General features: G+C 65.0%; 50 protein-coding genes, 1 tRNA gene, 3 rRNA genes and 2 pseudogenes (1 of these 56 cut by a window edge). 20 read left to right on the top strand and 36 right to left on the bottom strand.

Annotated features, from left to right (window positions below):
- Nucleotides 1–2,350, bottom strand: partial view of an alpha-glucan family phosphorylase gene (glgP, locus tag BN972_RS11930; protein ID WP_036357920.1) — the 5' portion only. It extends 245 nt beyond the left edge of the window; 2,350 of the gene's 2,595 nt are visible here — the first part of the coding sequence; the start codon lies at nucleotides 2,348–2,350; its stop codon lies off the left edge, out of view.
- A 306-nt stretch (nucleotides 2,351–2,656) separates the two neighbouring features.
- Between glgP and BN972_RS11925 the strand changes: the two genes are divergently transcribed.
- A complete protein-coding gene (locus BN972_RS11925; RefSeq protein WP_036360701.1) occupies nucleotides 2,657–4,765 on the top strand; it encodes an alpha-1,4-glucan--maltose-1-phosphate maltosyltransferase in 2,109 nt (702 codons plus the stop codon).
- 6 nt (nucleotides 4,766–4,771) lie between these two features.
- Nucleotides 4,772–6,967 (top strand): 1,4-alpha-glucan branching protein GlgB, encoded by a 2,196-nt coding sequence (gene glgB, locus BN972_RS11920; RefSeq protein WP_036357918.1) that lies wholly within the window; start codon nucleotides 4,772–4,774, stop codon nucleotides 6,965–6,967.
- Nucleotides 6,968–7,050: 83 nt separating this feature from the next.
- Here glgB and BN972_RS11915 read toward each other — a convergent pair whose 3' ends face one another.
- Both BN972_RS11915 and BN972_RS11910 read right to left on the bottom strand, forming a co-directional pair.
- On the bottom strand, nucleotides 7,051–7,989 hold the full coding sequence (locus tag BN972_RS11915) for a tetratricopeptide repeat protein (protein WP_036357915.1): 939 nt from the start codon (nucleotides 7,987–7,989) through the stop codon (nucleotides 7,051–7,053).
- A 122-nt stretch (nucleotides 7,990–8,111) separates the two neighbouring features.
- A complete protein-coding gene (locus tag BN972_RS11910) occupies nucleotides 8,112–9,293 on the bottom strand; it encodes an acetyl-CoA C-acetyltransferase (protein ID WP_036357912.1) in 1,182 nt (393 codons plus the stop codon).
- 82 nt (nucleotides 9,294–9,375) lie between these two features.
- Between BN972_RS11910 and mce the strand changes: the two genes are divergently transcribed.
- Nucleotides 9,376–9,834, top strand: a complete 459-nt coding sequence (gene mce, locus BN972_RS11905) for a methylmalonyl-CoA epimerase (RefSeq protein ID WP_036357909.1) — start codon at nucleotides 9,376–9,378, stop codon at nucleotides 9,832–9,834.
- 1 nt (nucleotide 9,835) lies between these two features.
- Here the strand turns inward: mce and BN972_RS11900 are convergent, their stop codons facing one another.
- Both BN972_RS11900 and nucS read right to left on the bottom strand, forming a co-directional pair.
- Nucleotides 9,836–10,126, bottom strand: coding sequence for a hypothetical protein (locus BN972_RS11900; RefSeq protein WP_036357906.1), 291 nt, complete (start codon nucleotides 10,124–10,126; stop codon nucleotides 9,836–9,838).
- Complete coding sequence (gene nucS / locus BN972_RS11895; protein WP_036357903.1) at nucleotides 10,126–10,788, bottom strand: endonuclease NucS; 663 nt, start codon at nucleotides 10,786–10,788, stop codon at nucleotides 10,126–10,128. The genes BN972_RS11900 and nucS overlap by 1 nt, the downstream gene beginning before the upstream one ends.
- Before the next feature lie 45 nt (nucleotides 10,789–10,833).
- Between nucS and BN972_RS11890 the strand changes: the two genes are divergently transcribed.
- Genes BN972_RS11890 through BN972_RS11880 form a run of 3 tightly spaced genes read left to right on the top strand, consistent with a single transcriptional unit; the run spans nucleotide 10,834 to nucleotide 14,529 of the window.
- Complete coding sequence (locus BN972_RS11890; protein WP_036357901.1) at nucleotides 10,834–12,483, top strand: adenylate/guanylate cyclase domain-containing protein; 1,650 nt, start codon at nucleotides 10,834–10,836, stop codon at nucleotides 12,481–12,483.
- A 49-nt stretch (nucleotides 12,484–12,532) separates the two neighbouring features.
- Complete coding sequence (locus BN972_RS11885; RefSeq protein ID WP_036357899.1) at nucleotides 12,533–14,035, top strand: DNA-3-methyladenine glycosylase 2 family protein; 1,503 nt, start codon at nucleotides 12,533–12,535, stop codon at nucleotides 14,033–14,035.
- Nucleotides 14,032–14,529, top strand: a complete 498-nt coding sequence (locus BN972_RS11880; RefSeq protein ID WP_036357896.1) for a methylated-DNA--[protein]-cysteine S-methyltransferase — start codon at nucleotides 14,032–14,034, stop codon at nucleotides 14,527–14,529. Before BN972_RS11885 ends, BN972_RS11880 begins: the two co-directional genes overlap by 4 nt.
- 164 nt (nucleotides 14,530–14,693) lie before the next feature.
- Here the strand turns inward: BN972_RS11880 and rrf are convergent.
- The 4 genes from rrf to murA form a co-directional block, all read right to left on the bottom strand.
- Nucleotides 14,694–14,807: ribosomal RNA gene (rrf, locus tag BN972_RS11875) — 5S ribosomal RNA — on the bottom strand.
- Nucleotides 14,808–14,892: 85 nt separating this feature from the next.
- Nucleotides 14,893–18,002: ribosomal RNA gene (locus tag BN972_RS11870) — 23S ribosomal RNA — on the bottom strand.
- Between the two features lie 282 nt (nucleotides 18,003–18,284).
- Nucleotides 18,285–19,816, bottom strand: a 16S ribosomal RNA gene (locus BN972_RS11865).
- Together the 16S, 23S and 5S rRNA genes form the textbook arrangement of a ribosomal RNA operon.
- Before the next feature lie 310 nt (nucleotides 19,817–20,126).
- Nucleotides 20,127–21,380 (bottom strand): UDP-N-acetylglucosamine 1-carboxyvinyltransferase, encoded by a 1,254-nt coding sequence (gene murA / locus BN972_RS11860; RefSeq protein ID WP_036357894.1) that lies wholly within the window; start codon nucleotides 21,378–21,380, stop codon nucleotides 20,127–20,129.
- Between the two features lie 82 nt (nucleotides 21,381–21,462).
- Here murA and BN972_RS11855 point away from each other — a divergent pair.
- Nucleotides 21,463–22,038: pseudogene (locus BN972_RS11855) on the top strand (cob(I)yrinic acid a,c-diamide adenosyltransferase); the annotation flags it as partial.
- Between the two features lie 23 nt (nucleotides 22,039–22,061).
- Here BN972_RS11855 and BN972_RS11850 read toward each other — a convergent pair.
- The 21 genes and pseudogenes from BN972_RS11850 to argS form a co-directional block, all read right to left on the bottom strand.
- A complete protein-coding gene (locus BN972_RS11850) occupies nucleotides 22,062–22,514 on the bottom strand; it encodes a DUF2550 domain-containing protein (protein ID WP_036357891.1) in 453 nt (150 codons plus the stop codon).
- Between the two features lie 10 nt (nucleotides 22,515–22,524).
- Nucleotides 22,525–22,890 (bottom strand): F0F1 ATP synthase subunit epsilon, encoded by a 366-nt coding sequence (locus BN972_RS11845; RefSeq protein WP_036357888.1) that lies wholly within the window; start codon nucleotides 22,888–22,890, stop codon nucleotides 22,525–22,527.
- Nucleotides 22,891–22,924: 34 nt separating this feature from the next.
- Entirely contained in the window at nucleotides 22,925–24,379 is a 1,455-nt protein-coding gene (gene atpD, locus BN972_RS11840) for a F0F1 ATP synthase subunit beta (RefSeq protein WP_036357887.1), read from the bottom strand.
- 26 nt (nucleotides 24,380–24,405) lie between these two features.
- Nucleotides 24,406–25,323 (bottom strand): F0F1 ATP synthase subunit gamma, encoded by a 918-nt coding sequence (locus BN972_RS11835; RefSeq protein WP_036357884.1) that lies wholly within the window; start codon nucleotides 25,321–25,323, stop codon nucleotides 24,406–24,408.
- Between the two features lie 6 nt (nucleotides 25,324–25,329).
- Nucleotides 25,330–26,994 carry a F0F1 ATP synthase subunit alpha gene (atpA, locus tag BN972_RS11830; RefSeq protein WP_036357881.1) on the bottom strand — a complete coding sequence of 555 codons (1,665 nt, stop codon included), beginning with the start codon at nucleotides 26,992–26,994 and terminating at the stop codon, nucleotides 25,330–25,332.
- Nucleotides 26,995–27,079: 85 nt separating this feature from the next.
- Nucleotides 27,080–28,423 carry a F0F1 ATP synthase subunit B/delta gene (locus BN972_RS11825; RefSeq protein ID WP_036357878.1) on the bottom strand — a complete coding sequence of 448 codons (1,344 nt, stop codon included), beginning with the start codon at nucleotides 28,421–28,423 and terminating at the stop codon, nucleotides 27,080–27,082.
- Between the two features lie 8 nt (nucleotides 28,424–28,431).
- Nucleotides 28,432–28,950, bottom strand: coding sequence for a F0F1 ATP synthase subunit B (locus BN972_RS11820; protein WP_036357876.1), 519 nt, complete (start codon nucleotides 28,948–28,950; stop codon nucleotides 28,432–28,434).
- Between the two features lie 9 nt (nucleotides 28,951–28,959).
- Complete coding sequence (locus BN972_RS11815; protein WP_036357873.1) at nucleotides 28,960–29,205, bottom strand: F0F1 ATP synthase subunit C; 246 nt, start codon at nucleotides 29,203–29,205, stop codon at nucleotides 28,960–28,962.
- A 47-nt stretch (nucleotides 29,206–29,252) separates the two neighbouring features.
- Nucleotides 29,253–30,008, bottom strand: a complete 756-nt coding sequence (gene atpB / locus BN972_RS11810; protein WP_036357870.1) for a F0F1 ATP synthase subunit A — start codon at nucleotides 30,006–30,008, stop codon at nucleotides 29,253–29,255.
- Entirely contained in the window at nucleotides 30,001–30,495 is a 495-nt protein-coding gene (locus tag BN972_RS11805) for an ATP synthase subunit I (RefSeq protein ID WP_036357868.1), read from the bottom strand. The genes atpB and BN972_RS11805 overlap by 8 nt, the downstream gene beginning before the upstream one ends.
- Nucleotides 30,496–30,723: 228 nt before the next feature.
- Complete coding sequence (locus tag BN972_RS11800) at nucleotides 30,724–31,914, bottom strand: glycosyltransferase family 4 protein (protein ID WP_036357865.1); 1,191 nt, start codon at nucleotides 31,912–31,914, stop codon at nucleotides 30,724–30,726.
- A gap of 146 nt (nucleotides 31,915–32,060) precedes the next feature.
- Complete coding sequence (locus tag BN972_RS11795) at nucleotides 32,061–32,714, bottom strand: L-threonylcarbamoyladenylate synthase (protein ID WP_036357864.1); 654 nt, start codon at nucleotides 32,712–32,714, stop codon at nucleotides 32,061–32,063.
- Nucleotides 32,707–33,555 (bottom strand): peptide chain release factor N(5)-glutamine methyltransferase, encoded by an 849-nt coding sequence (prmC, locus tag BN972_RS11790; RefSeq protein WP_036357861.1) that lies wholly within the window; start codon nucleotides 33,553–33,555, stop codon nucleotides 32,707–32,709. The genes BN972_RS11795 and prmC overlap by 8 nt, the downstream gene beginning before the upstream one ends.
- Complete coding sequence (gene prfA, locus BN972_RS11785) at nucleotides 33,552–34,625, bottom strand: peptide chain release factor 1 (protein ID WP_036357858.1); 1,074 nt, start codon at nucleotides 34,623–34,625, stop codon at nucleotides 33,552–33,554. Before prfA ends, prmC begins: the two co-directional genes overlap by 4 nt.
- Before the next feature lie 92 nt (nucleotides 34,626–34,717).
- Nucleotides 34,718–34,951: a 50S ribosomal protein L31 gene (gene rpmE, locus BN972_RS11780; RefSeq protein ID WP_036357855.1), complete on the bottom strand. Its 234-nt coding sequence runs from the start codon at nucleotides 34,949–34,951 to the stop codon at nucleotides 34,718–34,720.
- A gap of 87 nt (nucleotides 34,952–35,038) precedes the next feature.
- Nucleotides 35,039–36,974 (bottom strand): annotated as a pseudogene (gene rho, locus BN972_RS11775) (transcription termination factor Rho).
- Nucleotides 36,975–37,235: 261 nt separating this feature from the next.
- Nucleotides 37,236–38,189, bottom strand: a complete 954-nt coding sequence (gene thrB, locus BN972_RS11770; RefSeq protein ID WP_036357852.1) for a homoserine kinase — start codon at nucleotides 38,187–38,189, stop codon at nucleotides 37,236–37,238.
- Complete coding sequence (gene thrC / locus BN972_RS11765; RefSeq protein WP_036357850.1) at nucleotides 38,189–39,271, bottom strand: threonine synthase; 1,083 nt, start codon at nucleotides 39,269–39,271, stop codon at nucleotides 38,189–38,191. The genes thrB and thrC overlap by 1 nt, the downstream gene beginning before the upstream one ends.
- Nucleotides 39,268–40,593, bottom strand: coding sequence for a homoserine dehydrogenase (locus tag BN972_RS11760; RefSeq protein ID WP_036357847.1), 1,326 nt, complete (start codon nucleotides 40,591–40,593; stop codon nucleotides 39,268–39,270). The genes thrC and BN972_RS11760 overlap by 4 nt, the downstream gene beginning before the upstream one ends.
- A 3-nt stretch (nucleotides 40,594–40,596) precedes the next feature.
- Nucleotides 40,597–42,015, bottom strand: a complete 1,419-nt coding sequence (lysA, locus tag BN972_RS11755) for a diaminopimelate decarboxylase (protein ID WP_036357844.1) — start codon at nucleotides 42,013–42,015, stop codon at nucleotides 40,597–40,599.
- On the bottom strand, nucleotides 42,012–43,664 hold the full coding sequence (gene argS / locus BN972_RS11750) for an arginine--tRNA ligase (protein ID WP_036357841.1): 1,653 nt from the start codon (nucleotides 43,662–43,664) through the stop codon (nucleotides 42,012–42,014). Before argS ends, lysA begins: the two co-directional genes overlap by 4 nt.
- Before the next feature lie 124 nt (nucleotides 43,665–43,788).
- Here argS and BN972_RS11745 point away from each other — a divergent pair.
- A tRNA-Arg gene (locus BN972_RS11745) sits at nucleotides 43,789–43,861 on the top strand.
- Nucleotides 43,862–44,164: 303 nt separating this feature from the next.
- Nucleotides 44,165–44,656 (top strand): ribosomal protein S18-alanine N-acetyltransferase, encoded by a 492-nt coding sequence (gene rimI / locus BN972_RS11740; protein WP_036357838.1) that lies wholly within the window; start codon nucleotides 44,165–44,167, stop codon nucleotides 44,654–44,656.
- Here the strand turns inward: rimI and BN972_RS11735 are convergent.
- The 4 genes from BN972_RS11735 to BN972_RS11720 all read right to left on the bottom strand — a co-directional run bounded on the left by BN972_RS11735 (nucleotide 44,653) and on the right by BN972_RS11720 (nucleotide 47,348).
- Nucleotides 44,653–44,958, bottom strand: a complete 306-nt coding sequence (locus tag BN972_RS11735) for a hypothetical protein (RefSeq protein WP_036357835.1) — start codon at nucleotides 44,956–44,958, stop codon at nucleotides 44,653–44,655. The genes rimI and BN972_RS11735 overlap by 4 nt on opposite strands.
- A gap of 113 nt (nucleotides 44,959–45,071) precedes the next feature.
- Complete coding sequence (locus BN972_RS11730; RefSeq protein WP_036357831.1) at nucleotides 45,072–45,659, bottom strand: GNAT family N-acetyltransferase; 588 nt, start codon at nucleotides 45,657–45,659, stop codon at nucleotides 45,072–45,074.
- Between the two features lie 99 nt (nucleotides 45,660–45,758).
- Entirely contained in the window at nucleotides 45,759–46,310 is a 552-nt protein-coding gene (locus BN972_RS11725; RefSeq protein ID WP_036357827.1) for an MPT63 family protein, read from the bottom strand.
- Between the two features lie 195 nt (nucleotides 46,311–46,505).
- On the bottom strand, nucleotides 46,506–47,348 hold the full coding sequence (locus BN972_RS11720) for a virginiamycin B lyase family protein (RefSeq protein WP_425320240.1): 843 nt from the start codon (nucleotides 47,346–47,348) through the stop codon (nucleotides 46,506–46,508).
- A gap of 191 nt (nucleotides 47,349–47,539) precedes the next feature.
- Here BN972_RS11720 and BN972_RS11715 point away from each other — a divergent pair, with 191 nt between their 5' ends.
- From BN972_RS11715 to BN972_RS11690, 6 genes are all read left to right on the top strand, one after another.
- Nucleotides 47,540–48,130, top strand: a complete 591-nt coding sequence (locus BN972_RS11715) for a deaminase (protein WP_036357822.1) — start codon at nucleotides 47,540–47,542, stop codon at nucleotides 48,128–48,130.
- Between the two features lie 76 nt (nucleotides 48,131–48,206).
- Complete coding sequence (locus BN972_RS11710) at nucleotides 48,207–48,731, top strand: Rv2253/PknI dimerization domain-containing protein (RefSeq protein ID WP_036357819.1); 525 nt, start codon at nucleotides 48,207–48,209, stop codon at nucleotides 48,729–48,731.
- Between the two features lie 69 nt (nucleotides 48,732–48,800).
- Nucleotides 48,801–49,103, top strand: coding sequence for an ArsR/SmtB family transcription factor (locus BN972_RS11705; RefSeq protein ID WP_036357816.1), 303 nt, complete (start codon nucleotides 48,801–48,803; stop codon nucleotides 49,101–49,103).
- A gap of 17 nt (nucleotides 49,104–49,120) precedes the next feature.
- Nucleotides 49,121–49,462 (top strand): DUF3703 domain-containing protein, encoded by a 342-nt coding sequence (locus tag BN972_RS11700; RefSeq protein ID WP_036360697.1) that lies wholly within the window; start codon nucleotides 49,121–49,123, stop codon nucleotides 49,460–49,462.
- 46 nt (nucleotides 49,463–49,508) lie between these two features.
- On the top strand, nucleotides 49,509–49,895 hold the full coding sequence (locus BN972_RS11695; protein WP_142277092.1) for a hypothetical protein: 387 nt from the start codon (nucleotides 49,509–49,511) through the stop codon (nucleotides 49,893–49,895).
- A 92-nt stretch (nucleotides 49,896–49,987) separates the two neighbouring features.
- Nucleotides 49,988–50,734, top strand: a complete 747-nt coding sequence (locus tag BN972_RS11690; protein WP_036357810.1) for an SDR family NAD(P)-dependent oxidoreductase — start codon at nucleotides 49,988–49,990, stop codon at nucleotides 50,732–50,734.
- Nucleotide 50,735: 1 nt separating this feature from the next.
- Here the strand turns inward: BN972_RS11690 and BN972_RS11685 are convergent, their stop codons facing one another.
- Nucleotides 50,736–51,218, bottom strand: coding sequence for a MarR family winged helix-turn-helix transcriptional regulator (locus BN972_RS11685; RefSeq protein WP_235192439.1), 483 nt, complete (start codon nucleotides 51,216–51,218; stop codon nucleotides 50,736–50,738).
- Nucleotides 51,219–51,249: 31 nt separating this feature from the next.
- On the bottom strand, nucleotides 51,250–52,899 hold the full coding sequence (locus BN972_RS11680) for an alkaline phosphatase D family protein (RefSeq protein ID WP_036357805.1): 1,650 nt from the start codon (nucleotides 52,897–52,899) through the stop codon (nucleotides 51,250–51,252).
- Between the two features lie 298 nt (nucleotides 52,900–53,197).
- Here BN972_RS11680 and BN972_RS11675 point away from each other — a divergent pair, with 298 nt between their 5' ends.
- The 5 genes from BN972_RS11675 to BN972_RS11655 all read left to right on the top strand — a co-directional run bounded on the left by BN972_RS11675 (nucleotide 53,198) and on the right by BN972_RS11655 (nucleotide 57,570).
- Nucleotides 53,198–53,599: a hypothetical protein gene (locus tag BN972_RS11675; protein WP_142277093.1), complete on the top strand. Its 402-nt coding sequence runs from the start codon at nucleotides 53,198–53,200 to the stop codon at nucleotides 53,597–53,599.
- 100 nt (nucleotides 53,600–53,699) lie between these two features.
- A complete protein-coding gene (locus BN972_RS11670) occupies nucleotides 53,700–54,689 on the top strand; it encodes an alpha/beta fold hydrolase (RefSeq protein ID WP_051545389.1) in 990 nt (329 codons plus the stop codon).
- Between the two features lie 35 nt (nucleotides 54,690–54,724).
- Nucleotides 54,725–55,444 carry a DUF998 domain-containing protein gene (locus tag BN972_RS11665; RefSeq protein ID WP_051545387.1) on the top strand — a complete coding sequence of 240 codons (720 nt, stop codon included), beginning with the start codon at nucleotides 54,725–54,727 and terminating at the stop codon, nucleotides 55,442–55,444.
- Nucleotides 55,445–55,721: 277 nt separating this feature from the next.
- The gene (locus BN972_RS11660) at nucleotides 55,722–56,300 is read left to right on the top strand and encodes an alpha/beta fold hydrolase (protein WP_158497694.1); all 579 of its coding nucleotides are present in this window, start codon (nucleotides 55,722–55,724) and stop codon (nucleotides 56,298–56,300) included.
- Nucleotides 56,301–56,403: 103 nt separating this feature from the next.
- Entirely contained in the window at nucleotides 56,404–57,570 is a 1,167-nt protein-coding gene (locus BN972_RS11655) for an SPFH domain-containing protein (RefSeq protein ID WP_235192438.1), read from the top strand.
- Nucleotides 57,571–57,671 lie beyond the last annotated feature (101 nt).

Below are 57,671 nucleotides of genomic sequence, written 5' to 3'. Positions count from 1 at the left end.
CCAGTTGCACGGTCGCGGTCAGCGTCAGCTTCGACCCCAGCAGCGGGGTGTCGGGCAACCCGGTGCTATCCACGTCGGTGATGTCGATCTTGGGCCACGCCTCTTGCGCGCGACGGCGGTAGGCCGCCAGTTCGCGGGCCGCGTCGAACTCGTGCCCGCCTGGGGGCGCCCCGACCGTCTTGCGCAGCGACTCGGCCGCCGGCAGGTAGTAGCGCTCGACGTAGTCGGTGACCATCCGGGAGGCCAGCACCTTCGGGCCCAGCGTCTGCAGCGTGTGCCGCACCATCTCGATCCAACGCGGCGGCACACCCTGCTCGTCGCGCTCGTAGAACTTCGGCGCCACCGCCTGCTCCAGCAGGTTGTACAACCCGTTGGCCTCCAGGTCGTCGCGCCGGTGGTCGTCGGCGACGCCGTCGGCCGAAGGAATCTCCCAACCGTTCTCGCCGTCGTACCACTCGTCCCACCAACCGTCGCGGATAGACAGATTCAGCCCGCCGTTGAGCGCACTCTTCATTCCCGACGTGCCGCAGGCTTCCAACGGGCGCAGCGGGTTGTTCAGCCAGACGTCGCAACCCCAATACAGCAACCGGGCCATCGACATGTCGTAGTCGGGCAGGAAGGCGATGCGGTTGCGCACCACCGGCCGATCAGCGAATCGCACGACCTGCTGGATCAACGCCTTTCCACCGTCGTCGGCCGGGTGCGACTTTCCGGCCACGATCAGCTGAATCGGCCGTTCCGGATGCAGCAGCAACCGTTCCAGCCGCTCCGGGTCGCGCAACATCAGGGTCAGGCGCTTGTAGGTCGGCACCCGTCTGGCGAACCCGATGGTCAACACGTTGGGATCGAACGCCGTTTTGATCCAACCCAATTCGGCTTCTGAAGCGCCCCGCTCCAGCCAGGACTGACGCAGCCGGGCACGCACGTCCTCGACCAGCAGTGCCCGCAGCTGCGAGCGAATCCACCACAGATGTCCCGGATCGACCTGCTGCAGACGCAGCCACACGGCCGGCTCGCTGAACGAGTCGGACCCCGCCAGCTCGCGCCCGAGCTGCAGCCACTGCGGCGCCGCCCAGGTCCGGGCGTGCACACCGTTGGTGATCGAGCCGATCGGCACCTCGCCGGGGTCGAAGCCCGGCCACAACTCGTTGAACATCACCCGGCTCACCCGCCCGTGCAGCAGCGAGACGCCGTTGGCCCGCTGCGCCAGCCGCAGGCCCATGTGCGCCATGTTGAATTTGGTCGGGTCGTCCTCCGCGCCCAAGGCCAGAATCCGTTCCGTGGGGACACCCGGCAACAGGGTGGCCACGCTGGGGCCCTCGTCGTCGAAATAGCGCTGCACCAGATCCACCGGGAATCGGTCGATGCCCGCGGGAACCGGCGTGTGGGTGGTGAACACCGTGCTGGACCGCACCACCGTCAACGCGGTGTCGTAATCCAGCCCGGCATCGGTTACCAGTTCGCGGATGCGTTCGGCGCCGAGGAAGCCCGCGTGCCCCTCGTTCATGTGGAACACCTCGGGCGCCGGGCGCCCTTCGATGGCGGTGAACGCCCGGATTGCGCGCACCCCACCGATGCCGGCCAGGATCTCCTGCTTGATGCGGTGTTCCTGGTCTCCGCCGTAGAGGCGATCGGTGACGCTGCGTAGCTCGTGTTCGTTTTCCGGGACATCGGAATCCAGCAGCAGCAGCGGCACCCGGCCCACCTGCGCGACCCAGATGCGCGCCCGCAGCCGCGCGGAATCCGGCAGCGCGAGCTCGACCAGCACCGGGTCGCCGACGCCGTCGGTGAGCAGGCGCAGCGGCAGGCCCTGCGGGTCCAGCGAGGGGTAGGTCTCCTGCTGCCAGCCGTCGGCAGTCAGCGACTGACGGAAATAACCCGAGCGGTAGTACAGACCCACGGCGATCAGCGGCAGCCCGAGATCGGACGCGGACTTCAGATGGTCCCCGGCCAGGATTCCCAGTCCGCCGGAGTAGTTGGGCAACACCTCGGCAACCCCGAACTCCATCGAGAAGTACGCAATCCCGGTGGGCATCGCCACGCCCGCGGCCGCCTGCTGCTGGTACCACAGCGGGCGGCTCAGATAGTTATTCAGATCGGCCGCGAGTTCGTCGAGGCGCCGCAGGAAGTCTTCGTCCATCGCCAGCTCATCGAGGCGCGCGGGTTTGACCGCGCCGAGCACCGCCACCGGGTCCTTGCCGCAGTTGGACCACAGCTCCGGGTCGATGCTCGCAAAGAGGTCTTGCGTGGGTTTCTCCCAGGACCAGCGCAGGTTCGTCGACAGTTGGTCCAGCGCGGCGAGACGGTCGGGAAGGTGGGCACGGACGTTAAAGCGACGAAGGGCTTTCACGCATCTCTACGTTACTGCGGTTTTCGGTGCGTGCAGGGTTCCACAGCGACCCCTTATGGAGACGGCTTTTTGGCGCCCCCGGTGTAGCCGGACACTAGGGTGGGTATGGGGCGCACGGAGGCGAGCAGACAACGACCTAACGAACGAACACCCCAATGACGCCAGCGGAGCCGGTTGGGGTGAGAAGCCTAGGAAACCCCGATGACGATGCGGACCGCGTTGAATTCGGGAATCGAAATCTCCCGGCGACGAGGCGGCCCGCGGTTGCGGACCGCTGAGGAGCCGGGAATCGAATGGAGTGATTCGGTGCCCGGTCGTGTCGAGATAGACGACGTTCAACCCGTTGTCTCCTGCGGTGCGTATCCCGCGAAAGCGGTGGTTGGTGAGGTAATTCCGGTCCGAGCGGCGGTCTGGCGTGAAGGCCACGAGGCCGTGGCCGCCACGCTGGTGGTGCGGTTCCTGGGGACGCGGTATCCCCAGGGCGCCGAGGTGCGCAAGCTCAAGGCGGTGCAGCCCGCCGAGTCCGAATTGACCGGGCGGTCCGATCCCGCCAAAGCCGACCAGCATGCCGAGCAACGCGTGAAGCCGCTGCAGCTGCCGATGACAGAGGGTTTGGAACCTTACGTCTTCCACGGTCAGTTCGCCCCGGACAGGGCGGGCCTGTGGACATTCCGGGTCGACGGCTGGGGTGACCCCATTCACAGTTGGCGCCACGGGGTGATCGCCAAGCTCGATGCGGGCCAAGGGGAAAACGAGCTTTCGAATGACCTGCTGGTCGGGGCCGCCTTGTTCGAACGCGCCGCCACCGGCGTGCCGCGTCAACTGCGCAACCCGCTGCTGGAAGCCGCGACGGCGCTGCGAACCCCGGGCGATCCGCTGACGCGCACCGCGCTGGCGCTGAGCCCGGAAGTCGAGGAACTGCTCGACCAGTTCCCGCTGCGCGAGTTGGTCACGCGGGGCGAGCAGTACGGCGTCTGGGTGGACCGGCCGCTGGCCCGGTTCGGCTCGTGGTACGAGATGTTCCCGCGGTCCACCGGCGGCTGGGACGCTGACGGGAAGCCGGTGCACGGCACCTTCGCGACCGCCGCGGCCGCGCTGCCCCGAATAGCCGACATGGGATTCGACGTGGTGTACCTGCCACCGATCCATCCGATCGGCGAGGTGCACCGCAAGGGTCGCAACAACAATCCGACCGCATCCCCCGGCGACGTCGGGTCGCCGTGGGCGATCGGTAGTGCCGACGGCGGCCATGACGCCGTCCACCCCAGCCTCGGCACGATCGACGACTTCGACGACTTCGTGGCCGCCGCGCGCGAGCTGGGCATGGAGGTGGCACTGGACCTGGCGCTGCAATGCGCACCGGACCATCCCTGGGCTCGCGAGCACCGCAACTGGTTCACCGAGTTGCCCGACGGCACCATTGCCTATGCGGAGAATCCGCCGAAGAAGTACCAAGACATTTATCCCCTCAACTTCGACAACGACCCCGCGGGCCTCTACGACGAGGTGCTACGCGTGGTGCTGCATTGGATTGACCACGGCGTCAAGTTCTTTCGGGTCGACAACCCGCACACCAAGCCGCCCAACTTCTGGGCCTGGCTGATCGCTCAGGTTAAAGCCGTACATCCCGACGTGCTGTTCCTGTCGGAGGCCTTCACCCCGCCCGCTCGCCAGTACGGGCTGGCCAAGCTGGGTTTCACCCAGTCCTACAGTTACTTCACCTGGCGCACGGCCAAATGGGAGCTGACCGAATTCGGCAACGACATCGCCCGGCTCGCCGACTTCCGCACACCGAACCTCTTCGTCAACACTCCGGACATCCTGCACGAGGTGCTGCAGCATCACGGCCCGGGCATGTTCGCAATCCGAGCCGTGCTGGCGGCCACCATGAGCCCGGCCTGGGGCGTGTACTCCGGGTACGAGCTGTTCGAACACCGCGCGGTGCGGGAGGGTAGCGAGGAGTACCTGGATTCCGAGAAGTACGAATTGCGCCCCCGCGATTTCGAGGGCGCGCTGGCCGAAGGCCGCTCACTGGAGCCGTTTATCACTCGGCTCAACGAAATTCGCCGGCTGCACCCGGCACTGCAGCAACTGCGCAACATTCACTTCCACAGCATCGACAACGACGCGTTGCTGGCGTACAGCAAGTTCGACCCGGCCACCGGCGACTGCGTCCTGGTGGTCGTGACGATCAACGCATTCGGGCCAGAAGAGACGACGTTGTGGTTGGACATGGAGGCGCTGGGCAGGGAGCCCTATGAGCGGTTCTGGGTGCGCGACGAGATCACCGGTGAGGAATACCAATGGGGGCAGAGCAATTACATTCGCATCGACCCGGGGCGGGCAGTCGCCCACATCGTCAACATGCCGCTCATACCCGAAGAGTCCCGCGTCAGGCTGCTGCGCAGGAGGTGAGGGAAAATGAATAAAGCCGATCAATTGACCAGTACTCATCTGGCACCCGACCCTGCCGAGGTCGCCACGCTCGCCGCGGGTGCACATCACAATCCGCACGGCATACTGGGCGCCCACGAGTACGGCGATCACACCGTCGTCCGGGCATTCCGTCCCCACGCGACCAGCGTCGTGGCGCTGGTCGGCGACGACCGGTTTCCCTTGCAGCACATCGATTCCGGGTTGTTCGCCGTCGCGCTGCCGTTCGTCGACCTGGTCGACTACCGGCTCGAGGTGGCCTACGAGGGTTCCGGTCCGCACGTCGTCGCCGACCCGTACCGCTTCCTGCCCACATTGGGCGAGGTGGACCTCCACCTGTTCGCCGAAGGCCGGCACGAACGGCTCTGGGACGTCCTTGGCGCCCACCCTCGTTCGTTCACCACACCCGACGGCGTGGTCAACGGGGTGTCGTTCGCAGTCTGGGCACCCAACGCCAAGGGCGTCAACCTGATCGGCGAGTTCAACGGGTGGACCGGCAACGACGCTCCGATGCGCGTGCTCGGCTCCTCGGGTGTGTGGGAGTTGTTCTGGCCGGACTTCCCGATCAATGGCCTCTACAAGTTCCGGGTGCACGGCGCCGACGGCGTGGTGTCCGATCGTGCCGACCCATTCGCGTTCGGCACCGAAGTGCCTCCCCAGACGGCTTCGCGCGTGACGGTCAGCGATTACACCTGGGACGACGACGAGTGGATGACGCAGCGCCCGAGCCGAAATCCGGTGTTCGAGCCGATGAGCACCCTCGAGGTGCACCTCGGCTCCTGGCGTCCCGGGCTCAGCTACCTGCAGCTCGCGCGCGAGCTGACCGAATACGTTGTCGAGCAAGGCTTCACGCACGTCGAGCTGTTACCCGTCGCCGAACACCCCTTCGGTGGATCGTGGGGCTACCAGGTGACGTCGTACTACGCGCCCTCGTCCCGCTTCGGCACACCCGACGAGTTCCGCGCCGTGGTGGACGCGCTGCACCAGGCCGGTATCGGGGTGATCGTCGACTGGGTGCCTGCCCACTTCCCCAAGGACGCCTGGGCATTGGGCCGATTCGACGGCACGCCGCTCTACGAGCATTCCGACCCCAAGCGCGGCGAGCAACTGGACTGGGGCACCTACGTTTTCGACTTCGGCCGACCGGAGGTACGCAATTTCCTGGTGGCCAACGCGTTGTACTGGCTGCAGGAATTCCACATCGACGGCCTGCGGGTGGATGCGGTCGCATCGATGCTCTACCTGGACTACTCACGCCCCGAGGGCGGTTGGACACCCAACATCTACGGCGGCCGGGAGAACCTGGAGGCCGTGCAGTTCCTGCAGGAGATGAATGCCACGGCACACAAAGTGGCGCCCGGCATCGTCACCATCGCGGAGGAATCGACGTCCTGGCCCGGCGTGACCCGCCCCACCAACCTTGGCGGCCTTGGCTTTTCGATGAAATGGAACATGGGTTGGATGCACGACACGCTGGACTACCTCAGCCGTGATCCGATTTACCGTAACTATCACCACCACGAGATGACCTTTTCGCTGCTGTACGCGTTCAGCGAGAACTATGTGCTGCCACTGAGCCACGACGAGGTGGTGCACGGCAAGGGCACCCTGTGGGGGCGGATGCCGGGCGACAATCACACCAAGGCGGCCGGCCTGCGCAGCCTGCTGGCCTATCAGTGGGCCCACCCCGGCAAGCAATTGCTGTTCATGGGACAGGAATTCGGTCAGCGTGCCGAATGGTCCGAGGAACGCGGCCTGGACTGGTGGCAGCTCGACGAGCAAGGGTTCTCCAACGGTGTCCTGCGGCTGGTGCGCGACATCAACGGGATCTACGCCAGCCACCCGGCACTGTGGAGCCAGGACACCACTCCCGAGGGCTATTCCTGGATCGACGCCAACGACTCCGCTAACAACGTGCTCAGCTTTCTGCGGTATGGCAGCGACGGGTCGGTGATGGCCTGCGTGTTCAACTTCGCGGGCGCCGAGCACAGCGGGTATCGGTTGGGCCTGCCGCAGGCCGGACGGTGGCGGGAAGTGTTGAACACCGACGCGACGATCTACAACGGATCCGGGCGCGGCAACCTCGGAAGTGTCGAGGCCACCGACGAGCCGTGGCACGGACGGCCCGCGTCAGCGGTCATGGTGCTGCCACCCAACTCGGCGATCTGGCTCGAACCCGAGTAGCCGTTCGCGTTCCCCCGCGAGCAGACGCAGAATCGCACTAGAACCGTAGGTTCAGTGCGATTCTGCGTCTGCTCGCCAGGGAATCAGTACAACGCGTTGGCGAGATTGCGCCGGCCGGCGACCACCTCGGGATCGGCCGGGTCGAAGAGCTCGAACAGCTCGATCAGCCGGGTGCGCACCTTGGTGCGGTCGTCACCGGAGGTGCGGCGCACCAAAGCCGTCAGGCGCTCGAACGCCGCGGCGACATCCTGATTGAGGATCTGGACGTCGGCGGCCGCGAATGCGGCTTCGATGTCATCAGGGGCGGCATCGGCGGCGGCGACCGCATCCGGACGCTGCGCGGTTGCGCGCGTGAGGAAATCGATCTGGCGGATGGCCGCCTTGGCTTCCACGCTGCCGGGATCGGCGTCCAGGATCGTCTGGTACGACGCACGCGCCGCCTCGAAGTCACCGGCCTCCAGTTGCTGGCGCGCCTCGGCGAGCACTGGATCCACTTGTTGCGCTTGACCCGAATTCGCCGGCCCTCTGAGCTTTCCGGCAGTCGCATCGAGCAAAGAGTCGATCCAGCTCCGTAACTGATCGGCCGGCTGCGGACCTTGGAAACTCGATACCGGTTGTGCCGCAGCCAAAGCGACCACGGTCGGGACGGCTTGCACCCCGAAGATCCGGGCGATGCCCGGCGCGGCGTCTACGTTCGCGGCGGCCAGCACCCAGGTGCCGTTGTCCTCGGCGGCCAGACCGGACAGCGTCTCGAGCAGGTCGACGCAGACGTCGCTGCGCGGCGACCACAGCAGTACGACGACCGGCACCTCGTCGGAGCGGTTGATCACCTCGTCTTCGAAGTTGGCTTCGGTGACCTGAACGATCCGCACTTCGCCCGGAGCACCGGACTCGGGTGCCGAGGGTGCCGACGGACGACCGGTCGGGCCGGCCGTTGCCTTCTGCTGGGCGCGCTGTTTGAGACCGGACAGGTCGACCGCACCGGCCAACGCTGGCCCGATCGAGGGCCGAGGACGTGTCACGCCGACAAGTCTGTCACGCCGCCTGCACCCACTCGCGGCGGCCTCTGACCGGCGGATATGACCAATCTCACATCGGTGGCCGCGGGCACCTCCCCGCGCCTCGCTAGCAAACGTTTGCTTGGTTACGGAGCACGCAGGATCAACGCGTCACCCTGTCCGCCGGCACCACACAGTGCGGCCACGCCGATGCCCGACCCGCGGCGGGCCAGTTCCAGCGCCACGTGCAGCGTGATCCGGGCGCCCGACATCCCGATCGGGTGCCCGACGGCGATCGCTCCGCCATTGACGTTGACCTTTTCGGGGTCGACGCCGAGTTCCTGGGTGGAGGCCAGGGCCACCGCGGCGAACGCTTCGTTGATCTCCACCACGTCCAGCTGATCGACCGTGATGCCCTCGCGGTCGAGCGCCTTCTTGATTGCGTTGGCAGGCTGGGACTGCAGTGTGGAATCCGGCCCGGCCACCACGCCGTGCGCACCGATCTCGGCCAGCCAGGTCAGCCCCAGTTCCTGGGCCTTCTCCTTCTTCATCACCACCACCGCGGCGGCACCGTCGGAGATCTGGGACGCCGAGCCGGCCGTGATGGTGCCGTCCTTGCGGAACGCGGGCTTGAGCCCGGCCAGCGAATCGGCGGTGGTGTTGGCGCGGATGCCCTCGTCCTCGCTGAACTGCAGAGGATCACCCTTGCGCTGCGGAATCTCCACCGGCACGACCTCGTCGGCGAAAACCCCGTCCTTCCAGGCAGCGGCGGCCTTCTGATGCGACCGGGCCGCGTATTCGTCCTGCTGCTGACGGGTGAACTTGTCGACGTCGTTGCGCTGCTCGGTGAGCGCGCCCATCGGCTGATCGGTGAATACGTCGTGCAGGCCGTCGTAAGCCATGTGGTCCAGCACCGTGACGTCGCCGTACTTGTAGCCCGACCGGCTGTCCATCAACAGGTGCGGCGCCTTGGTCATCGACTCCTGACCACCTGCGACCACGACATCGAACTCACCGGCCCGGATGAGCTGGTCAGCCAGCGCGATGGCGTCAATGCCGGACAGACACATCTTGTTGATGGTGAGTGCCGGCACATCCCAACCGATACCGGCGGCGACCGCGGCCTGGCGCGCCGGCATTTGCCCGGCTCCGGCCGTCAGCACCTGTCCCATGATCACGTACTCGACGAGCGAAGCCGGCACGTTCGCCTTCTCCAGTGCCGCCTTGATCGCGATCCCACCCAGGTCGCTGGCGCTGAAATCCTTGAGCGAACCCATCAATTTCCCGATGGGAGTCCGCGCTCCAGCAACTATCACCGACGTTGTCATCAAACCTCCTACACGCGCACCGAACGGCCGATAGTGCCAACCCGGAGAAGCGGAATCTTTGTTCCGAGGTTACCGTTATGTAATGACGACCGATCAAGTTGACGCCCGTCGCAGTCTTGCTACCTCGCTGGTCACCGGACTCGATCACGTCGGCATTGCAGTCGCCGACCTGGATGCGGCCATTGAGTGGTACAACGACCATCTTGGCATGATCCTGGTGCACGAAGAGATCAACGACGACCAGGGGATTCGCGAGGCGATGCTGGCGGTGCCCGGCACCAGCGCGCAGATCCAGCTGATGGCCCCCCTCGACGAGAATTCGGTGATCGCGAAGTTCATCGACAAGCGCGGCCCGGGCATCCAGCAGCTGGCTTGCCGGACCAGGGATCTGGACGCGATGTGCGAGCAACTGCGCTCGCAGGGTGTCCGGCTGGTCTACGAGGCCCCGCGGCGCGGCACCGCGAACTCCCGGATCAACTTCATCCACCCCAAGGACGCCGGCGGCGTCCTGATCGAGTTGGTGGAGCCGGCTCCCCGCTGACCTAGTACCACTTGCGGGTGGGACCGCGATTGGCGCGGTTGGTCCAACACGGCGTATGCCAGTGCCGACGATCATCGATCGAATCTGGCGATTCGGCTCGCCACACCACCAAATGCGCAACGCCGGAACGGATTTCGTGATCACACCCGGGACAGCGATAGGTCTTGACGGCGCGCGCCGCCGCGACGGGACGCACCTCGTACTCATAACCATCCGGGCCGGTCTCGACTCGCCGCAGCAGCGGCGGCGACGGCGAGGAGGTCCGCGGCGGCGGTTTACGGCGCCGGACCATCAGAACAGCCGGTACTCGTCGCTGTCCATCCCCCGCATTTTGTCGTAATCCAAAGTCAGACAACGGATCCCACGATCGGTTGCCAACGTACGAGCCTGCGGTTTGATCTGCTGGGCGGCAAACACTCCCTTGACCGGAGCCAACACGCTGTCGCGGTTGAGCAACTCGAGGTAGCGGGTCAGCTGCTCGACCCCGTCGATCTCACCGCGGCGCTTGATCTCGACGGCCACCGAGCCACCGTTGGCGTCCCGGCACAGTAGGTCGACGGGGCCGATCGCGGTCATGTACTCGCGGCGGACCAACGTGTACCCCTCACCGAGCAGCTGGACGTGTTCTGCCAGCAATGCCTGCAGGTGGGCCTCGACCCCGTCCTTGACCAACCCCGGGTCGACGCCCAGTTCGTGACTGGAGTCGTGCTCGATCTCCTCGACGGTGATCCGCAACTGCTCGCCGGCCTTGTTCTCCACGACCCATACCGGGCCGGGCTCTTCGGTGAGCCAGCACGGCGGGCTCATCCAGTTGAGCGGCTTGTAGGCGCGGTCGTCGGCGTGCACGCTGACCGAGCCGTCGGCTTTGAAGAGCAGCAGCCTGCGGGCCGACGGAAGATGCGCGGTGAGGCGACCGACGTAGTCGACGGTGCACTGGGCGATCACTAGACGCACCCGACTCACCTTAGAGCGTGCTGCACGGAATAGGCTGACGCCACCATGTCGCCCAAGAAGGCCGCTAAACCGAGCGTTGCGCAGCGCCTGGGACGAGTCCTGGAACGAGTGACCCGCCAAAGCGGTAGGCCCGATACGCCTGCGTACGGCTCCTGGCTGCTCGGGCGCGTCTCGGAAAGCCAGCAGCGGCGTCGGGTGCGCATCCAGATCATCCTGACCTCGATGGTGGTGGGCGCGAACCTGATCGGAATCGTCGTCGCACTACTGCTGGTGACGGTGGCCATCCCGGTGCCCAGCGTGTTCGACAAGGAACTGCTTTGGATCACCTTGGGGGCCTCCCCGGCATACATCGTGCTTGCGCTGGCGGTGGGCACCTACTGGATCACGCGCAGCACCGTACGGGCGCTGCGGTGGGCCATCGAAGAACGCGAGCCGACAGTAGAGGATGAGCGCAATACCTTCCTGGCTCCGTGGCGAGTGGCGATCGTCGACCTGATCCTGTGGGGTGTCGGGGCCGCGCTGCTGACCACGCTCTACGGCTTGGAGAACCGCATCTTCATCCCGCGGTTCATGTTCTCGGTGAGCTTCTGTGGTGTGTTGGTGGCCACCGGGAGCTATCTGCTGGCCGAATTCGCGCTGCGCCCGGTGGCGGCGCAGGCCCTGGAAGCGGGCCCGCCGCCGCGTCGGCTGGCGCCGGGCATCATGGGCCGCACGCTGATGGTCTGGCTGCTCGGCTCGGGTGTGCCGGTCGTGGGCATCGCCTTGGTGGCGATCTTCCAGATCTTGTTACGGAACATGACAGAGACTCAATTCGCCGTCTGCATTCTGTTTGTGGCGGCCGCGACGCTGATCTTCGGTTTCACGCTGATGTGGATCCTGGCCTGGCTGACGGCCACGCCGGTGCGGGTGGTGCGTGCGGCGCTCAGCCGGGTCGAGCGGGGCAACCTGCGCGGTGATCTGGTGGTCTTCGACGGCACCGAACTCGGCGAGCTGCAGCGCGGTTTCAACGCAATGGTGGCCGGGCTGCGAGAGCGCGAGCGGGTGCGCGACCTGTTCGGGCGGCACGTCGGGCGAGAGGTCGCGCTGGCCGCGGAAAAGGAAAAACCCAAACTCGGCGGGGAAGAACGCCATGTGGCGGTGCTGTTCATCGACATCATCGGTTCCACCAAGCTGGTGACCACGGAGCGCCCGTCAGATGTGGTCAAGGTGCTCAACCGGTTCTTCACGATCATCGTCGAAGAGGTCGACCGGCACTGCGGGCTGGTGAACAAGTTCGAAGGCGACGCGTCCCTGGCCATCTTCGGCGCGCCCAATCGCCTGGAAAGACCGGAGGATGCCGCCCTGTCCGCCGCACGCTGCATGGCCGAGCGGCTCGCCCACGAGATACCGGAGTGCAAGGCCGGAATCGGTGTGGCGGCGGGTCAGGTGGTCGCCGGCAACGTTGGCGCCAAGGAGCGGTTCGAATACACCGTGATCGGCGGCCCGGTAAACGAAGCGGCCCGGCTGTGCGAGCTGGCCAAAGACCATCCCGGCAGGTTGCTGGCCTCCTCGGACGCGGTGGAGGGCGCCAGCGAAGAGGAGCGGCAGCACTGGACCCTCGGCGAGGAAGTGACGCTGCGCGGACACGACGAACCGACCCGGCTTGCTTCGCCGGTAAATCCGGTTGATTCCGAGGACTCAATCGACTCACGTTGATGTCGGTTTTCCGCCAGTCATGTCGGCGTTCGGGTGTAATTGTCGAAGGGTGCATGACGATTTCGAACGCTGCTATCGGGCGGTCCAGGCCAAGGACGCCCGGTTCGACGGCTGGTTCGTCATCGCGGTACTGACCACGCGGATCTATTGCCGGCCCAGTTGTCCGGTGCGGCCCCCGTTGGCCCGCAACGTGCGTTTCCTACCGACGGCCGCCGCCGCCCAGCGAGAGGGCTTTCGAGCCTGCAAGAGATGCCGTCCGGACGCGTCGCCGGGTTCGCCGGAGTGGAATGTGCGCGGCGACATCGTCGCGCGTGCCATGCGACTGATCGCCGACGGCACCGTGGACCGCGAAGGCGTAACGGGCCTGGCCACTCACCTGGGGTACACGACCCGACAGGTGGAACGGTTGCTGCACGCCGAGGTCGGTGCCGGGCCGCTCGCGCTGGCCCGCGCCCAGCGCATGCAGACCGCGCGGGTGCTGATCGAAACCACCGACCTGCCGTTCGGCGACGTCGCGTTCGCCGCCGGCTTTTCCAGCATCCGGCAGTTCAACGACACCGTCCGCCTGGTGTGCGACAGTACGCCGACGGCGTTGCGCCAACGCGCCGCGGCGCGGTTTCGGTCGACCCGGACGGTGTCGGCAGGAGCGGTGTCGCTGCGACTGCCGGTGCGCACACCCTTCGCCTACGAGGGTGTCTTCGGGCATCTGGCCGCCACCGCCGTGCCGGGTTGCGAAGAGGTCCGCGACGGCGCCTACCGGCGCTCGCTGCGGCTCACGTGGGGAAACGGCATCGTCAGCCTGAACCCGGCTCCAGATCATGTGCGCTGCCAGTTGGTGCTCGACGACTTCCGGGATCTCACCACCGCGACGGCCCGGTGCCGGCGGTTGCTCGACCTCGACGCGGATCCTGAAGCGGTGGTCGAAGCGCTCAGCGCGGACCCCGATCTGGGACCGGTAGTCGTCAAGGCGCCCGGGCAACGGATTCCCCGCACCGTCGACGAAGCCGAGCTCGCGGTTCGGACGGTGCTGGGCCAGCAGGTGTCGACGAAGGCCGCCCGTACCCACGCCGCTCGGCTGGTTGCGGCCTACGGGCAGCCGGTGCACGACGGCGCGGGCGGGCTGACCCACACCTTCCCCTCCGTTGAGCAGTTGGCCGACATCGACCCTGCCCATCTGGCCGTCCCGAAAACACGCAAACGCACCCTGCACGTTTTGATCGGCGCTATCGCCGACGGCAGCATAAGCCTGGACCCCGGATGCGACTGGATACGCACGCGGCGGCAGCTGATCGACCTCCCCGGCGTCGGGCCCTGGACGGCGGAGATCATCGCGATGCGCGGGTTGGGCGACCCCGACGCATTCCCGGCCAGTGACCTCGGACTGAAGCTAGCCGCGAAGCGGTTGTGCCTGCCGTCGCAGGAACGTGCTCTGCTCGAGCACAGCGCCCGCTGGCGGCCCTGGCGTTCCTACGCCACCCAGCATCTGTGGACCACCCTCGAGCACCCGGTCAACCAATGGCCGCCGCCGGAAGACCTGAAGGAGATTGCATGATCACCTACCGCACCATCGACAGCCCGATCGGACCGCTCACCCTGGCCGGACAGGACGGGGTGCTGACGAATCTACGCATGGTGGATCAGACCTACGAACCCAGCCGTGCCGGCTGGGTACTCGATGACAGCGCATTCGTCAGTGCGGCCAAGCAACTCAATGCCTATTTCGCGGGCGAGCTCATCGATTTCGATATCGAAATGGAGCTGCGGGGTACGCAATTCCAGCAGCGGGTCTGGCGGGCGCTGTTGACCATTCCGTATGGCGAAACCAGGTCGTACGGGGAAATCGCCGAGCAGATCGGTGCGCCCGGCGCAGCGCGCGCCGTCGGACTGGCCAATGGCCACAACCCGATCGCGATTATCGTCCCGTGCCACCGAGTGATCGGCGCGAGTGGGAAATTAACGGGATATGGCGGCGGATTGGACCGGAAACAGACCCTACTCGCACTGGAAAAGCGACGTGCGCCGGCGGACCTGACCTTGTTCGATTAATTGCCCCCGCGGCTTTCACGTCTGCTCACCGAGATAAGCCGCCGGCGCGCCGAACGTGGGGCTTATGCACGGATTTCGCGCATTTCCCCGCCATAAGGCCCACGTTCGGCGCAATAAGTTCCGGGAATGCAAAAACACCCCCTTTGCAGGGGGTGTTTTTGTGTGTTCGGCGGTGTCCTACTCTTCCACCCGAAAAGGGCAGTACCATCGGCGCTGACAGGCTTAGCTTCCGGGTTCGGGATGGGACCGGGCGTTTCCCTGTCGCTGTGGCCGCCGTAACTCTATTTAAATTTGTGTTGATGGGGGGTGTGGTGCCCACGACTAAAAGCCGTGGCACTGGATATGTGGTTGCGAGTTTGGTTGTGTTGTAAGTTTTCGGCCGGTTAGTGCCAGTTCCCTACACTCATTGCTGAGCTTCCAGGTCTGGCCTATCAATCCTGTGTTCTGCAGGGGGCCTTATCCCTCCTAGAGGGTGAGAAGCCTAATCTTGGAGAAGGTTTCCCGCTTAGATGCTTTCAGCGGTTATCCTTGCCGAACGTGGCTATCCAGCGGTGCTCCTGGTGGAACAACTGGTGGACCAGAGGTTCGTCCGTCCCGGTCCTCTCGTACTAGGGACAGGTTTCCTCAAGCTTCTGACGCGCGCGGCGGATAGAGACCGAACTGTCTCACGACGTTCTAAACCCAGCTCGCGTGCCGCTTTAATGGGCGAACAGCCCAACCCTTGGGACCTGCTCCAGCCCCAGGATGCGACGAGCCGACATCGAGGTGCCAAACCATCCCGTCGATATGGACTCTTGGGGAAGATCAGCCTGTTATCCCCGGGGTACCTTTTATCCGTTGAGCGACACCCCTTCCACTCGGGGGTGCCGGATCACTAATCCCGACTTTCGTCCCTGCTTGACTTGTAGGTCTCGCAGTCAAGCTCCCTTGTGCATTTACACTCAACACCTGATTGCCGTCCAGGTTGAGGGAACCTTTGGGCGCCTCCGTTACATTTTAGGAGGCAACCGCCCCAGTTAAACTACCCACCAGGCACTGTCCGTGAACCGGATATACGGTTCGACGTTAGGTGTCCAATACGATCAGAGTGGTATTTCAACAACGACTCCACTCGAACTGGCGTCCGAGCTTCAAAGTCTCCCACCTATCCTACACAAACCGTACCGAACAACAATACCAAGCTATAGTGAAGGTCCCGGGGTCTTTTCGTCCTGCCGCGCGTAACGAGCATCTTTACTCGTAGTGCAATTTCGCCGAGTCTATGGTTGAGACAGTTGAGAAGTCGTTACGCCATTCGTGCAGGTCGGAACTTACCCGACAAGGAATTTCGCTACCTTAGGATGGTTATAGTTACCACCGCCGTTTACTGGGGCTTAAATTCTCCGCTTCACCCTTACGAGTTAACGGGTCCTCTTAACCTTCCAGCACCGGGCAGGCGTCAGTCCGTATACATCGTCTTGCGACTTCGCACGGACCTGTGTTTTTAGTAAACAGTCGCTTCTCACTGGTTTCTGCGACCGGCTTCCGCTCCCACCGCAAGGGTGTTCACGACATGCCGGCCCCCCTTCTCCCGAAGTTACGGGGGTATTTTGCCGAGTTCCTTAACCATAGTTATCTCGTACGCCTTGGTATTCTCTACCTGACCACCTGTGTTGGTTTGGGGTACGGGCCGTGTGTGAACTCGCTAGAGGCTTTTCTTGGCAGCAGAGGATCACCGAATTCGCCTCAATCGGCTATGCGTCACCTCTCAGGATTAATGAGCGACGGATTTGCCTATCGCTCTCCCTACGGGCTTGCCCCAGTATTACCACTGACTGGTACGGCTACCTTCCTGCGTCACCCCTTCGCTTGACTACTACCACCCGGGGTCCCACGCAGCCGGTCACCGTCGCACCCCGAAGGGATTGATCAGCGACCATTTGGGTGGTTAGCACAGATGATTCATCACGGGCGCGCACACACGGGTACGGGAATATCAACCCGTTGTCCATCGACTACGCCTGTCGGCCTCGCCTTAGGTCCCGACTCACCCTGGGCGGACTGGCCTGGCCCAGGAACCCTTGGTCTTTCGGCGGGCAAGGTTCTCACTTGCCTATTCGCTACTCATGCCTGCATTCTCACTCCCCCACCCTCCACCGGCGGTTACCCGACGGCTTCGCTGAATGAGGGACGCTCCCCTACCCACACCTACATACGTAGATGTGCCGCGGCTTCGGCGGTGTGCTTGAGCCCCGCTACATTATCGGCGCACAATCACTTGACCAGTGAGCTATTACGCACTCTTTCAAGGGTGGCTGCTTCTAAGCCAACCTCCTGGTTGTCTCTGCGACTGCACATCCTTTTCCACTTAGCACACGCTTTGGGGCCTTAGCCGGCGATCTGGGCTGTTTCCCTTTCGACGTACGGAGCTTATCCCCCGCCGTCTCACTGCCACGCTTGACACCACGGCATTCGGAGTTTGGCTGACGTCAGTAACCTAGTAGGGCCCATCGGCCATCCAGTAGCTCTACCTCCGTGGTGAACCACGCAACGCTGCACCTAAATGCATTTCGGGGAGAACCAGCTATCACGGAGTTTGATTGGCCTTTCACCCCTACCCACAGCTCATCCCCTCAGTCTTCAACCTAAGTGGGTTCGGGCCTCCACGCGGTCTTACCCGCGCTTCACCCTGGCCATGGGTAGATCACTCCGCTTCGGGTCCAGAACATGCCACTACACCCCTTACGGGGATGCGCCCTATTCAGACTCGCTTTCGCTGCGGCTACCCCACACGGGTTAACCTCGCGACATGTCCCTGACTCGCAGGCTCATTCTTCAAAAGGCACGCCATCACCCCACGAGGAGGCTCTGACGGATTGTAGGCACACGGTTTCAGGTACTCTTTCACTCCCCTCCCGGGGTACTTTTCACCATTCCCTCACGGTACTAATCCGCTATCGGTCATCGAGAAGTATTTAGGCTTACCGGGTGGTCCCGGCAGATTCACAGCAAATTCCACGGGCTCGCTGCTACTCGGGAGGTTGATCAAGGCAGGTGTCGAGTTTTCGCGTACCGGGCTCTCACCGTCTGCGGCAGACCATCCCAGGCCACTTCCGCTAACTACGACACTTTTTTACTGCCCCTCAGCCAGGTAGAGCTGAGAAGATCATTCCCACAACCCCGCACACACAACCCCTACCCGGTATCACATGCATGCGGTTTAGCCATTTTCCGCGTTCGCTCGCCACTACTAGCGGAATCACAATTGTTTTCTCTTCCTACGGGTACTGAGATGTTTCACTTCCCCGCGTTCCCCCCCGCACCCTATATATTCAGGTACGGGTAACACGACATCACTCGTGCTGGGTTTCCCCATTCGGAAATCCTCGGATCAACGCTCGGTTGACAGCTCCCCGAGGCATATCGCAGCCTCCCACGTCCTTCATCGGCTCTCGATGCCAAGGCATCCACCATGCGCCCTTAGACACTTACAAACACTACAAAAACCAAAGAATTTAAAATTGCACAAAAGAACACGCCACCGCGAACGGCGACGCGATCAGTTGATGCTCGCAACCACTATCCAGTTCTCAAACACCACACCCCACCACCAAGATGGAGGGACAACACTTCGTGCTAGCGCCCGAGTGTTGTCTCAGGACCCAATAGTGTGTCTGGCTTGCTTGTTGTTGTGCACCCAGCCCTCGTCCACTACAGACGAGAACTCCACACGGCCTGCATCCCACCAATTGGGATGCTTTCGTGGTGCTCCTTAGAAAGGAGGTGATCCAGCCGCACCTTCCGGTACGGCTACCTTGTTACGACTTCGTCCCAATCGCCGATCCCACCTTCGACAGCTCCCTCCCAAAGGGTTAGGCCACTGGCTTCGGGTGTTACCGACTTTCATGACGTGACGGGCGGTGTGTACAAGGCCCGGGAACGTATTCACCGCAGCGTTGCTGATCTGCGATTACTAGCGACTCCGACTTCACGGGGTCGAGTTGCAGACCCCGATCCGAACTGAGACCGGCTTTAAAAGGATTCGCTTAACCTCGCGGCATCGCAGCCCTTTGTACCGGCCATTGTAGCATGTGTGAAGCCCTGGACATAAGGGGCATGATGACTTGACGTCATCCCCACCTTCCTCCGAGTTGACCCCGGCAGTCTCTCACGAGTCCCCGGCATTACCCGCTGGCAACATGAGACAAGGGTTGCGCTCGTTGCGGGACTTAACCCAACATCTCACGACACGAGCTGACGACAGCCATGCACCACCTGCACACAGGCCACAAGGGAACCGACATCTCTGCCGGCGTCCTGTGCATGTCAAACCCAGGTAAGGTTCTTCGCGTTGCATCGAATTAATCCACATGCTCCGCCGCTTGTGCGGGCCCCCGTCAATTCCTTTGAGTTTTAGCCTTGCGGCCGTACTCCCCAGGCGGGGTACTTAATGCGTTAGCTACGGCACGGATCCCAAGGAAGGAAACCCACACCTAGTACCCACCGTTTACGGCGTGGACTACCAGGGTATCTAATCCTGTTCGCTCCCCACGCTTTCGCTCCTCAGCGTCAGTTACTGCCCAGAGACCCGCCTTCGCCACCGGTGTTCCTCCTGATATCTGCGCATTCCACCGCTACACCAGGAATTCCAGTCTCCCCTGCAGTACTCCAGTCTGCCCGTATCGCCCGCACGCTCACAGTTAAGCCGTGAGATTTCACGAACAACGCGACAAACCACCTACGAGCTCTTTACGCCCAGTAATTCCGGACAACGCTCGCACCCTACGTATTACCGCGGCTGCTGGCACGTAGTTGGCCGGTGCTTCTTCTCCACCTACCGTCAATCCGAGAAAACCCGGACCTTCGTCGATGGTGAAAGAGGTTTACAACCCGAAGGCCGTCATCCCCCACGCGGCGTCGCTGCATCAGGCTTGCGCCCATTGTGCAATATTCCCCACTGCTGCCTCCCGTAGGAGTCTGGGCCGTATCTCAGTCCCAGTGTGGCCGGACACCCTCTCAGGCCGGCTACCCGTCGTCGCCTTGGTAGGCCGTCACCCCACCAACAAGCTGATAGGCCGCGGGCCCATCCCACACCGCAAAAGCTTTCCACCACAGGACATGCATCCCGTGGTCCTATCCGGTATTAGACCCAGTTTCCCAGGCTTATCCCGAAGTGCAGGGCAGATCACCCACGTGTTACTCACCCGTTCGCCACTCGAGTACCCCCGAAGGGGCCTTTCCGTTCGACTTGCATGTGTTAAGCACGCCGCCAGCGTTCGTCCTGAGCCAGGATCAAACTCTCCAAACAAAAACCCCTCGATAACGAGGTGAATTCACAATCAGAGAAAATCTGACCTAACAAAAAGACACCATGAACTGGCATCAAATTAAAGCGACTACACCCACACACGGGGGGTGTGAGATGCAGTCAAAAAAACAACAACAAATAAAAACACCAAACACACTATTGAGTTCTCAAACAACACTTCTAGCTTGTTTTGCGCCCGTTTTGGGGCAACCCTGCCAGCTTAATACAGATCCGGCAGGAGAGTCAAGCCCCGGTTTCGATCTCCTCCTTGGGAGGTGACCGCGCCTGGTGGGCGTTGAACTGTTGGTAGCTACTGTACCCGCTCGATCTCAGCTCCCAAAATCCCCAGGTTCTCAACGAATAACGGGTAGCCACGGTCGATGTGGAAGACGTCGTGCACCTCGGTGTCGCCGTCCGCGACGAGGCCCGCGAGCACCAAGCCGGCGCCCGCGCGAATGTCCGAACACCACACCGGCGCGCTCGAAAGTTGCGGAAGACCGCGCACCACGGCGTGATGGCCGTCGGTGCGCGCATCCGCCCCCAATCGGATCATTTCCTCGACGAATCGGAAGCGCGCTTCGAAGACGTTCTCGGTAATCATCGAAGTTCCGTCGGCAATCGACGCCAGTGCGATCGCCATTGGCTGGAGATCGGTGGGAAATCCGGGGAACGGCAGCGTGGCCACGTTCACTGCTTTGGGCCGCTCGTACTGGGCGATCCGGAAGCTGCTGTCGGTTTGGGTGACCGTGGCACCCGCATCGTGCAGCTTATGCAGCACCAACTGCAGGTGGGACGGATCTATTCCCGTCACGGTGATGTCGCCGCGGGTCATCGCGGCGGCAATGCCCCAGGTGGCGGCGACGATGCGGTCGCCGATGACGCGGTGCTCGGTCGGATGCAGCCGCGGCACCCCAGTAATGGTCATCGTCGGCGAGCCGGCGCCTTCCACCTGAGCGCCCATCTGGTTCAGCATGGTGCACAGGTCGACCACGTCGGGTTCGCGGGCGGCATTGTGGATGGTGGTGACACCCTCGGCCACGACGGCGGCCATCAGGATGTTCTCGGTGGCGCCGACCGAGGGGAATTCGAGCTGAATTTCGGCCCCTCGCAACGTATCTGCTTGCGCCACCACGCAGCCGTGTTCGATGTTGCACTGCGCGCCCAGTTGCCGCAGGCCGGCCTGGTGCATGTCCAGCGGTCGCGACCCGATCGCGTCACCGCCGGGCAACGCGACCCTGGCCTTCTTGCAGCGGCCGACCAGCGGACCCAGCACGCACACCGAGGCGCGGAACTGGCGCACCGCCGCGAAGTCCGCGTCGTATTTCGGTTCGTCGGGCGAGGTGATGCGGGCTACGTCGCCGTCGAGCTCGACGGTGGCCCCCAGACCCCGCAGGACCTCAGCCATCAGCGGCACATCAAGAATGTCGGGGCAGTTGGTGATGGTGCTGGTGCCCTCGGCCAGCAGGGTCGCGGCCATCAACTTGAGCACACTGTTTTTAGCGCCCCCAACAGCGACTTCGCCTGACAACCGGTTGCCACCAGTCACCACGAATCGCTCCGCCACCCGCGTCAGTCTAGTGAAGCGGTATCGGGTTGTCAGTCAGGCCAGAGGCGTACGGGCGGTGATCCCCGGTACGGTTTTGCTCATGGCAGTGCATCTGACCCGCATATATACCCGGACGGGTGACGACGGGACGACGGGATTGAGCGATTTCTCACGGGTCGCCAAGACCGACGCTCGCCTGGTGGCTTACGCGGACTGCGACGAGGCCAATTCCGCAATCGGCGTGGCCGTCGCGCTGGGCGGTCCCGACGAGGCACTCGCCGACGTGCTGCGTCAGATACAGAACGATCTGTTCGACGCCGGCGCTGACCTGTCGACCCCGGTGGTCGAGAATCCGAAGTATCCCCCCCTGCGCATCAGCCAGGACTACATCGACCGGCTCGAGCGCTGGTGTGACACCTACAACGAGAATCTGCCGGCACTGAATTCCTTTGTGCTGCCCGGCGGTTCGGCGCTGTCGGCACTGCTGCACGTGGCTCGTACCGTGGTCCGCCGTGCGGAGCGCTCGGCGTGGGCGGCCGTCGACGCGCACCCGGACGGGGTGAGCGTGCTGCCGGCGAAGTACCTGAACCGTTTGTCGGACCTGCTGTTCATCCTGTCCCGGGTGGCCAATCCGGCGGGCGACGTGCTGTGGCGTCCGGGCGGCGGCAAGGATGCCGAGCGGGAGAACGCGCGCGAACGTCACACGCCGCGGCGGCGGGAGCGCGGCGACGGCCGCGACTCCAGCCATGACTGAAACGCTGTCAAAGCCCCTCGGTCCAAAGCGATTTCGTAACCCTCACGTCGGTCCTGGGTGGTGTCACGCAATTCCAGCACCACGATCTCCTCGGTCATGATGTCGAATTCGTCGCCGCGTGGCGCCCGCCGGCCCACCACTTCCACCCCGCGTCGGCTCAGCCGGCGATCCGGCCACAGGCGCAGACTGGACAGTCGGTAGTACGCGGCTTCGCCGCCGCGATAGCGGATCATGCCGTGGCGCCAGCCATGTCCACCCACCGCGGGGATGTCGCGCATGATGGCTGCCGTTCCGCCCTGGCGCAGTTTCCACAATCGGTAGCTCAGCGCGAGGACGGCGGTCCCCAACAGAACGACAAGGACGACGAGCACGACCATGCCGACCATGGGCGCGCTCATCTTCGTTCGATCAGTCGAGCGCGCCGATGGCGCGCAACCTCGCACGCCCCCGAGCCGCGGTCTTCTCGTCGTCGGACTCCGAATCCTGCCTGGCCGAGCTCTCGTCGATCTCCGACTCGAATTCGGCGGTCTCCGCAAGGATCGTGACACCCTCCTCGGTTACCGACATGAATCCACCGTCGATGGCGACGCGCAGATCGTCCTCACCCTCGCGCTCCACCCGCACCATCGCGTCGTCGACCAATTGCGCCACCAACGGAATGTGGTGCGGCAGGATGCCGATCTCACCGACGGTGGTGCGGGTGAACAGAAACGTCGCTTCGCCCGACCAGATCTCACGGTCGACAGCGACGATCGCCACATTCATTTCCGCCACGTCACACCACCTCTTGCCTCACCCGCAGGTCGAATCACAGCTTGACGTCGAAGGTCTCGGCCTTCTTGGCCAAGTCGTCGAGTCCACCGATCAGGAAGAACGCCTGCTCGGGCACGTGGTCGAAGTCGCCCTTGGTCAGCTTGTCGAAAGCCTCGATGGTCTCCTTGACCGGCACCGTCGAACCAGGCTGTCCGGTGAACTGCTCGGCCGCCATCATGTTCTGCGACAGGAAACGCTCGATCCGGCGCGCGCGGTTGACCAACTGCTTGTCCTCTTCGGACAGCTCGTCCACACCGAGGATGGCAATGATGTCCTGAAGGTCCTTGTAGCGCTGCAGGATTCGGATGACTTCCTGGGCGACGCGGTAGTGCTCGTCACCAACCACGCTGGGGTCCAGGATGGTCGAGCTCGACGCCAGCGGGTCCACCGCCGGGAAGATGCCCTTGGAGAAGACCGAACGCGACAGCTCGGTGGTGGCGTCCAGGTGGGCGAACGTGGTCGCCGGGGCCGGGTCGGTGTAGTCGTCGGCCGGCACGTAAACCGCCTGCATCGACGTAATCGACTTGCCTCGGGTCGAGGTGATGCGCTCCTGCAACTCGCCCATCTCGTCGGCCAGCGTGGGCTGGTATCCCACCGCCGAAGGCATCCGGCCGAGCAGAGTCGACACCTCGGAACCGGCCTGGGTGAAACGGAAGATGTTGTCGATGAACAGCAACACGTCCTGGCCGGCCTCGTCGCGGAACCACTCCGCCATGGTCAGCGCGGACAACGCCACCCGCATACGGGTGCCGGGCGGCTCGTCCATCTGACCGAACACCAACGCGGTGTCCTTGAGCACGTCGGCTTCCTGGAGCTCGACCCAGAGGTCGTTGCCCTCACGGGTGCGCTCCCCCACGCCGGCGAAAACCGAAGTACCACCGAAGTTTCGGGCAATACGGTTGATCATCTCCTGGATCAACACCGTCTTGCCCACGCCGGCACCACCGAACAGTGCGATCTTGCCGCCACGCACGTAAGGCGTCAGCAGGTCGACGACCTTCAGGCCGGTCTCGAGCATTTCGGTCCGGGGTTCGAGTTCCTCGAACGACGGCGGCTTGCGGTGAATGGACCAGTGGTCGAAGTCTTCGCCGTAGCCCTCTTCGTCCAGGCAGTGGCCCAGGGCGTTGAAGACATGGCCCTTGACGCCCTCACCGACCGGCACCGTGATCGACTTACCGGAGTCGGTGACCTCGACGCCGCGCACCAGGCCGTCGGTGGGCTGCATCGAGATGGCACGCACCAGGTTGTCACCGAGGTGCTGCGCGACCTCAAGCGTGAGGGTCTTTTTCAGCGACTCGTGATCAATCTGGGCATTGAGGGCGTTGAACAGTTCCGGCACGGAGCCCCGCGGAAACTCGACGTCGACGACCGGTCCGGTGATCCGGACCACCCGGCCGTTGGTGTCGGAACTTCCCGACTTGTTCTCGGTCTTCTCGTCAGTAGCAGTCATGATGTGTACTTCGCTTCCTCGTGGGGCTACTTGGCGGCGTCAGCGAGCGCGTTTGCGCCACCGACGATTTCGCTGATCTCTTGGGTGATTTGGGCTTGGCGCTCGCGGTTGGCTTGCAGCGTCAGATCTTTGATGAGGTCGTCGGCATTGTCGGTGGCCGACTTCATCGCGCGCTGACGCGAAGCCAGCTCCGATGCGGCGGATTCCAGCAACGCCGCGTACACCCGAGTGGTGATGTACCTCGGCAGCAGCGCGTCGAACAACGTTGTCGCGTCGGGCTCGAACGAGTACAGCGTGGACGGCCCGGTGTCTTCCTCGACGTACTCCACAACCAGCGGAGCCATCCGGTGGGCGACCGCCGCCTGGGACATCATCGACTTGAATTCCGAGTACACGATGTGCAATTCGTCGACGCCCTGGACCTCGTCCTGGTTGCCTTCGTCGTCGTCCTCGCCCTTCATGAAGGCATCCACCAGCGCCGCACTGATTTCGGCGGCGTTCTCCACCTGGGGTTGTTCGGAGAAACCCGACCACGACTCGACGATGTCCCAGTTCCGGAACGAGAAGTAGTTCTGCGCTTTGCGTCCCACGGTGTAGAGGACGGGCTGCTTGCCTTCTTCCCGCAACAGCGAGAACAGTTCCTCGGACCGCCGGAAAATGCTCGAGTTGTACGCACCGCACAGCCCGCGGTCGGACGACAGCACCAACACACCGGCCCGCTTCGGGTTCTCCCGCTCGACGAGCAACGGGTGGTCCAGAGCGGCTTCGGCCGACAGCGTGTACAGCATGGTGGTGATCTGCAGGGTGTACGGCCGTGCGGCTTGCAACCTCGTCTGCGCTTTACCGATGCGCGAAGTCGCAATCAGCTCTTGGGCTTTGGTGATCTTTTTGATCGACCCCGCCGAGCGGATCCTCGACCGTAGTTCGCGGAGTGTGGCAGCCATTGTTAGCTACTTCGTGTCCTTCTTTTCCTGGTCCTTGGGCTTTTCTTTCTTGACCTGGACCGATTCCTTGCCCACTTCGTCTTCGTCGAGGGGCTCGACGTGCTCGTCGCGCACCACCGACTCGCCATCGCTGGCGGAGAAGCCCTTCTTGAAGTGGTTGATGATGTCGGTCAGCTTCTCTTCGTCCTCTTCGCCGAGCTTCTTGCTCTTGCGAACCTGCTCGAGGAACCCTTCTTCGGACGCCTTCATGTGGTCCAGGAGCTCGGATTCGAAGCGCTTGACGTCCTCGACCGGCACCGAGTCCAGGTGACCGCCGGTACCCAGGAAGATCGAGACCACCTGCTCCTCAACGGGCATTGGCTGGAACTGTGGCTGCTTGAGCAGCTCCACCAGCCGCTCACCGCGAGCCAGCTGCTTCTTGGAGGTGTCGTCGAGGTCGGAGGCGAAAGCAGCGAAGGATTCCAGTTCGCGGTACTGCGACAGGTCCAGACGCAGCGAGCCGGCCACCTCCTTCATCGCCTTGATCTGCGCGGCGCCACCGACGCGGGACACCGAGGAACCGACGTTGATGGCCGGCCGGACCCCCTGGTTGAACAGGTCGGACTCCAGGAAGCACTGCCCGTCGGTGATCGAGATGACGTTGGTCGGAATGTAGGCCGAGATGTCATTGGCCTTGGTCTCGATCACCGGAAGGCCGGTCAGCGAGCCGCCGCCGAGATCGTCGGAGAGCTTGGCGCAGCGCTCCAACAACCGCGAGTGCAGGTAGAACACGTCACCCGGGAACGCCTCGCGGCCCGGCGGGCGGCGCAGCAGCAGCGAGATGGCGCGGTAGGCGTCGGCGTGCTTGGTCAGGTCGTCGAACACGATGAGGACGTGCTTGCCCTCGTACATCCAGTGCTGGGCGATCGCCGAACCCGTGTACGGCGCAAGCCATTTGAAGCCGGCGGAGTCGGACGCCGGAGCGGCGACGATGGTGGTGTAGTCCATCGCGCCGCCCTCTTCGAGTGCCTGGCGCACCGCGGCGATGGTGGTGCCCTTCTGCCCGATGGCCACGTAGACGCAGCGCACCTGCTGCTTCTCGTCGTCGGTTTCCCAGTTCTTGCGCTGGTTGAGGATGGTGTCGACGCAGACCGCGGTCTTGCCGGTCTTGCGGTCACCGATGATCAGCTGACGCTGCCCGCGGCCGATGGGGGTCATCGCGTCGATGGCCTTGATGCCGGTCTGCAGTGGTTCTTTCACGCCCTGCCGCTGCACCACGGACGGGGCCTGCAGCTCGAGTGCGCGGCGGGTGTCGGTCTCGATGTCGCCGCCGCCGTCGATCGGGTGACCCAGCGGGTCGACGACCCGACCCAGGTATCCGTCGCCCACCGGAACCGACAGCACCTCTCCGGTGCGCTTGACCTGCTGGCCCTCTTCGAGCTGCTCGAAGTCACCCAGGATGACCGCACCGATGCTGTGCTCGTCGAGGTTCAGGGCGACACCGAGGACACCCCCGGTGAACTCGAGCAGTTCCTGAGTCATCACCGACGGCAGACCCTCGACGTGCGCGATGCCGTCCCCGGCGTCGACGACGGTGCCGACCTCTTCCCGAGAGGTCTCCGAGGTAAAGGACTCTACGTACTCTTCAATTGCGCTCTGGATGTCATTAGCGGAGATTGTCAACTCGGCCATGGCTTTTCGTCTTCCTACTTCGGGGTTGGTGCTGACTGGTTCGGGTTGTGTCGGGCTTCGTTGATCTGCTGCGGGTACTCGTTTGTCAATCCGGTAATTGGGCCTCGGCTGCGGCCAACCGCGACTTGAGCGTTCCATCGATAATCTCGTCGCCCACAGCGATCAAGAGGCCACCGAGCAGTTCCTCGTCGGTCTGCAACTGGACCGTGACCGGATGACCGTAGATGCGGCTGAGCACTTCGGTCAGACGCGTGCGTTGTGCGTCGCTGAGCTCGGCCGCGGCACTGACCTGAGCGACGACCTCACCGCGACGGGCCACCGCGACCTCAGCAAGGAGCTGCAGCGCCTCATCGGCGGTCTGGTGACCGCGCAACAGGTCGATCGTGTGTGAAAGCAGCTTGGCCGCAACCGGATCGACACCACCGCCGGCGCTGTCCAGGACCTTGTTGAGCAGGCCCACCCGACCTTCGGCCGGGGTGGTGTGGTCACCCAGCAGGATGGCCAGCCGAGGCTGCGCGTCGATGATGCGGGACACCCGGAACAACTGGTCTTCGACCTCGTCGACCTTGTCGTTGCGTTCGGCGACCGCCAGCAACGCCTGACGCGAAAGGTGCTCGACCGCATCCACCAGGTCGGCGTTGGCCGACCAGCGCTCCGCGACGGCCGTCCGCAGCACGCCGAGCGTGGAATCGGCGACCTTGCCGTCGAGCAGCCGCTCCAGCAACTTGACCCGAGGGCCCGAATCCTCGGCCGGCACGGTGAGGTAACGGGTGACCACCGTTTCGCGGTGCAGCAGTTTGGCCACCGAGACCAGTTCGTCCGCAAGCGATGTGAGGCCGTCGTCGTCCAGATCGCTGACGGCGGAATCGAACTGGTCCACCACGTTGGTCAGCGCGAGGCGACTCGACGAGCGCATCTTGGCCAGTACCGGATACTCGACGTCGGCCTCTTCCGGCGCCATTTGGTCGAGCTCGTCGAGGAAGCGGTCGACGGTGGCTGCCTGCTGGTCCTTGTCTGCGACGAAGCTGCGCACCAAATCCCCGGCCTGGCGGACGGATTCGTGCCCCAACTCCAAGCGGAGCTGGCGGCTCAGTTGCGCACGCAGCAGTTCGGTCTGCCGAACGCCTTGCGCTTTGATGCGTTCCGCTTCGGAATCGGCCTGCGCCTTCATCTGCTCGGCAATACGTTCGGAGTCGGCCTTGGCCTCCTCGACGAGGCGCTCGGCCTCCTCTTTGGCGGACTGTACGGCCTTGCTGTGCGCCGTCGTCGACTCGGTCAGCCGCTGCGCGGCCTTTTCCGAATCTTTCAACTGCTGGCGCACCATCTCCTGCCGGTCGGTCATCAGTTTGCGCACCGGCGGCACGACGTACCGCCAGACCAGCGCCACGATGGCCGCGAACCCGATCAGCTGTCCGATAAATGTCGACATATGGTTGGCTACCTGGTCGCTGTTGAGGGGGTGACGTCGACTCCGAGGATCCGACTGGCCAGCGTCGCCGACATGGCACCCACGTTGGCCCGCAAATCCATCTCCACGGCGTCCCTCTCCCGCTTCAATTGCTCATTGGCCTGGGCCAGTGACTCCGCCACCTGCTGTTCGGCACGAGCGCGGGCGTCCTCGACTGTCTTGCGGCCGTCGATCCGGGCGTTGTCGCGGTAGGACCCCGCCTCGAGCCGGGCTTCCTTCATCGCTTCTTCGTAGTCGGCGTCGGCGGCAGCAAACTGCTCGGACGACTTCTTGTTGTCCGCCTGCGTCTTGGCGACCATCGCCTCGCGCTCCCGCAACACCTTCAGGATCGACGGCACGACGAATTTGCTGATGACGCCGAGCACAATCAGGAAGATGGCCAGCACGAAAAAGAACGTGCCGTTCGGGATGAGGAAGTTGCTTCCGCCGCCCTCTGCCGAGAACCTCACCGTCGAAGCAACGGTGCGCACTTGCCCGTTAGGACCCATCTCAGCGAATTACTTGACGGGAGTGGCAAAGACGAACAGCGCCATGAACGCCAGGTTGATGAAGTAGGCCGCCTCAACCAGACCGACGGTGATGAAGAACGGAGTGAACAGCCGTCCCTGCGCCTCGGGCTGACGGGCGACGCCGGCGATCAGCGCGTTACCGGCAACACCGTCACCGATACCGGCGCCGATGGCGCCACCGGCCATGATCAGTCCACCGCCGATGAGGGCGCCGGCAGCGATTGTGGGGTCCATTTTCTTATCCTCCTTGATAACTCTGGTAGCGGTTTACCAGGATTTTTTTAGTGGTGGTCTTCGTCTAGTTCCATGGATTGGCTGAAGTACAGGATCGTCAACAGCGCAAAGATGAAGGCCTGGATGGCGCCGACGAACAGGTCGAAGGACTTCCAGATCGCGTTCGGCAGCCACAGGATGTAGGGCGGGAACATCGCGATCAGCGCGACCAGGATGCCGCCGGCAAAGATGTTGCCGAAGAGTCGCAGCGACAACGAGATTGGCTTGGCTAGTTCTTCGACGACGTTGATCGGCGCCAGGATCGCCACGTGTCCCTTGAGGACCTTGACCGGGTGCCCGATAATGCCGCGACGCCAGATCCCCGCCGAGTGGTAGCAGACGAAGACGAACAGGGCTAGCGCCAGAACGTAATTGATGTCGGCCGCCGCCGAGGAGAGCAATTCGCTGGTTTTGCCCTCCTTGTCCTTGTACTGCACCGGCAGCACCGACAGCCAGTTGGAGACCAGGATGAACACGAAGATCGTCACCGCGAGCGGCAGCACGAAGGGCGCGATCCGCATCCCGATCGCGGCTTCCACCTGACTGCGCATCTGGATGGTGATCGCCTCGAAGAACAGCTGCACGCCTCCCGGCACACCGCTCGAGGTGACCTTGGAGCGCAACCAGAACGCCAGGGCCAGCACGATCAGCGCGGCAATCGCCGTCGACAGGATCGTGTCGGTGTTGACCGTCAAGCCGAACCACGTGGCGGTCTCGTGGTGGCCGACCTCGATTGAGCCCTCGGCCAGGATCGACTCAGTCATCGCCGGCGCTTCTCCCTTCCGTCCCGTCTGATCCGGTCAGTACCCCACCCTCGGGCGTCTCAAGCTGCCCGTCGGGATCCCCGGTCCGCAGCTTCTTCCACACCGGCAGGGCGGTCGATGCCACCAGCACCACCTGGAAGAGCGCCAAACCGAAGAGCACGCCCAGACCCTGAGGCCGGAAGATGAAGGCGATGACCAGCGCCAAAATGGTGATGATCGCGACCCGCGAGGCCGAATTGATGGCCATCGATCTCTTCAGCGGGTGGTCCCGGGAGGTGATCGACTCCACCGAACGCCGCACCAGCAGCGCGTTGAGCAAACCCAGCAGCAACCCGACGCCGAAGAACGCTCCGACCATCGGGTGGCCGGCGTAGGTGGCGATCAGCGTGGCCACCGCGGTCAGCGCCATGCTGATGACGAACAGCCGAACGGGGCGGAACGCAACAGCGGGAAACACCAACGGCGCGTCCTGCGCTGGTGTCGTCACTGCAGCACCTCAATCCCGGGGTCTGGATGCGTGAACCACATCACTGTCTGATCTGTGGCCCGCCGAGCGTATCGCAAGGGTTCGCGCTGGAATCACCCAAGGGGTAGCTCCCTGTGTCGGTCGTAATTCGGCGCGACTGGATATGCATCCGACGGGCCGGGGGGCCGGCAACCCGCGAGGTTTAATTCGGGGCTCTACCAGCACCGTACCACACCAAAGCCGGATCTACTACTCGTCGTCGTAGTCTTCCTCGCGGCGGCGCAGCAGCGGGATCGCGGTGGCGATACCCGCGACGACGATCGCGCCCAACATCACCGCCGCGGTGTGTCGGGGGTCGAAAAAGATGGTGCTGGCCGCGCCGAAGGCCACGATGCCCACCCATAGGTAGATCAACAGCACGACGCGGCGGTGGGAATGTCCGATCTGCAGTAACCGGTGGTGCAGGTGCATCTTGTCGGGGCTGAATGCGCTGCGCCCGGCGCGGGTGCGGCGCACGATGGCCAGCAGCAGATCGAGCATCGGGACGAACATGACGGCCACCACCAGCAAAAACGGTGACAGCAGAGCAAACACGTCGCGGGCGCCGTAGGCGTTCTGGGAGATCGGACCTGCGGCGGTCGTGGACGCCGCGGCGAGCATCAGGCCGACCAGCATCGATCCGGAATCGCCCATGAAGATCCTGGCCCGGTGGAAGTTGTGCGGCAGGAAGCCCAGACAGGCCCCGGCCAGCACAACCGAGATGACCGCGGGCGGGTAATACAGCACGTCACCGCCGTGGTCGCGCAGCAGGCCCACCGAGAACATGCAAATAGCCAGGGCGGTGATCAGGCCCAGTCCGGCGGCCAGCCCGTCGAGGCCGTCGACGAAATTCATCGCATTGACGATCGAGACGGTCAGCGCCAGGGTGAGCAGGATCGAGGACGCCTGGTCCAGCACGATGGTGCCCACCCCGCCCACCGGGATATACAGCACGCTCCAGGCCACACCCATCGTGACCAGCACACTGGCGGCGGTGATCTGCCCGGCGAACTTCGTCAGGGCGTCCAGTCCCCACCGGTCGTCGATCAGGCCGATGCCCATGATCACCGCGCCGGCGACGAGCACCGCGGGCATCCCGGTGGAATAGACGAACCCGCGCGTCAGGGCGGGCAGCTGGGAGGCTAGGAAGACAGCGGAGACGACGCCCAGGAACATGGCCAGCCCGCCCATCCGCGGGGTGGGCGTGACGTGCACATCGCGTTCCCGGGGATAGGCGACGGCACCCAGGCGGGTGGCCAATACGCGCACCGGACCGGTCGCGAAATAGGTGATGATCGCCGCGGTCAAGCCGACCAGGGCAAGCTCCCGCAGCGGGACGCCGGCGCTGCGATCCGAGAGGGCGAGCAAACCACCGGCAAGGCTGGTCGGGTCGCTGGACACCTCGAGACCCTACTTCACCTACCTGAGCGTGCTCTGGGGGGCTTTGAGGCTCTCGCGCCTCGCGGTGGCTGCGGCGCCGAACGTGCGCCTTATGTACGCGATTCGCCGCGCGCAGGTACATATCCCCCACGTTCGGCGCACGCCGGCTACTCGACGAGGCTGGCCGCGTCCACGCCGAGCACCTCGGCGACCCGTTCGACGCTCACCGGCCCCTCGCGCAGGATGCGCGGGGCGTTACCGCTGAGGTCCACGATCGTCGAAGCGGCTTGCTGGGCAGCGGGCCCACCGTCGAGGTAGACGTCGACGAGATCACCGAGCTGCCTGTGCGCCTCGTCGGCGTCGACGGCCGCCGGCTGCCCCGAGACATTGGCGCTCGACACCGCCATGGGTCCAACCTCGCGCAACAGCTCGATGGCGACCGGGTGCAGCGGCATCCGCAGCATCACCGTGCCGTGCGCGTCCCCGAGATCCCAACGCAGCGAGGGCGCTTGGGTGACCACCAGGCTCAGCGCGCCGGGCCAGAAGGCACGGACCAAGTCGCGTGCGCCGTCGGGCATGCCGTACACCAGTCCCTCGATGGTGTGCCACGAGCCGACGAGCACGCCCACGGGCATGTCACGACCGCGGCCCTTGGCCGCAAGTAAAGCGTCTACCGCGGTGCTGTCGAACGCGTCGGCTCCGATGCCGTAGACCGTGTCGGTCGGCATGACCACCAGCCGGCCGGCCTTGAGCGCACCGACCGCGGCGGCGATCCCGCGGGCTCGTTGGTCGGGGTCGGCGCAATCGAAGATGTCAGACACGGGCGCCGCTCCTCTGAGCCGTCACGAATCGGGGCCGTCCAGCCAGGTCGTTGCGCGCCATGACGTCGTCGAAACCCCCGGTCTGGGCGACAGCTTTCACGGTCAAAGCCGACGTGCTGTCGTCATGCTCCACCGCGAACAGCCCGCCGGGACGCAGCAGGCGGGCAGCCAGCTCTACCACGCTGGGTATCACGGCCATCCCGTCCGGGCCGCCGAACACCGCGCGCGGCGGATCATGTTGCGCCACTTCGGGTTCCACGTCGGCATCGGCGGGCACATAAGGCGGGTTGGCGACGACCAGGTCCACGCGGCCGTCGAGTTCGGCGAGCAAGCCGGGTGTGCACACGTCGGCCCGGACCAGTTCGACAGCGGTGCCCGCGGCATTGCGGCGCGCATAGTCGAGCGCTTCCTCGGAGACATCGACGCCCACGACGCGGGCGGCCGGCCAGTGCCGGGCTAGTGCAATCGCCAGCGCACCCGATCCGGTGCACAGGTCGACGATGCGTGGCTGCGACGGAAGCGGTTGCGCGACAGCCCATTCCAGCAATGACTCGGTCTCCGGACGCGGTATGAACACCCCGGGCCCGACGTGCAACAGCAGCGGGCCGAACGCGGCGGTCCCGATCAGATGCTGCAACGGCACGCGTTGCGAGCGTGCGGTGACGGCATCGCGGAAGCGGTCGAAAAAATCCTCGGGCGGCGGCTCGAGTAGGGCCAGCCGGCCCCGTTCGGTGCCGACCAGGTGGGCGGCCAATTGTTCGGCGTCGACGCGCGCGGAGTCGATCCCGGCTTCGGCCAGTCGCGCCGCCGCGGAGTCGATCGCCCGACGCAGGGAGGTCATGCCTGTTGCAGCCGGGATTGCTTATCCGCCGCGCTCAGCGCATCGAAGAGGGCATCGAGATCGCCGTCGAGCACCTGGTCGAGGTTGTGCGACTTGAAGCCGATCCGGTGATCGGTGATCCGGTTTTCCGGGAAGTTGTACGTCCGGATGCGTTCGCTGCGGTCGACCGTACGGATCTGGCTGGCGCGGTCGGCCGAGGCGTCGGCTAAGGCCTGCTCTTCGGCCAGGACCTGCAGCCGCGCGGCCAGCACCTGCAACGCGCGGGTCTTGTTCTGCAGCTGGGACCGTTCGTTCTGGCAGGTGACGACGATCCCGGTGGGCAGGTGGGTGATGCGCACCGCGGAGTCAGTGGTGTTGACGCCCTGGCCGCCCTTGCCTGACGAGCGGTAGACGTCGATGCGCAGATCCGATTCGTCGATCTGCACTTCGCCGACCTCTTCGGGCTCCGGATACACCAGCACCCCGGCCGCCGAAGTATGGACGCGCCCTTGAGATTCGGTGACCGGCACGCGCTGCACGCGGTGCACGCCGCCCTCGAACTTCATCCGCGACCAGACGCCGTCGGCCGAGTCGCCTTTGCTCGCAATGGCCAACGTCGCGTCCTTATAGCCGCCCAGGTCCGAGGTGGTCTCGCCGAGCACCGTCACAGTCCAGCCGTGCCGCTCGGCGTAGCGGATGTACATCCGGGCCAGATCGGCGGCGAACAACGCCGACTCCTCGCCACCCTCACCGGATTTCACCTCCAGCACGATGTCGTCGGGGTCGTGGGGGTCGCGCGGGGCCAGCATGTCGGTGAGCTGGGAGTCCAGCTCGGCGACCCGGGCCTCGAGCTCGGTGACCTCCTCGGCGAACGAGTCGTCGTCGGCGGCCAGCTCACGCGCGGTCTCCAGGTCGTCACGCGCGGACACCAGCTTGCGGTGGGTGGCAACGATCGGAGCGAGGCGGGCGAATCGACGGCCCGCCTTGCGGGCTTCGTCAGGCCTGCTGTGCAATTCGGGGTCGGCCAGGGCGCGTTCGAGCGCCGCGTGCTCGGCGAGCAGGACGTCAATCGTCTGCACCGGCTGCGTCATGTCTCACCTCCGACCTGCGAAGCTCTTACCCCGAACGCGAACCGACGCCCGGCCTGTGCGGATGATGCACAGTTCGGGCGTCGGAAAGCCAGCTACTTGTCCGCGGCGTCCGCGGCGGCCTTGCGCTTGCCGTAGCGCTTCTCGAAGCGGGCAACGCGGCCGCCGCTGTCGAGGATCTTCTGCTTGCCGGTGTAGAAGGGGTGGCACTGCGAGCAGACCTCGGCCACAATCCGACCGCCCGGCTTGGTGCTGCGGGTCTGGAACGAGTTCCCGCAACCGCAGACCACGGTGGTCTCCTCGTAGGCGGGATGAATGTCAGTTTTCATGCTGTCCTCTTCGTCGTCGAGCGCCCATTATGCCAGGTCAACTACTGTCTCCCAAAACAGCGGGAGGCAAGCCGATATTCCTGGGGGCTAATCGTTGTCCATGCTGCCCGGTGTCGTCTTGGACACCTGCACCAGGAACTCATAGTTCGTCTTCGTCTTACGCAACTGCGACATCAGCAGGTCGATGGCCTGGTGCGAGTCCAGCCCCGACAAGACGCGCCGCAGCTTGTGCACGATGCCGAACTCGTCGGGCGAGAGCAACAGCTCGTCCTTGCGGGTACCCGAGGGGTTGACGTCGACCGCGGGGAACACCCGTCGCTCGGAGATCTTGCGGTCGAGCTTGAGCTCCGCGTTACCGGTGCCCTTGAACTCCTCGAAGATCACCGTGTCACCGGTGGAACCGGTCTCGACCATCGCGGTGGCGATGATGGTCAGCGACCCGCCTTCCTCGATGTTGCGGGCAGCGCCCAGGAAGCGCTTGGGCGGGTACAGCGCGGTGGAATCGACACCACCGGAGAGGATCCGGCCCGACGCGGGTGACGCGTTGTTGTAGGCGCGGCCCAATCGGGTGATCGAGTCCAGCAGCACCACGACGTCCTTGCCCTGCTCCACGAGCCGCTTGGCGCGCTCGATGGCCAGTTCTGCTGCCTGGGTGTGATCGGACGGCGGGCGATCGAAGGTGGAGGCGATGACCTCACCCTTGACCGAACGCTGCATATCAGTGACCTCTTCCGGGCGCTCGTCCACGAGCACGACCATGAGATGGCATTCCGGGTTGTTGCGGGTGATCGCGTTCGCGATGTCCTGCAGGATCGTCGTCTTACCGGCCTTGGGCGGCGACACGATCAGCGCACGCTGACCTTTACCGATCGGCATGATCAGGTCGATGACCCTGGTGGTCAGCCGGTCGGGCGTGGTCTCCAGCCGCAAGCGCTGGTTGGGGTACAACGGTGTCAGCTTTTGGAAGTCGGGACGCTTCTTGGCGTCTTCGACCGGTCCGCCGTTGACACTGTCCAGCCGTACCAGCGGGTTGAACTTCTGCCGCTGGTTGGGCTGCTCGCCGTCCTTGGGCACCCGGACGGCGCCGGTTACCGCGTCACCGCGGCGCAGTCCGTTCTTACGCACCATGTTCATCGACACGTAGGACGTCGTGCGGGCCGGCCAAATAGCCGGACGTACGCACGAAGGCGTAGTTGTCCAGCACATCGAGGATGCCGGCCACCGGTTGGACGACGTCGTCCTCGCGCAGTTCGGCTTCGCCGCCACCTTCGCCGGTCCGCTCACCACGGCGCCTGCGGTCGCGGAAGCGGCGTCCGCGCCGGCCGCCGCGGCCCTCGCCGTCGTCGTCCTGCTGGTTCGAGTTGCCCCGCTGCTGGCCACCGCCCTGCTGGTCACCGCCCTGGTCGCTACCCGAGTCGGACGAGCGTTCGTCGGACTTGGCGTCGCGCTCGGTCCGGCGCTCCCGGTCGCCTCGTTGCTGCTCGTCAGGTTTGTCAGACTTGCCGGCACTCTCGGAGCTCTCACTCTTGCCCTGCTCGGCCGCACCGGCCTGCCGGTTGGCGCTTCGCCGTTCCCGGCGACGCGGCTCGTTGGGCGAGCCGTCCGGCGTGTCCTGCGCCGCGGATTCCGGGGCGGACTCCTGTGCTGGCTCCGGCGCCTTTGACTCCTGTGACTCCGGGACGGCAGCCTCCTGTGCGGACGGCTCGTTCGGCGCCGGCGTATCTGCTTTCACGGCCTCGGCGGTCGGCGTGTCGCCGGACGGCTTGCCGTTCGCCTGCCCGCGAATCTCCTGGATCGCGGCAATAAGCTCGTTCTTCCGCATGCCCGACGTGCCCTTGACGCCGGCTTGGTTGGCCAGGGCGCGCAGTTCGGGCAACACCATGGTGGCCAGTGAGCCCGTCGGCGCGTTGGTTTTCGCCGCTGAGACAGCCTCTGAGACATCGGAAGTTGGTGTGGTCACGGCGCCCGACAGATTTTCGGAATCGGTGCTTTCGCCAGCCGTGATGAGGTCCGTATCAGTCACGGATTTCCTTTCTTGCCCCGCCTGATCACGTCAATCGGGGATTTCTGCATTGGACAGGCAACCAGGCGATTCGCCGAGTGCGCCCAATAATCGACTCTGAAACGATGGTCGCCAGGATCTGCGACGAAGTCCGAGAAGAATTGGTGTTTGTCCTAGCGTCAACGCAGTATGGATGCAGATGCAGATGCTGCAATTGCTGGACGGGTCCGAGGATAACCCGCATCCTGGCGGGAAGCAAGCAACCCACCGGCACCCTGGGGATCAACCCGAGACTGTCACTCCCGGCTTCCAGCGAACTCCGTCGCCGGCCGTCATCTTCTTGATCGCGAATCCGTTCGCGGTTCCGTATTCCACCGCTTCGACGGGCAGTTCCGGCTCGGTACTCAGCACGATCAGCGAAGGACCAGCCCCGGACAGCGCCGTCGCCACATTAAGACGCCGCAGCAGTCCCATATATTCCGCAGAAGACGGCATCGCCGGTGCACGTTGCGGTTGATGGAGCACGTCTTCGGTGGCGGTCATCAGCAGGTCCGGTCGCTGGGTGAGCGCAACGACCAGCAACGCGACGCGGCTGACGTTGAACCGGGCATCCTCGTGGCTGACGTGGGCCGGCAACAGGACTCGCGTCTCGGCGGTCAACGACCGCTCCTGGGGGATTGCAGCGAACAAATGAATGTCTGGATGCAACGGCAGTGACACCGCCGCATAGTCTGGCCGGCCATCGTGCCGGTCGACCCAGGTAACCACCGCTCCCCCGAGCACGGCGGCCGCGGCGTTGTCCGGATGGCCTTCGAACTCCGACGCCAGCTGGATCAGCTCGGTGTCGCTGAGTGGTTTCGAATCCGTCTGTACCGCAAGGCCGTTGACGGCGGCGAGACCGCTCACCACGGCCGCCGCCGAGGAACCGAGCCCCCGAGAGTGCGGAACGTCGTTGCGGCACCGGACCACCAGCCCGGCGGCGCGTAAGCCGACCGCATCCAGTCCGCGTTGGATGGCACGCACCACAAGGTGGTCAGGACCGAGCGGCACCTGGCCGGCGCCCTCCCCCTCGACGACCACCACCAAACCGGAACCCGTTGTCTCCACGACGATCTCGTCGCACAGACTCAATGCCAGTCCGAGGCTGTCGAATCCCGGGCCGAGGTTGGCGCTGGACGCCGACACCACGGCACTCGCCACCAGGCCCGCGGGCAGGACCGTCGCGGCGTCGACCACTATTGCAGGCCCAGCTGCTCGACGACCAGGACCGGGTCGACCGGGAGTGGGGACACCTTCGGCATGTCCTTCAGTGCGGTATCCGGATCTTTGAGGCCGTTACCGGTGACCGTGCAGACCACGGTCGATCCTCGCTGCACCCAACCGTCGTCGATCGACTTGAGCAGGCCCGCGATACTGGCCGCCGACGCCGGTTCGACGAACACCCCTTCGGCGCTGGCGACCAGGTGGTATGCCGCCAGGATCTCCTCGTCGGTGGCGGCCAGGAAACGCCCGTTGGACTGCTGCTGGGCCTCGACCGCCGCGGTCCACGACGCCGGGGCGCCGATGCGGATGGCGGTGGCAATGGTCTCGGGATTGGACACCGGTTCCCCATGCACCAGGGGCGCCGCGCCGGCCGCCTGCGTGCCCAGCATGCGGGGCAGCTTGTCGATCAGCCCGTCGCGGTGGTACTCGGTATAGCCCTTCCAGTAGGCGGTGATGTTGCCGGCGTTGCCGACGGGCAGCGCGTGCACGTCGGGGGCGGTGCCAAGCGCATCGGCGATCTCGAAGGCCGCCGTCTTCTGGCCTTCGATGCGCACCGGGTTGACCGAGTTGACCAGCGAAATCGTCGGGAAGTCGTTGGTCATCTTGCGGGCCAGTTCCAGACAATCGTCGAAATTGCCGTCGATCTGGATGATCTTTGCGCCGTGCATGACCGCCTGCGCCAGCTTTCCCATGGCGATCTTGCCCTGGGGAATCAGCACGGCACAGGTGATCCCGGCCCGGGCCGCGTAGGCCGCGGCCGACGCCGAGGTGTTCCCGGTGGACGCGCACAGCACCGCCTGCTGGCCGCGGGCCAGCGCGTCGGTGACGGCCATGGTCATGCCCCGGTCCTTGAAGGAGCCGGTGGGGTTGAGGCCCTCGACCTTCAGATGGATGGTGCAACCGGTCAGCTCGGACAGCCGCGGTGCCGGGATGAGCGGCGTCCCGCCCTCGAACAAGGTGACCGGCGTCCAGTCGTCGCCGACCGGCAACCGGTCCCGGTATGCCGCGATCAGGCCCAGCCAGGGTTGGTGCACGGCCGTTCGCGGGGCGCTCATAGGTCGGTTCCTTCCAGTCGCAGCACGCTTTCCACGCCCTGCACGACGTCCAGGTCGGCCAGCGCGTCCACGGTTTCGGACAGCGCGGCGTCGGTTGCCTGGTGCGTGACCACGACGATTCGCGCGCCCACCCGCTGGCCGCCTTGGTCCACCACGCCTTCCTGGCGGACTTCGGCGATGCTCACCTCGCGCTTGCCGAATTCGGCTGCCACCGCGGACAACACGCCAGGCTTGTCGGCGACGTTCATGCTGACGTAGTAGCGGGTCGCGATGAAACCCATTGGCGCGATGGGCAGTTGGGCGTACTTCGATTCGCGGGGGCCACGGCTGCCGAGCACCCGGTTGCGCGCCGCCATCACCAGGTCGCCGGTCACCGCCGAAGCGGTGGGCGCCCCACCGGCCCCCTGGCCGTAGAACATCAGCCGGCCGGCGGCCGCGGCCTCGACCACTACCGCGTTGAAGGCCCCGTTGACCGAGGCGAGCGGATGCGACAGCGGCACCAGAGCCGGGTAAACACGGGCCGAAACACGTTGCTGCCCTTCATCTGTGGTGATGCGTTCGCAGATGGACAGCAACTTGATGGTGCACCCCAACGACTTGGCCGACTCGAAGTCGTCGGGGGTGATCTTGGTGATGCCTTCGCGGTACACGTCGTCGGCGGTCACCCGGGTGTGGAAGGCGATCGACGCCAGGATCGCCGCCTTGGCCGCCGCGTCGTACCCTTCCACGTCGGCGGTCGGGTCAGCCTCGGCGTAACCCAGCGCGCTCGCGTCGGCTAGGGCCGTGTCGTAATCAGCGCCGGTGCTGCCCATTTCGGACAGGATGTAGTTGGTGGTGCCGTTGACGATGCCCGCCACCCGCAGCACCGTGTCACCGGCCAGTGACTGGGTCAGCGGCCGGATGACCGGGATGGCTCCGGCCACCGCGGCTTCAAAATACAGGTCCACGGCTTCGCTTTCGGCGGCAGCCGCCAATTCCCCGCTGGCGATGGACATCAGCGCCTTATTCGCGGTGACAACGGACTTGCCGTGCTTGAGAGCGGACAGGATCGCTTTGCGGGCGGGCTCCACGGGGCCCATGACCTCGACGACGATATCGACATCGTCGCGCGATACGAGTTCGTCGATGTCGTCGGTCAGCAGTTCCTCCGGCACGCCGCGGTCCGCCGCCACGCGACGAACCCCGATGCCGCGCAGCTTCAACCGGGCGCCGATGCGGCCTGCCAGGTCATCGGCGCTCTCATTGATGATGCGCACGACTTCGCTGCCGACGACACCCAACCCGAGTACCGCTACACCAATAGCCTTTTCGTCACCGGCCACGGGTCACCTCACCTCCAAACTCAGCAGATCGTCGACTGTCTCGCGACGCAAGATCAAGCGGGACTTCCCGTCGCGCACCGCTACCACGGCGGGGCGACAGATCATGTTGTAGCGGCTCGACAGCGAATAGCAGTAGGCGCCGGTGGCCGCCACCGCAATCAGATCGCCGGGCCGAATGTCGTCGGGCACCCAGGTGTCGCGCACGATGATGTCGCCGGTCTCGCAATGCTTCCCGACGAGGCGGGCCTGCGTGGCGGGCGCATCACTGACGCGCGAGACCAGCCGGGCATCGTACTGCGCGTCGTACAGCGCGGTGCGGATGTTGTCGCTCATCCCGCCGTCGACGCTGACATAGCGGCGATGCGCACTGGCACTGACATCGACGTCCTTGACGGTGCCGACCTCGTACAGCGTGATGGTGCCCGGCCCGGCGATCGCGCGGCCGGGTTCGACCACCAGCTTCGGCGTCGGCAGTCCGGCCGCGGCTGACTCGTTGCTGACGATGGCGCTCAGCTTGGCCGCCAGCTCGGCGATCGGTGGGGGATCATCGGCTGCCAGATACGAGATGCCCAGTCCCCCACCGAGATCGATGGTAGATACCTGAGTGGTCTTATCGACGCCGAATTCTTCGACAATCTGACCCAGCAGCCCGATGACGCGGTGTGCGGCGATCTCGAAGCCCGCGACGTCGAAGATCTGCGAGCCGATGTGGCTGTGCAGACCGACCAGTCTCAGGTGATCGGCGGCGAACACCCGTCGCACCGCGGCCATCGCCGCGCCGCTGGCCACCGATAGCCCGAACTTCTGGTCTTCGTGGGCGGTCGAGATGAACTCGTGGGTGTGCGCCTCCACGCCGACGGTCAGACGCACCAGCACGTCCTGGACGATCCCGGCCTCAGCCGCGATCGCGTCCAGCCGCTCTATCTCGAGCATCGAGTCCAAGACGATATGGCCGACGCCGGCTTTCACCGCGGCGGTGAGCTCGCCGACCGATTTATTGTTGCCGTGCAACGTGATTCGTTCGGGTGGAAAGTTCGCGTGCAGCGCGACGGCCAGCTCGCCGCCGGTGCAGACGTCCAGCGAGAGCCCCTCCTGCTCGATCCACCGGGCTATCTCGCTGCACAGGAAGGCTTTGGCCGCATAGTGCACGTGGACCCCGCCACCGAATGCGGCGGCCGTCTCCTGGCAGCGCGAGCGGAAATCGTCCTCGTCGATGACGAACAGCGGCGTCCCGTACTCGGCGGCCAGCTCCGTGAGCTTGACACCGGCGATGGCTGCTACCCCGGTGTCGTCACGAACAGTGTTGCGCGGCCAGACATTCGGAGCCAGCCGAAGCAGCTCCTCGACCGATTGCGGGCGGGGCGGGCTGCTGACGTGCCGGCTGTCCTCGGCGTGCCGAGGTCCGGCGGGATGGACGTTCACATTCTCTCCGGGGCGGTGACTCCGAGGATGGCCAATCCGTTGGCGATGACCTGGCGGGTGGCCTGACACAGCGCCAGCCGTGCGGTGTGCAGGTCGGTAGGCTGCTCGTCGCCTTGCGGCAGCACCCGGCACGAGTCGTAGAACCGGTGGTAGTCGCCGGCGAGGTCCTCTAAGTAACGGCATACCCGGTGCGGTTCGCGTAGGGCCGCCGCGGTTTTGAGCACCCGCGGAAACTCGCCGATGGTGCGCAGCAGCGTGCCCTCTTTGTCGTGGCTGAGCAGCTCGAGGTGGCCGGTGTCGGGGATCAGGCCGAGTTCGGCGGCGTTGCGGGCTAGGGCCGAGAGCCGGGCGTGCGCGTATTGCACGTAGTAGACCGGGTTTTCGTTGGACGCCGAGGACCACAGCGCCAGGTCGATGTCGATCGGGGTGTCCACCGAGGATCGGATCAGGCTGTACCGGGCGGCGTCCACGCCGATGGCCTCGACCAGGTCGTCGAGGGTGATCACGGTGCCGGCCCGTTTGCTCATCCGGACCGGTTGGCCGTCGCGCACCAGGTTGACCATCTGACCGATGAGGACCTCGACGGTGGCCGGATCCTCGCCGAATGCGGCGGCCGCGGCCTTGAGCCGCGCGATGTAGCCGTGGTGGTCGGCGCCCAGCATGTAGATGCACAGGTCGAAACCGCGGGCGCGCTTGTCCAGGTAGTAGGCGAGGTCACCAGCGACGTAGGCCGGCTTGCCGTCGCTCTTGATCACGACGCGGTCTTTGTCGTCCCCGAAGGCGCTGCTGCGCAACCACGTTGCGCCGTCCTTTTCGTAGATGTTGCCGCTCTCACGCAGTTTCGCGATAGCCTCGTCGACGCGGCCGCTGGTGTGCATCGAGTCTTCGTGGGTGTAGACGTCGAAATCGGTGCCGAACTCGTGCAACGACTCCTTGATGTGGGCGAACATCAGGTCGACGCCGATCTCGCGGAACGTCTCGCGCATTTCGGCCGGCGGCAGGCTCAGCGCGTCGGGTGATTTCTGCAACACCTGTGCGGCGATGTCGATGATGTAGGTGCCCGCATACCCGTCTTCCGGGGCCGGCTCGCCCTTGGCCGCGGCGACCAGGGAGTCAGCGAAGCGGTCGATCTGTGCGCCGTGGTCGTTGAAGTAGTACTCGCGGACCACGTCGGCGCCCTGGGTCGTCAGGAGCCGGCCGAGCGCGTCGCCGACGGCGGCCCACCGGGTGCCGCCGATGTGAATGGGCCCGGTGGGGTTGGCGGAGACGAACTCCAGGTTGACGTGGTGGCCGGCCAGCAGCTGGGAGTGACCGAAGCTGTCGCCGGCGTCGAGGACGTCGTTGACGATCTTGGCCTGGGCGGAGGTCTCCAGCCGCATGTTGATGAAGCCCGGTCCAGCCACCTCGGCACTGGCGATGCCGTCGGACTTTGTCAGCGCCTCGGCAAGCCATCCGGCCAGCTCACGGGGGTTGGCGCCGACCTTTTTGCCGAGCTGCAGGGCCAGGTTGGAGGCGTAATCGCCGTGCTCGGGGTTGCGCGGGCGTTCGACGGTGACCGTCTGAGGCAACGCGGACACGTCGAGGTCATGCTCGGCCAGCACCGCGGTGGCGGTGATTTTGAGCAGCTCGGCGAGGTCGGCGGGGGTCACGAGCGTCCATCCTATTGGCTGAGGGCCTCGCGCCCCGAATCCATTACCGGTGGTCGGACGATCACCCGGATGCGTTAGTCTGGCGGGGCTGTTCAAGCCCCATGGCGCGACGAGTAGTGAGTGCGCCCCCGTAGCTCAGGGGATAGAGCGTCTGCCTCCGGAGCAGAAGGCCGCAGGTTCGAATCCTGCCGGGGGCACTCGTGGTTTGATTCGGCCTCGGCCGGGATCGCCATCCAACGAGCGGGTAAGCACCTCGGTGCGGGTGAGCCACAGTATGCCGCCGGGTTCCGCAACAGTGATCGACGGCTTGCTCTGCGGCCCAACCGGATAACGGACGAGATCAGCTGGCGTAGCATCGCAAGTCCAAGCAGGTCGGGCCGGTTCGCTGCACGGTCAGCATGAAGGGGACCTCGACGAGCGCTGACGATCCGATGCCGAAGCCGCTTCCTGAGCCCCCTCCTCGTCCCTCGATATCGGGCCACAGCGGCCGTCGTGGCCCGATGGCCGAGCCAGTGGAGCCGGTGGTGATCGGTGCGCTGTTGCCGTCGGACGTCAGCAGATGCGCCGAGTTGGACGCCGTTCTGTTCGCGCGCGACGAGCCCTGGTCGGCGGCCATATTCGAACGCGAACTGGCCAACACGGACGGTTATTTCGTGAGCGCGCGCACGGCCGGAACGCTGATCGGTTACGGCGGCATCGTGCGTTTGGGCTCCACGGGCTTCACCGGTGTGTCGTTCTACGAGGTGCGCAATATCGGTGTGGACCCGGCGCACCAAGGACACGGCATCGGCCGCCGGCTGTTGAACGAGCTGCTGGAATTCGCCGCGGGCGGCACCGTATATCTGGAAGTTCGCTACGACAACGAAGCCGCCATCGCGATGTACCGCGATGTGGGATTCGACCAGGTTGGCCTGCGCCCCGGGTACTACAACGGCGTCGACGCGTTAACGATGCGGCGCGAGCCCCGGGTTAGCACCCAAAAATCGTCCTAGCCCAGTTGCCGCCGGTAGCGGCGAACGGGCACATGGCCCCTGATCTTGACTTCGACATCAGCGCCGGCACCCCCGACCTCTTTTACGGTGAATTTGTACAGATCGCCCAGCGGACTGCCCAGCATAGGTTCCCCCAGCTCCTCGACATACCACTGCACCCCCGGCTGGTCGCACGGCGGCCTCGATGCCCTGTTCTCGTCGAAGTGCCACTTCACGTCTGGATTGCCCGCAGGGAATTCGATGTTGTCGTCGCGCTTGATCTCCGCAGCGGGAATCGTGTCAAAATCCTGGCCCGTCGTCACCGCTATGAGGGTAGTCCTGGGAGGACGGTCGACCTCAGACCCTTGGAACGGCGCCGCCCAAACGATCGGGGTAAAGCGCGGCACTGGCTTGCACTCCCGGAGCACGCCCAAATTCAGCGCGGCTTGCGCAGCATCGGCCAGATTGGCGGCGAACCGCCGGCTTGGATAACGCCGAGCTCCTCAAACCCGTGCGCGGCGTAGAGCCGCCTGTTGCGAGGGTCGGTCGCTTCGAGGTAGGCGGGCAAGCCGTCACGGTCGCAGCGCGACGCAGCGTGCCGCAGTAGCGCCGAGCCGAGGCCGCCGCCCAGCTTGGGCGCGTCGACGCCGATCAGAGGGAGGTACCAGTGTCGTTCCGTTGGGTGGTATTCGCCCATCTGCCCCAAGACGCCAAAGACTTCTTCCTGGTTGTGGTCCGGTACGGCCTCTACCGCAATGGACGCCATCGCCTCGTCGTCCGAACCGACGTCGGGTGGCAGCCACAGGGCCACTCCTGCGCAGTCACTGACCGAGTCGGCAGTGCCGGCCACGAAGGCATTCCCGGCCAGAGCACTCACGAATTGCGGCCAGTACGTCAAGTAGCGACTTGCATCAGGCAGAAACCAGCGGGCGACGGGATCGCTGCTGAACGCGATCGTAAGAGTGGCGATCGCGCTGCGCTCGTCGGTAGTCGGAGTTACTCGGCTAGCCTCCGAAGTTCTCATGCGCTGACGATACGCACGGTTCGTCCGATGAAACAGCGGCTCACACCGCTGGAAACTCCCCGCGCCACTGCTGTGGCGCGGGGAGCCTTTTGGAGCGGGTTAACTCGCCGGAGCGGGAAGCCCACCCGGCACCGGGTTAGACGGCGACTCGCTTGGGGTCGCGCCCTCCGGGATATTCGAAGTCCAGATGAGGATGTCCTGGAGCCCGTCGTTGTAGACGACACCGTTGGCCGGGGCACCCGTCACGTCGAAGTAGAGCGTGCCGGTCGATTCGCTGCCTTGCGGGATGGGCGCCGGGTTCAGGCCTCCTGGGACCTGTGCCTTGTCGATCAGCTTGTAGGTCTGACCGTTGGGTCCGCGGGCGCTGAAGTTCTTGACCATCGGCGTGACCGTGCCGGCGTCCGACCTGGCGGTGATGTCCGCCTGGTAGAGGGTGCCCTTAGGGGTGTAACCCGGAATTGCGACAGTGCTGGGCTGCAGATTGCTCACCGTGTAAGTGATAGTCATTGGCCCGTTGATCAGCTGTTGACTCGACCCGAAGGGCTGGACATTCGGCGGCGCGGCAGAGGCGACTCCTGCGCCGAATGCGGCTGCCGCAGCTATTCCCACAGCACAAATGACCGCCTTGAGGGTGGCGATGGTGAACCTCACGATGGGCTCCTTTTATTTACTCCGCGATTGTTCGAGCGGTCGCCCAATTGTCGGCGGGGCGGACCGCACTTTAGTGGCATAACCAAAAGCAGCTGCCCCAAACCTTTTTGCCTCGGAAATTGCGTCGCCAGGTGCGGATCCGACAAGTCAAATCGAATGGTTCTGCCGAGCAACGGGATTGACTGATTCTTGCCGTCAGACCGTGGGCAGTCTCATGACGTATCCCGCCTCGAGCGCTACCCACAACGCACCGTCGGGTCCGATCGCCAGCCCGTGCGGCTCGCTGCCCGCGGGCAGGTCGATCAACGTGACCTCACCGTCGGCGCTGACACCTGCGATCTGGTCGCTCCCCCACAAGCTCACCCAGACACCGCCGGTGGGATTGGCGACCACCGCGTGCGGTTTGCCCGGCAAATCGAGTTCTTGGATGGCGTCGTCGATCGGGATGCGACCGAGCTTGTCGGCCAGGATCTCGGTGAACCACACCGCGTCGTCGTGTGTGGCGGCTATGCCGACTGGACCGGCGCCCGGCGACGGCAGGTCGCGAATGATGAGGTCGCCCGACGGCTCCAGTCGGCCGATGGCATTGGCCTGGTTCAGTGTGAACCACAGCGCTCCGTCGGGACCGGTGGCGATCATCGACGGCGTACCGCCTGGGGCGGCCACCTCCGTCACTGCCCCGTCGACGTCGATCCGACCCACCACACCGGACGTCATCGCGGTGAACCACAGCGCCCCCTCCGGCCCCGCTACGAGGCCGAAAGGAGCACTGCCACTGGCCAATTCGAAGGCGCTCAGGTCACCGCCCAGGCTGATGCGCCCGATCCGGTCGTCACCGGTTCGGGTAAACCACAATGCACCGTCCGGTCCCGCGACGATGATCGACGGCTTACTCTGCGGCGCAACGGGATACACATCGAGGCCACCATCGCTCCTCACGCGAGCGATCGAACCGCTGTGCACCAGCGTCACCCACATTGCACCGTCGGGCCCTACGGTCAGCGCGTACGGCCCGCCCGTCACGGGGACTTCGAGAATGCGGTTCACTCGAGCGAGCCAGGGCTCGAGTCGGTCGCGGTTCTGCTGAGCCCCATCGGTTCGTTATCTGCTTGCATCACTGAGCCACCGACCCCCCGTCGCGGATTCGACTGTTGCACTCGCCATGGCGTTTTGCCGACCAACCTACTGAAAGGCCTCGGTAGGCGGCACCTTAGCGATACGCTGACGCGATGCGGGAAAACGCCGCAACCGCGACTCGCTTGCTCGATGTTATGGAACGCGACATCCTGCCAATGACCGCGCGGGGAGTTGCGCAGGGCAACAAGGTCTTCGGCGCCGCCTTGTTGCGAAAGTCCGATCTGTCGGTCGTCATCACGGGCACCAACGCAGAGACGAACAATCCGCTGCTGCACGGAGAGATCAGCACGCTGAACCAGTTCTACGAGATGCCGGACCGGCCGTCGACGCGCGATTTGATCTTCCTATCCACACACGAACCGTGCCCGCTGTGCCTATCCGCCATCACCTGGGCCGGATTCGACAACTTCTACTACTTCTTCAGCTACGAGGATTCCCGGGACGCGTTTGGTATTCCCCATGACCTCCGGATCCTCAATGAAGTGTTCGGGGTGGAAAACGGCGACTACCGGGCGAGCAACGCCTTCTGGTCGGCGTATTCGATTCCGGAACTGGTCAACACCGAACCGCAGCAAGAACGCGAATCGCTCCGTCAGCGGGAGCAGCAAATCCGGGCCCGCTACGCGGAGCTTTCTGACCAATATCAACTCGCCAAGACCGGCAACAACATTCCGTTCAACTGACTGGCGCAAAGCCCTTGCGACGGCCCCCTCACCGGCTGACAATCGGTTGATAGCGAATTGATTGAGAGCCGCCGTTATGACCAATTCTCGCGTTCTCCTGGCGGCTGCCGTCGCGGTCGCCCTCGGCCCGGCAATCCCGTTAGCGATACCGGGTGTTGCGTCAGCCTCGGCATTGGCCGATGGAACGTACCGGTTCGACTTCGACGGCAGTAAGCAGACGGTCGACGGTGCGCCGAAGCCAACAGGTTCGCACTCCACATTGATCGCTATGCGCTCCGCCTGCCCACCTTCCGGATGCGTCGCGACTGCCTGGGACACCTCGATCGGCCCCACCTGGCTGCAACCACCCGAGGAAGGAGCGCTCGTCTTCCGCGAGAACCGTGACCAGTGGGTGGCGACCAGGTGGAAAATGTTCACCTGCAACAACACGATCAAGCAGGGGACCGAAACTCTCTCCTTCCAAGTGAAAGCCGACGGAACCTTTGTGGGCGTCAGCACTCAATTGGAGGCGCCCTGCGCACCCATCGTCATTCCGTTCACCGCGACGCGGGTCGGTGATGTGGGCCCGGATGTCCAGGTGGCCGACCCCAATAGCGCATAAACGGGCATCCTGGAATGCCACATAAAGTACATGGTTTTCTGAATACAGAATTTTTTGTACTATTGCCGCATGCTGCAGGTAAGCCATATCGATGCGCTGGCACGCTTCGGCCATGCGCTGTCCGACTCGACCCGGACCCGGATCCTGCTCAGACTCAACCGTGAGCCCAGTTACCCGGCGCAGTTGGCCGACCAAATCGGCGTCTCGCGCCAGATCCTGTCGAATCACCTGGCTTGCTTGCGCGGGTGCGGCCTCGTCGCCGCAGTTCCGGAAGGTCGCAGGATGCGTTACGAGCTCGCCGACCCCCGGATCGGTCACGCGCTCGACGACTTGATGGGCCTGGTGCTCGCGGTTGATCCGAACTGCACGTGACGCGACAAGGAATGCTGATGTCCCGAATCACCGCACAAGCCCGTGCCGTCTACCGCAATGAGATGGCGGCAGCCAAGGGCGCACAGACAGCCGACGCCCGCTGGCATCACCTCGAACGCGCACACATCCTTTCGCAACCGGACCCCTGGCTACACACCCACAACCACATCGCGATGCTGATTCTCGCGATCCGCCAACGCGACCGACGGGAAGCCTTCGGACAGGTGGTCCGAATCGTTTTGGCGGCTCCCGGATCACTAACCGGCAGATATCCCGAGGGCAATACCGGCCGAACCTCGGCCGGGCTCATGACACCGATGCCCATGCCGCCGGACCTCGCCAAAGCCCTTGCCGGATAGCCTGTGAGGCACAGACCTTCGTCCCGACTCCGATGAGGTGGTCAACGTGACAGGTACGCAACGCGGCGACGCCGGTGACCGATCGCTGATCGAAGACGCGCTCAATCACGTCCGCGATGCGGCACCCGTCGGCTGGCAGCGGGTGCGCGTCGAATTCATGTCGGCCGCCGAGCCGCCGTTCGCACGAGGATGGGCGGTGGTCGGCTCGGACACCCTGCCGGTGCCGGTGCTACCCCAAGCCCTCGAGCTGCTCACGGAATATCAGCGCCGCGCCGTGGCCGGCGATGGCGCCGGATTCCGCAAGGTCATCGTCGAATGCGACTACCTGGAGGCGGTGAGCGTGCACACCGTACCCGCGCACACGTCCGGCGGGGCGGCGGGCTCGGGCGGCGAGCGCGGCGGCCGGCTCCGCAGAATGTGGTCGCGTCGATAGCGGACGCGCCAAACCGCGATTCCCGGAATAGGTGACATGTCACGCATGTTGCAGGGTGCATCCGCACATGCGAGCGACGAAGGGAATCGATGATGGGTCAATTGGACGGCAAGACGGCTTTGGTCACTGGCGGCACTTCCGGCATCGGACTGGCCACCGCGCAGCGACTGGCGGCCGAAGGAGCGCACGTGTTCCTGACCGGACGTCGCCAAGATGTCCTCGACGAGGCGACCGCCTCCATCGGCGAAGCTGCTACTGGGGTGCGCAGCGATGTCTCGCGGCCCGAGGAGCTCGACGCCGTGGCCGCAGCGATCCAGGAGCGCGGACGCGGCCTTGACGTTGTTGTCGCGAACGCCGGCGGCGGAAACTTCGCAGCGCTGGGCGACATCACCGTCGAGAACTTCAACGACACCTTCTCGACCAACGTCGGCGGCACACTGTTCACCGTGCAGAAGATGCTCCCGCTGCTGAACCCCGGCGCCTCGATAGTCCTGACCGGCTCCACGGCGGCATACAACGGGACGCCCGCGTTCAGCCTTTACGCAGCCAGCAAGGCGGCGATCCGCTCGTTCGGGCGGACGTGGGCCGCGGAACTGGCCGACCGCGGGATTCGGGTGAACACCGTCGTCCCGGGTCCGGTGGAGACACCCGGCCTCAAGGGCCTCGCACCCGCTGGGTCTGAACAAGAGTTGCTCGATGCCGAAGCGGCCAAGGTGCCGATGCGCCGGCTCGGACATCCCAGCGAGATTGCCGCGGCGGTTCTGTTCCTGGCGTCAGAGGAGAGCAGCTTCATGACCGGCGCCGAGCTGTTCGTCGATGGTGGCGCAGAACAGGTGTGAGCTATTCGGAAGCCTGCGGCCCGAAATCAGGCTTGGGAAGGGCCCCTTCACGCAGGATCGTTTCGTAAACAGCGGTCAGTATCTCAGCGAGCTGACGCTCCTGTTCAATGTCGATGCCGGCGAAGAACAGCCGCTTCACGTGAGCAGCGTGTTTGGGGGCGGCCCTGACGAGTTCGTCTTCACCTTGTGAAGTCAGCACCACGTCCGTGCCGCGCCGATCACTGTCCGAGGCAACGCGATCAACCAGACCGCGTCGGCTCATCCGCTGCAGGTGGTGTGACAGCCGGCTGCGCTCCCAGCCGATGACCGTCGCCAGGCTGGACAGCTGGGCACGGAGCCCGGGCGCATTGGACAGGGCGTTCAGCACGGTGTAGTCGCTGAGCGACAAGCCGCATTCAAGTTGGAGTTGCCGGTTCATCTCGTACTCGAGGCGATGGTAGACCCGCATGTAGCTCAACCACGCCTCTTGTTGCAGCCGGCTCATGCGGCCGGAATCCGTGGACGAGCTGCCCGAGTCAGTTCGCATTCAGCGAGACCCGGCCCACTTCGGCCAAAGCCGATGTCCCCCGGGGCTGTTCGAAGATCACCACCGCCTTGCGGCCGTGGATCTCCAGCGTCGCGATGGTATTGCCGAACAGGGGTCCGCAGACGTTGGCCCACCTCATCGGCGGCGACGGAATACCCTGCCTGCGCAACCACCACCGGGCGAAAGCGGCGGCGGGTCGAGTCCAGCCGAGCATGAAAGCCGGTTTGATGAACAGCGGCACGTAGTTGTGCACGGGCGAACACACCAGCTGGTGCACGGTCGCTGCGTCCGGTTCCACTCCTTCGAGTTCGGCGCGCGCGGCGTAACTGTGGTGGACATCGCCGGACAGCACGCTGATGGTTGCCGGGCCTTGGGGATGATTTGCGATCCGGGCGATCATCTGACCCAGCCGCACGAACGACCTGCGGAACGCCGGCCAATGCTCGAAATCCACCTCCTGGCGGATCTTTTCGGCGAACCGGCCCCGCCGGCCGGGGCGGTCCGCCGCGTACTCGTTGAGCGACTCCAGGTCGCCGATGGCCGGTGGCATCAACCACGGCACCGACGACGCCAGCATCAGGTGGTCGTAGCGATCCGGGTGTTCCTCGGCATTGGACTCCACCCAGGTGAATTCCTCGTCGCCGATCATCATGCGCTCGCCATGCTCCAGGATGCGACCGTTGCGCGAGTCGATCATGATCAGCCGGGTGCGGCCCAGCTCCCAGCGGTAGCTGAAGCGAACTCCCTTGTGCGAGTCGACTTCTCGGTCCGCTCGCTCGGCCAGTTCGGCGAGGATCGGCCAGGCGTCGCCGTCGGCGGCGAGCAGGCGCTGAACGTCTTGGTCGCCAGCCAGGTCCTCGGGACTCAGGTTGCCCAGGTGTTGATACACCCAATACGACGCCAACCCCGCCTTGATCCGCTCACGCCACCACGGGACCTTCACCATTTCGGCCCGCCACGGAGCCGAGGTGTTCCAATCGTCGCGGATGTCGTGATCGTCGAAGATCATGGCGGTCGGCACCGTTGACATGAGCCATCGGATTTCGGGGTCGCCCCATGAATGGCGATACAGCCGTTCGTACTCGCCGAAACTGACCACCTCGTCCGGTGGGCGGCGGCCGCGCCTGTTCCGGCGCATCCGGCGGTCGGCCACCCGACGCTGCTCGTCGGGCGGCAATTCGTCGGCATAGAGCTGGTCGCCGAGCATGATCGCCGCATCGGGCCACTCCTGGATCGGTAGGCCGGCCATCCGCCCCGCATAGCAATCCAACGCGTCGAGCTTCAGCTTGGCCTCGAGCCTCTTGTCATCGGTCTTCGGGTAGCGGCACGAGCCGAAGATCGCCCGCACCCGATCGGCGCCGCCAGGGCCACGGGTCCGGATCACACTCGGGGGGAACTTCGCGAACTCTGGATCCTCCAGTGGCCACACGGTGCGGCCGTCGACCCGCACGTGGTACTCGGTCACACTGTCGGGGGCCAGACCCGTCACCAGGACGAGGGCGAAGTGGAAGCCCTGCACCTCGAAGGTCGGCGTCGAACAGCCGAGAATCTCGACGGTGCCCGGGCCTTCGGTCTGCACCCAGATCAACGCCGTCGTATCCGAGACGTGCCGCAACGCCGGACCAAGGACTAACCCCATCAAACTCACCTTATGGGTACCTTCCGTCGCTCGGAAGCGTCCGGACCTAATCCGGGGAACGTAGCGACAACGCACGACAACGCAGCGATGGGTGCCGGTCGCTGAGTTTTCGCGCAGCCTGATTGAAATCTGCCGAACCCCTGTAGGTATTCGCTATGAACACTCAGACAAGGCGAGTAAGCTGCGATTTTGCCGATACACTTTGGCTACATTGCCCATGGGCAATGAAATTTTGGCGTGAGGCAGCGACATGTTCAGAAATGCAGTACTTGCGGTGGTTGCACTAGCATCAGGGGTTTTGTTCAGTCCAGCGCTGCCAGTGGCCGGCGCCGAAGTACCGAAAATGCAGGGCGTCTACGCGTACACCGAATCCGACGGCGTGGCCGCGACCTGGACCATCACCACGACGTGCGCACCGGACTGCGTCGCACATGTCACGACCGCGCCCGGGCACGGGTTCACCGCTCCTCTGGTCAATGGCCGGCACACCGTCACGCGCAGCGTGCCCGACGGCGTGACATGCCCGCCATACCAGCTCGGCGACAACGGCTCGTTGTGGAGCGGCGGCACCTGGCCGGTGACGGTTCGGCAATGGTGGGACCCGGTCACCTTGAACGGCGGGGTCGATTTCCTGGACAGCCCGTCACCCTGCGGAATTCCGAACCCACGGACCTCATTCACGCTCAGCCGCATCAGCTAGCAACCGTCAAGAATTCTCCAAGAAGTCCCCAAGGACTCCCCTGCAATCTGGTTCTCAACACCCCGCTTCGGCGGAGGAGACCAAAGGGGAGAGGGACATCATGGCGAACCAATCACGCCGGCACCTGCGGCCGGTACGCGACGTCACGGCACCGAAGCTGCAGTTCCGCACGATCCACGGCCACCGCCGCGCCTTCCGCATCGCGGGCTCCGGTCCGGTCATCGTGCTGCTGCACGGCGTGGGCGACAGCTCCACCACGTGGGAACCCGTGCACGCCAAGCTTGCCCAGCGCTTCACCGTCATCGCCCCTGACATGCTGGGGCACGGCGAGTCGGACAAGCCCCGCGCCGACTACTCGCTGGCCTCCTTCGCCAACGGTCTGCGCGACCTGCTCACCGCGCTCGAGATCGACCGCGTCACGCTGGTCGGGCATTCCCTGGGCGGTGGCGTCGCCGCACAGTTCGCCTACCAGTACCCACAGTTCGTCGAGCGCGTCGTCCTGGTCAGCGCCGGCGGTGTCACCAAGGACGTGAGCATCGCGCTGCGCTTGGCCGCCATGCCGCTGGGCGCCGAGGCACTGTCCATGCTCAGGCTGCCGGGAGCGGTGCCCGCGATGGGACTCGTCAGCCGTGCCGTCGGCAGCGTGGTGGGCTCGACCCGATTCACCCGCGACGTCGCCAGCCTGCCCCGCCTGGTCGGCGGGCTCAGCAAGCCCGGTGCCGTGTCGGCCTTCGCCCGCACGCTGCGCGGCGTCGTCGACACCCAGGGCCAGTACGTCACCATGCTGGACCGCAGCTACCTGATGCACGGCCTGCCCGTGCAGATCATCTGGGGCGAGGACGACCTGATCATCCCGGCCAGCCACGCTCGGCTGGCACACCGGCAGATCCCAGGCTCGCGGCTGGAGATCCTGCCCGAGTCGGGCCACATGCCGCACGGTGACCACCCGGACCGCTTCGTCCAGATCGTCCACCAGTTCATCGACTCGACCGAACCCTACGAGTCCGACCCGGAGCTCGTGCGCAAGGCGCTGCAGACCGGCGTCGCGCAATACGCCGAGTACTCACCGGCCGACAGCGACCTCGCCTAACCCGAACAGCGATTCGCGCGCGGCATGATGTCTTTATGGCCGTGCCGCAACGCTCTCGTCGGGCGCTGGACACCGGCCGCAAGGCCCCAGCGCTGCTGCGCTGGATCGCCGTCGTCGGCGCCGTGCTCGGGGCCATCCTGTACTCGAACTGGGTATTGGAAGTCGTCTTCACCCGCACATTGCCCGACCCCGATCTCTACATCAGCGAACTCGCCGCGGCCGATCAGCCGTACGCCGAGTGGTTTCGGTCCTGCGATCTGGCGGCGGCAGTGGTCCTTGCCATCGCGGCCGCCGCCGCCCTGGTAGGCGTCCACGGCGGGCGATGGAGTCGCCGCGGCTGGTGGGCGCTCGTGCTCTTCGCCGCCGCGACGGTACTGGACAGCACCCTGTGGCGGCTCGTATGCGCACCCAGTTCCGACGCCGTGTGCGCAGCCCGGGAAGGCGCGCGCACCGTGCCCATCGGCCATCAGCTGCATTGGTTCAGCAGCGGGACCGTGCTCTTCGCCGCGGTCGCATCGTTGTTCGCATTCGTGCTGGCCGATTCACGCGAGGGAGCACCGCCGCGAGTTCGTCGCATCGGGCGGTTCATGTTGGGTGCACTGATCGGATCCGCGATACTGACCGGGATCGCGATCCTGATCGACAGCGCCGACGTCATCGGCGTGGTCGGGATCGCGCAGCGGGCCGAGCTTGTAGTGTTCGCCGGCTGGCTGATCTATGTCGCGTTGCGCACCGCCCGCGCGCCCACCCCATGACGGACCGCGTCGAGGTCGAGACCGGCGGCTACCGGACGCGGATCCTGGTCGACGGACACACCGGTCCCGTCGTTGTGCTGTGCAGCGGCCTGGGAGGCCGCGCCCTGCACTGGCGCGACACCGCGGCGTGCCTTGCCGGCGACCACACGGTCGTGCGCTTCGATCGGCCGGGCGCTGCGGTGACACCGCCTTTGGGCGGCCGCCGCACGGTCCGGGCGGAAGCCGATCGGATCGCGGCCGTGCTCGACGCCGTGCAGCGCCCCGATGAGGCGTGCTGGTGGGGCATTCGGTCGGGGGCTTCTTCGCCGAAGCCTTCGCGCGGCTGTATCCGCACCGCACCCGCGCATTGCTGCTGCTCGATTCCAGCATCGCCCCGGACCGCCGATGGCTGCCCACCCTGCCGCTACCGACCAAGCTCGCCGCCGCCACCGCCGTACTGCGCGCGCTGGACACGCTGCGGCTGCGCCGGCCGCTGAGCCGGGTGGGCCTTCACCTGGTGCAGCGGCGACAACCCGGCGGCCTCGACACCCAAACTCATCGCGAAATACGCTGTGCCGCAACAGACTCCGGATTTCCCCTGGCGGTGCTTGCCGAATACCTCGGCTACCACGAGCTCGCGGACGAGCTGTGCACACTGCGGGCCATCTACCCGCTCCCGCCGGTGCCGCGGATCGTCGTTACCGCCCACACCGGTTGGCGCACCCATCGCTGGCGCACGCAGCAGATCCGATTGGCCGCAGCGCTCGGCGCCGAGCACGTCACCATCGCCCCCGCCGGACACCTCGTCATGATCGAACGGCCGCTGGCCACCGCCGAGGTGATCCGCCGGATCGGACAAATTGAGCCCACGCAGTAGCGGTGATGCCGCGTAAGATTCGCCCAAATATCCGCGCTCGAGCTCGCTGAGCAACGGCGACGTGGCGGCCGTTGTCGGCCGAGGAGGGGGCACGACCGTGGGCATGCGGGACATGATCCGAGGCGAGTTCGTCGACATCATCGAATGGCTCGACGATACGAACACCACCCTGGCGTGGCGATTCCCGCGGTATGACAACGAGATCAAGAACGGGGCGCAACTGATCGTCCGCGAGGGCCAGCGCGCCATGTTCGTCTACCGGGGTCAGCTCGCCGACCAGTTCACTCCCGGCCACTACACCCTCACCAGTGAGAACATGCCGATCCTGGGCACGCTGCAGGGTTGGAAGTACGGGTTCAACAGCCCGTTCCGGTCCGAGGTGTACTACGTCAACACCCGGCCGTACCCCGACTTACGCTGGGGCACACCGCAACCGGTGACTGTGCGAGACCCGGACTTCAAGATGGTGCAGGTTCGCGCCAACGGCACCACGGTGGTCCGGGTGACCGACCCGACCGCGTTCCTGCGGCAGGTGCTGGGCACCCAGAGTGTGGTCGACATGGATCAGATCACCGAACTGATCCGCCGCAACATCGCTCTCGCGTTCAACGACATGGTGATGGGCAGCGGCGTCGGCGCCATCGATCTACAGGGCCGCCAAGTCGAGTTGTCGGACAGACTGCGTGAGTTCGTGGCCCAGCGCGTGCAAGCGTTCGGCCTCGGGATCGATGCGGTCACCATGACGATCTCGCTGCCCGAGGAGATCCAGCAGGCGATGACGCGCGGGGTGGCGCGCGGTCTGGAGGAGAGCAGCTTCCTCAACAACGTCGGCGACCTCGACCGCTATGCGCGGGCCCGTCAAGCGGACGCGATGTTGGCGGCGGCCCAGAACGAGGGCGGCGGCGCCGCGGGTTCGGCCATTCAGGCGGGCCTGGGTGTGGCCCTGGGCGCTCAGATGGCCAATGCGGCGCAGGGCGGTTACGCCCAACCGCAACAATTCGCGTCACCGCAGCCACCGATGCAAGGCGCCCCTCCCCCATTACCGCCACAACAGCTTTTCCATTTCGAGCAGGCCGGCCAGCCCGCCGGCCCCTACCCCGTCAACGCGCTGCGACAATTCGTCGCAAGCGGGCAACTCACCCGGGACACGGTGGTGTGGACCGAAGGGATGCCGAACTGGGCCCCGGCGTCGACCGTGCCCGCGCTGCAAACGCTGTTCAGCACACCACCGCCCCTGCCGGGCACCCCTCCGCCGTTGCCGCAGCAATGACCTTCGATCCGGGGCCGCCGCAGCCGCCACCGCTTCCCCGCCGGCCCGGTCCGCCGCAGCCGCCGCCGTTGCCCCAGGACGCCAGCCCGGTCCCCCGCCAG

It is taken from the genome of Mycobacterium asiaticum DSM 44297 (genome assembly GCF_000613245.1).
GTDB lineage: Bacteria > Actinomycetota > Actinomycetes > Mycobacteriales > Mycobacteriaceae > Mycobacterium > Mycobacterium asiaticum.
The sequence above is the reverse complement of the archived record's forward strand: the minus strand, read 5'-3'. Positions and strand labels throughout refer to the sequence as shown.

Bases quoted from the DNA above. Each gene is read 5' to 3' on its own strand.
- glgB (WP_036357918.1), top strand. From the start codon at position 4,772: ATGAATAAAGCCGATCAATTGACCAGTACTCATCTGGCACCCGACCCT.
- BN972_RS11910 (WP_036357912.1), bottom strand. From the start codon at position 9,293: ATGACAACGTCGGTGATAGTTGCTGGAGCGCGGACTCCCATCGGGAAA.
- mce (WP_036357909.1), top strand. From the start codon at position 9,376: ATGACGACCGATCAAGTTGACGCCCGTCGCAGTCTTGCTACCTCGCTG.
- BN972_RS11900 (WP_036357906.1), bottom strand. From the start codon at position 10,126: ATGGTCCGGCGCCGTAAACCGCCGCCGCGGACCTCCTCGCCGTCGCCG.
- BN972_RS11890 (WP_036357901.1), top strand. From the start codon at position 10,834: ATGTCGCCCAAGAAGGCCGCTAAACCGAGCGTTGCGCAGCGCCTGGGA.
- BN972_RS11880 (WP_036357896.1), top strand. From the start codon at position 14,032: ATGATCACCTACCGCACCATCGACAGCCCGATCGGACCGCTCACCCTG.
- BN972_RS11850 (WP_036357891.1), bottom strand. From the start codon at position 22,514: ATGAGCGCGCCCATGGTCGGCATGGTCGTGCTCGTCGTCCTTGTCGTT.
- atpD (WP_036357887.1), bottom strand. From the start codon at position 24,379: ATGACTGCTACTGACGAGAAGACCGAGAACAAGTCGGGAAGTTCCGAC.
- BN972_RS11835 (WP_036357884.1), bottom strand. From the start codon at position 25,323: ATGGCTGCCACACTCCGCGAACTACGGTCGAGGATCCGCTCGGCGGGG.
- atpA (WP_036357881.1), bottom strand. From the start codon at position 26,994: ATGGCCGAGTTGACAATCTCCGCTAATGACATCCAGAGCGCAATTGAA.
- BN972_RS11825 (WP_036357878.1), bottom strand. From the start codon at position 28,423: ATGTCGACATTTATCGGACAGCTGATCGGGTTCGCGGCCATCGTGGCG.
- BN972_RS11820 (WP_036357876.1), bottom strand. From the start codon at position 28,950: ATGGGTCCTAACGGGCAAGTGCGCACCGTTGCTTCGACGGTGAGGTTC.
- BN972_RS11815 (WP_036357873.1), bottom strand. From the start codon at position 29,205: ATGGACCCCACAATCGCTGCCGGCGCCCTCATCGGCGGTGGACTGATC.
- atpB (WP_036357870.1), bottom strand. From the start codon at position 30,008: ATGACTGAGTCGATCCTGGCCGAGGGCTCAATCGAGGTCGGCCACCAC.
- prmC (WP_036357861.1), bottom strand. From the start codon at position 33,555: ATGACCTCCCTGCGTCGGGCGATCGACTCCGCGGCGGCGCGACTGGCC.
- prfA (WP_036357858.1), bottom strand. From the start codon at position 34,625: ATGACGCAGCCGGTGCAGACGATTGACGTCCTGCTCGCCGAGCACGCG.
- rpmE (WP_036357855.1), bottom strand. From the start codon at position 34,951: ATGAAAACTGACATTCATCCCGCCTACGAGGAGACCACCGTGGTCTGC.
- thrC (WP_036357850.1), bottom strand. From the start codon at position 39,271: ATGAGCGCCCCGCGAACGGCCGTGCACCAACCCTGGCTGGGCCTGATC.
- rimI (WP_036357838.1), top strand. From the start codon at position 44,165: ATGGCCGAGCCAGTGGAGCCGGTGGTGATCGGTGCGCTGTTGCCGTCG.
- BN972_RS11730 (WP_036357831.1), bottom strand. From the start codon at position 45,659: ATGAGAACTTCGGAGGCTAGCCGAGTAACTCCGACTACCGACGAGCGC.
- BN972_RS11715 (WP_036357822.1), top strand. From the start codon at position 47,540: ATGCGGGAAAACGCCGCAACCGCGACTCGCTTGCTCGATGTTATGGAA.
- BN972_RS11710 (WP_036357819.1), top strand. From the start codon at position 48,207: ATGACCAATTCTCGCGTTCTCCTGGCGGCTGCCGTCGCGGTCGCCCTC.
- BN972_RS11705 (WP_036357816.1), top strand. From the start codon at position 48,801: ATGCTGCAGGTAAGCCATATCGATGCGCTGGCACGCTTCGGCCATGCG.
- BN972_RS11700 (WP_036360697.1), top strand. From the start codon at position 49,121: ATGTCCCGAATCACCGCACAAGCCCGTGCCGTCTACCGCAATGAGATG.
- BN972_RS11690 (WP_036357810.1), top strand. From the start codon at position 49,988: ATGGGTCAATTGGACGGCAAGACGGCTTTGGTCACTGGCGGCACTTCC.
- BN972_RS11685 (WP_235192439.1), bottom strand. From the start codon at position 51,218: ATGAGCCGGCTGCAACAAGAGGCGTGGTTGAGCTACATGCGGGTCTAC.
- BN972_RS11680 (WP_036357805.1), bottom strand. From the start codon at position 52,899: ATGGGGTTAGTCCTTGGTCCGGCGTTGCGGCACGTCTCGGATACGACG.
- BN972_RS11670 (WP_051545389.1), top strand. From the start codon at position 53,700: ATGGCGAACCAATCACGCCGGCACCTGCGGCCGGTACGCGACGTCACG.
- BN972_RS11665 (WP_051545387.1), top strand. From the start codon at position 54,725: ATGGCCGTGCCGCAACGCTCTCGTCGGGCGCTGGACACCGGCCGCAAG.
- BN972_RS11655 (WP_235192438.1), top strand. From the start codon at position 56,404: ATGCGGGACATGATCCGAGGCGAGTTCGTCGACATCATCGAATGGCTC.